Annotated in this window: 54 protein-coding genes; 43 read left to right on the top strand and 11 right to left on the bottom strand. The window is 73.0% G+C overall.

Annotated elements, in window-relative coordinates; genetic code table 11:
* The first annotated feature begins 150 nt into the window (after positions 1-150).
* Both clpB and ACZ56V_RS13710 read left to right on the top strand, forming a co-directional pair.
* Entirely contained in the window at positions 151-2,748 is a 2,598-nt protein-coding gene (clpB, locus tag ACZ56V_RS13715; protein ID WP_398911634.1) for an ATP-dependent chaperone ClpB, read from the top strand.
* A 171-nt stretch (positions 2,749-2,919) separates the two neighbouring features.
* Complete coding sequence (locus ACZ56V_RS13710; protein WP_104636093.1) at positions 2,920-3,456, top strand: YbjN domain-containing protein; 537 nt, start codon at positions 2,920-2,922, stop codon at positions 3,454-3,456.
* 79 nt (positions 3,457-3,535) lie between these two features.
* On the opposite strand, the gene ACZ56V_RS13705 is transcribed toward ACZ56V_RS13710, so the two are convergent.
* On the bottom strand, positions 3,536-4,744 hold the full coding sequence (locus ACZ56V_RS13705; RefSeq protein ID WP_468942116.1) for a pyridoxal phosphate-dependent aminotransferase: 1,209 nt from the start codon (positions 4,742-4,744) through the stop codon (positions 3,536-3,538).
* 195 nt (positions 4,745-4,939) lie between these two features.
* On the opposite strand from ACZ56V_RS13705, the gene ACZ56V_RS13700 reads away from it, so the two are divergent.
* From ACZ56V_RS13700 to ACZ56V_RS13600, 21 genes are all read left to right on the top strand, one after another.
* Positions 4,940-5,242: a hypothetical protein gene (locus ACZ56V_RS13700; protein WP_398911636.1), complete on the top strand. Its 303-nt coding sequence runs from the start codon at positions 4,940-4,942 to the stop codon at positions 5,240-5,242.
* Positions 5,243-5,640: 398 nt separating this feature from the next.
* On the top strand, positions 5,641-6,177 hold the full coding sequence (locus tag ACZ56V_RS13695; protein WP_356368750.1) for a DUF2617 family protein: 537 nt from the start codon (positions 5,641-5,643) through the stop codon (positions 6,175-6,177).
* A gap of 97 nt (positions 6,178-6,274) precedes the next feature.
* Entirely contained in the window at positions 6,275-7,930 is a 1,656-nt protein-coding gene (locus ACZ56V_RS13690) for a polyamine aminopropyltransferase (RefSeq protein ID WP_398911638.1), read from the top strand.
* Positions 7,931-8,191: 261 nt separating this feature from the next.
* Complete coding sequence (locus tag ACZ56V_RS13685; protein WP_468942111.1) at positions 8,192-9,355, top strand: sensor histidine kinase; 1,164 nt, start codon at positions 8,192-8,194, stop codon at positions 9,353-9,355.
* Complete coding sequence (locus tag ACZ56V_RS13680; protein WP_398911640.1) at positions 9,352-10,089, top strand: response regulator; 738 nt, start codon at positions 9,352-9,354, stop codon at positions 10,087-10,089. Before ACZ56V_RS13685 ends, ACZ56V_RS13680 begins: the two co-directional genes overlap by 4 nt.
* Positions 10,090-10,141: 52 nt before the next feature.
* Entirely contained in the window at positions 10,142-10,981 is an 840-nt protein-coding gene (locus tag ACZ56V_RS13675) for an SRPBCC domain-containing protein (RefSeq protein WP_468942107.1), read from the top strand.
* Positions 10,982-11,062: 81 nt separating this feature from the next.
* On the top strand, positions 11,063-11,851 hold the full coding sequence (locus ACZ56V_RS13670) for an aldose epimerase family protein (RefSeq protein ID WP_398911642.1): 789 nt from the start codon (positions 11,063-11,065) through the stop codon (positions 11,849-11,851).
* A 31-nt stretch (positions 11,852-11,882) separates the two neighbouring features.
* The gene (gene pyrE / locus ACZ56V_RS13665; protein WP_468942666.1) at positions 11,883-12,434 is read left to right on the top strand and encodes an orotate phosphoribosyltransferase; all 552 of its coding nucleotides are present in this window, start codon (positions 11,883-11,885) and stop codon (positions 12,432-12,434) included.
* Between the two features lie 145 nt (positions 12,435-12,579).
* The gene (gene fbaA, locus ACZ56V_RS13660) at positions 12,580-13,611 is read left to right on the top strand and encodes a class II fructose-bisphosphate aldolase (protein WP_398911644.1); all 1,032 of its coding nucleotides are present in this window, start codon (positions 12,580-12,582) and stop codon (positions 13,609-13,611) included.
* A 70-nt stretch (positions 13,612-13,681) separates the two neighbouring features.
* A complete protein-coding gene (locus ACZ56V_RS13655; protein ID WP_468942105.1) occupies positions 13,682-15,136 on the top strand; it encodes an MFS transporter in 1,455 nt (484 codons plus the stop codon).
* Between the two features lie 177 nt (positions 15,137-15,313).
* Complete coding sequence (locus tag ACZ56V_RS13650) at positions 15,314-15,727, top strand: DUF3151 domain-containing protein (RefSeq protein WP_165685307.1); 414 nt, start codon at positions 15,314-15,316, stop codon at positions 15,725-15,727.
* A 148-nt stretch (positions 15,728-15,875) separates the two neighbouring features.
* Positions 15,876-16,691 (top strand): tryptophan 2,3-dioxygenase, encoded by an 816-nt coding sequence (locus tag ACZ56V_RS13645; protein WP_398911647.1) that lies wholly within the window; start codon positions 15,876-15,878, stop codon positions 16,689-16,691.
* Positions 16,684-17,922, top strand: coding sequence for a kynureninase (kynU, locus tag ACZ56V_RS13640; protein ID WP_468942101.1), 1,239 nt, complete (start codon positions 16,684-16,686; stop codon positions 17,920-17,922). The genes ACZ56V_RS13645 and kynU overlap by 8 nt, the downstream gene beginning before the upstream one ends.
* A 164-nt stretch (positions 17,923-18,086) precedes the next feature.
* Positions 18,087-18,989 (top strand): alpha/beta hydrolase, encoded by a 903-nt coding sequence (locus tag ACZ56V_RS13635; protein WP_467378969.1) that lies wholly within the window; start codon positions 18,087-18,089, stop codon positions 18,987-18,989.
* Between the two features lie 144 nt (positions 18,990-19,133).
* Entirely contained in the window at positions 19,134-20,123 is a 990-nt protein-coding gene (locus ACZ56V_RS13630) for an alpha/beta hydrolase (RefSeq protein WP_468942098.1), read from the top strand.
* Positions 20,116-21,324 carry an acyltransferase family protein gene (locus tag ACZ56V_RS13625; protein ID WP_467378971.1) on the top strand — a complete coding sequence of 403 codons (1,209 nt, stop codon included), beginning with the start codon at positions 20,116-20,118 and terminating at the stop codon, positions 21,322-21,324. Before ACZ56V_RS13630 ends, ACZ56V_RS13625 begins: the two co-directional genes overlap by 8 nt.
* On the top strand, positions 21,317-22,756 hold the full coding sequence (locus tag ACZ56V_RS13620; protein ID WP_468942095.1) for a sensor histidine kinase: 1,440 nt from the start codon (positions 21,317-21,319) through the stop codon (positions 22,754-22,756). The genes ACZ56V_RS13625 and ACZ56V_RS13620 overlap by 8 nt, the downstream gene beginning before the upstream one ends.
* The gene (locus tag ACZ56V_RS13615; protein WP_356368717.1) at positions 22,753-23,439 is read left to right on the top strand and encodes a response regulator transcription factor; all 687 of its coding nucleotides are present in this window, start codon (positions 22,753-22,755) and stop codon (positions 23,437-23,439) included. Before ACZ56V_RS13620 ends, ACZ56V_RS13615 begins: the two co-directional genes overlap by 4 nt.
* Positions 23,440-23,452: 13 nt before the next feature.
* Positions 23,453-24,877 carry a sensor histidine kinase gene (locus tag ACZ56V_RS13610; RefSeq protein WP_398911653.1) on the top strand — a complete coding sequence of 475 codons (1,425 nt, stop codon included), beginning with the start codon at positions 23,453-23,455 and terminating at the stop codon, positions 24,875-24,877.
* A complete protein-coding gene (locus tag ACZ56V_RS13605; RefSeq protein ID WP_398911654.1) occupies positions 24,874-25,539 on the top strand; it encodes a response regulator in 666 nt (221 codons plus the stop codon). The genes ACZ56V_RS13610 and ACZ56V_RS13605 overlap by 4 nt, the downstream gene beginning before the upstream one ends.
* Before the next feature lie 96 nt (positions 25,540-25,635).
* On the top strand, positions 25,636-26,874 hold the full coding sequence (locus ACZ56V_RS13600) for a cytochrome P450 (RefSeq protein ID WP_468942090.1): 1,239 nt from the start codon (positions 25,636-25,638) through the stop codon (positions 26,872-26,874).
* Here ACZ56V_RS13600 and ACZ56V_RS13595 read toward each other — a convergent pair.
* The 3 genes from ACZ56V_RS13595 to ACZ56V_RS13585 are packed head-to-tail and all read right to left on the bottom strand — an operon-like array spanning position 26,857 to position 29,726.
* On the bottom strand, positions 26,857-27,123 hold the full coding sequence (locus ACZ56V_RS13595) for a hypothetical protein (protein WP_398911656.1): 267 nt from the start codon (positions 27,121-27,123) through the stop codon (positions 26,857-26,859). The genes ACZ56V_RS13600 and ACZ56V_RS13595 overlap by 18 nt on opposite strands.
* Positions 27,124-27,162: 39 nt before the next feature.
* A complete protein-coding gene (locus ACZ56V_RS13590; RefSeq protein WP_468942087.1) occupies positions 27,163-28,785 on the bottom strand; it encodes an ABC transporter permease in 1,623 nt (540 codons plus the stop codon).
* The gene (locus ACZ56V_RS13585) at positions 28,782-29,726 is read right to left on the bottom strand and encodes an ABC transporter ATP-binding protein (protein ID WP_468942085.1); all 945 of its coding nucleotides are present in this window, start codon (positions 29,724-29,726) and stop codon (positions 28,782-28,784) included. The genes ACZ56V_RS13590 and ACZ56V_RS13585 overlap by 4 nt, the downstream gene beginning before the upstream one ends.
* Positions 29,727-29,814: 88 nt before the next feature.
* Between ACZ56V_RS13585 and ACZ56V_RS13580 the strand changes: the two genes are divergently transcribed.
* The gene (locus ACZ56V_RS13580) at positions 29,815-30,345 is read left to right on the top strand and encodes a GbsR/MarR family transcriptional regulator (protein WP_398911659.1); all 531 of its coding nucleotides are present in this window, start codon (positions 29,815-29,817) and stop codon (positions 30,343-30,345) included.
* Between the two features lie 16 nt (positions 30,346-30,361).
* Here ACZ56V_RS13580 and ACZ56V_RS13575 read toward each other — a convergent pair whose 3' ends face one another.
* Positions 30,362-31,297 carry a diacylglycerol kinase family protein gene (locus ACZ56V_RS13575; protein WP_398911660.1) on the bottom strand — a complete coding sequence of 312 codons (936 nt, stop codon included), beginning with the start codon at positions 31,295-31,297 and terminating at the stop codon, positions 30,362-30,364.
* A gap of 185 nt (positions 31,298-31,482) precedes the next feature.
* Here ACZ56V_RS13575 and ACZ56V_RS13570 point away from each other — a divergent pair, with 185 nt between their 5' ends.
* The 5 genes from ACZ56V_RS13570 (at position 31,483) to ACZ56V_RS13550 (ending at position 34,944) form a co-directional block, all read left to right on the top strand.
* Positions 31,483-32,766: an adenylosuccinate synthase gene (locus ACZ56V_RS13570; protein WP_003975310.1), complete on the top strand. Its 1,284-nt coding sequence runs from the start codon at positions 31,483-31,485 to the stop codon at positions 32,764-32,766.
* 133 nt (positions 32,767-32,899) lie between these two features.
* Positions 32,900-33,391: a DUF3515 family protein gene (locus ACZ56V_RS13565; protein WP_468942081.1), complete on the top strand. Its 492-nt coding sequence runs from the start codon at positions 32,900-32,902 to the stop codon at positions 33,389-33,391.
* Positions 33,392-33,449: 58 nt separating this feature from the next.
* Positions 33,450-33,650, top strand: a complete 201-nt coding sequence (locus ACZ56V_RS13560) for a hypothetical protein (protein ID WP_468942078.1) — start codon at positions 33,450-33,452, stop codon at positions 33,648-33,650.
* Between the two features lie 83 nt (positions 33,651-33,733).
* Entirely contained in the window at positions 33,734-34,618 is an 885-nt protein-coding gene (locus tag ACZ56V_RS13555) for a sigma-70 family RNA polymerase sigma factor (RefSeq protein WP_468942075.1), read from the top strand.
* Between the two features lie 38 nt (positions 34,619-34,656).
* The gene (locus ACZ56V_RS13550; RefSeq protein ID WP_030183794.1) at positions 34,657-34,944 is read left to right on the top strand and encodes a hypothetical protein; all 288 of its coding nucleotides are present in this window, start codon (positions 34,657-34,659) and stop codon (positions 34,942-34,944) included.
* Here the strand turns inward: ACZ56V_RS13550 and ACZ56V_RS13545 are convergent, their stop codons facing one another.
* The 3 genes from ACZ56V_RS13545 to ACZ56V_RS13535 all read right to left on the bottom strand — a co-directional run bounded on the left by ACZ56V_RS13545 (position 34,945) and on the right by ACZ56V_RS13535 (position 37,871).
* The gene (locus tag ACZ56V_RS13545) at positions 34,945-35,595 is read right to left on the bottom strand and encodes a hypothetical protein (protein WP_356368687.1); all 651 of its coding nucleotides are present in this window, start codon (positions 35,593-35,595) and stop codon (positions 34,945-34,947) included.
* A 117-nt stretch (positions 35,596-35,712) separates the two neighbouring features.
* The gene (locus tag ACZ56V_RS13540) at positions 35,713-36,414 is read right to left on the bottom strand and encodes a GntR family transcriptional regulator (protein WP_468942071.1); all 702 of its coding nucleotides are present in this window, start codon (positions 36,412-36,414) and stop codon (positions 35,713-35,715) included.
* A gap of 101 nt (positions 36,415-36,515) precedes the next feature.
* On the bottom strand, positions 36,516-37,871 hold the full coding sequence (locus ACZ56V_RS13535) for an aminotransferase class III-fold pyridoxal phosphate-dependent enzyme (RefSeq protein WP_468942068.1): 1,356 nt from the start codon (positions 37,869-37,871) through the stop codon (positions 36,516-36,518).
* A gap of 233 nt (positions 37,872-38,104) precedes the next feature.
* On the opposite strand from ACZ56V_RS13535, the gene ACZ56V_RS13530 reads away from it, so the two are divergent.
* Complete coding sequence (locus ACZ56V_RS13530) at positions 38,105-40,315, top strand: serine/threonine-protein kinase (protein ID WP_468942065.1); 2,211 nt, start codon at positions 38,105-38,107, stop codon at positions 40,313-40,315.
* 25 nt (positions 40,316-40,340) lie between these two features.
* Here ACZ56V_RS13530 and ACZ56V_RS13525 read toward each other — a convergent pair whose 3' ends face one another.
* Positions 40,341-41,102: an SLATT domain-containing protein gene (locus tag ACZ56V_RS13525; RefSeq protein ID WP_468942062.1), complete on the bottom strand. Its 762-nt coding sequence runs from the start codon at positions 41,100-41,102 to the stop codon at positions 40,341-40,343.
* 269 nt (positions 41,103-41,371) lie between these two features.
* Between ACZ56V_RS13525 and ACZ56V_RS13520 the strand changes: the two genes are divergently transcribed.
* The 11 genes from ACZ56V_RS13520 to ACZ56V_RS13470 all read left to right on the top strand — a co-directional run bounded on the left by ACZ56V_RS13520 (position 41,372) and on the right by ACZ56V_RS13470 (position 50,952).
* Positions 41,372-41,719 carry a YbaB/EbfC family nucleoid-associated protein gene (locus ACZ56V_RS13520; protein ID WP_398911668.1) on the top strand — a complete coding sequence of 116 codons (348 nt, stop codon included), beginning with the start codon at positions 41,372-41,374 and terminating at the stop codon, positions 41,717-41,719.
* An 85-nt stretch (positions 41,720-41,804) separates the two neighbouring features.
* Positions 41,805-42,404: a recombination mediator RecR gene (gene recR, locus ACZ56V_RS13515; protein ID WP_007451877.1), complete on the top strand. Its 600-nt coding sequence runs from the start codon at positions 41,805-41,807 to the stop codon at positions 42,402-42,404.
* Positions 42,397-43,056, top strand: coding sequence for a DUF5063 domain-containing protein (locus tag ACZ56V_RS13510; protein WP_356368672.1), 660 nt, complete (start codon positions 42,397-42,399; stop codon positions 43,054-43,056). Before recR ends, ACZ56V_RS13510 begins: the two co-directional genes overlap by 8 nt.
* A gap of 62 nt (positions 43,057-43,118) precedes the next feature.
* Complete coding sequence (locus ACZ56V_RS13505) at positions 43,119-43,931, top strand: DUF5753 domain-containing protein (protein ID WP_468942058.1); 813 nt, start codon at positions 43,119-43,121, stop codon at positions 43,929-43,931.
* On the top strand, positions 43,928-44,113 hold the full coding sequence (locus tag ACZ56V_RS13500) for a DUF397 domain-containing protein (protein ID WP_468942056.1): 186 nt from the start codon (positions 43,928-43,930) through the stop codon (positions 44,111-44,113). Before ACZ56V_RS13505 ends, ACZ56V_RS13500 begins: the two co-directional genes overlap by 4 nt.
* A 291-nt stretch (positions 44,114-44,404) precedes the next feature.
* Positions 44,405-45,388 (top strand): hypothetical protein, encoded by a 984-nt coding sequence (locus tag ACZ56V_RS13495; RefSeq protein ID WP_468942053.1) that lies wholly within the window; start codon positions 44,405-44,407, stop codon positions 45,386-45,388.
* Positions 45,389-45,438: 50 nt separating this feature from the next.
* The gene (locus tag ACZ56V_RS13490) at positions 45,439-46,017 is read left to right on the top strand and encodes a Uma2 family endonuclease (RefSeq protein ID WP_468942051.1); all 579 of its coding nucleotides are present in this window, start codon (positions 45,439-45,441) and stop codon (positions 46,015-46,017) included.
* A 211-nt stretch (positions 46,018-46,228) separates the two neighbouring features.
* A complete protein-coding gene (locus tag ACZ56V_RS13485) occupies positions 46,229-47,506 on the top strand; it encodes an aspartate kinase (protein ID WP_031042983.1) in 1,278 nt (425 codons plus the stop codon).
* Entirely contained in the window at positions 47,506-48,594 is a 1,089-nt protein-coding gene (locus ACZ56V_RS13480) for an aspartate-semialdehyde dehydrogenase (RefSeq protein WP_356368654.1), read from the top strand. The genes ACZ56V_RS13485 and ACZ56V_RS13480 overlap by 1 nt, the downstream gene beginning before the upstream one ends.
* Positions 48,595-49,078: 484 nt before the next feature.
* Positions 49,079-49,657 carry a SigE family RNA polymerase sigma factor gene (locus tag ACZ56V_RS13475; protein ID WP_059301735.1) on the top strand — a complete coding sequence of 193 codons (579 nt, stop codon included), beginning with the start codon at positions 49,079-49,081 and terminating at the stop codon, positions 49,655-49,657.
* Positions 49,654-50,952 carry a hypothetical protein gene (locus ACZ56V_RS13470; RefSeq protein WP_468942048.1) on the top strand — a complete coding sequence of 433 codons (1,299 nt, stop codon included), beginning with the start codon at positions 49,654-49,656 and terminating at the stop codon, positions 50,950-50,952. Before ACZ56V_RS13475 ends, ACZ56V_RS13470 begins: the two co-directional genes overlap by 4 nt.
* 22 nt (positions 50,953-50,974) lie before the next feature.
* On the opposite strand, the gene ACZ56V_RS13465 is transcribed toward ACZ56V_RS13470, so the two are convergent.
* Complete coding sequence (locus ACZ56V_RS13465; protein ID WP_468942046.1) at positions 50,975-51,847, bottom strand: SURF1 family protein; 873 nt, start codon at positions 51,845-51,847, stop codon at positions 50,975-50,977.
* A gap of 143 nt (positions 51,848-51,990) precedes the next feature.
* Between ACZ56V_RS13465 and ACZ56V_RS13460 the strand changes: the two genes are divergently transcribed.
* On the top strand, positions 51,991-53,802 hold the full coding sequence (locus ACZ56V_RS13460; protein WP_398911676.1) for a S9 family peptidase: 1,812 nt from the start codon (positions 51,991-51,993) through the stop codon (positions 53,800-53,802).
* Positions 53,803-53,939: 137 nt separating this feature from the next.
* Here the strand turns inward: ACZ56V_RS13460 and ACZ56V_RS13455 are convergent, their stop codons facing one another.
* A complete protein-coding gene (locus tag ACZ56V_RS13455; RefSeq protein ID WP_398911760.1) occupies positions 53,940-55,811 on the bottom strand; it encodes an NAD-binding protein in 1,872 nt (623 codons plus the stop codon).
* A 233-nt stretch (positions 55,812-56,044) separates the two neighbouring features.
* Here ACZ56V_RS13455 and ACZ56V_RS13450 point away from each other — a divergent pair, with 233 nt between their 5' ends.
* Positions 56,045-56,554 (top strand): hypothetical protein, encoded by a 510-nt coding sequence (locus tag ACZ56V_RS13450; protein ID WP_468942043.1) that lies wholly within the window; start codon positions 56,045-56,047, stop codon positions 56,552-56,554.
* Positions 56,555-56,609 lie beyond the last annotated feature (55 nt).

Genomic DNA, 56,609 nt, shown 5'->3' with positions numbered 1-56,609 from the left:
ACCCCGTACGACCACCCTGGTGTCCCCGACGGGAACACGTGTCCCGACCCCCTTGAGTGGAATAGACTCAACTTTGTGTACGTTGGATGAGTCAGCACTGGGAGACAAGGCCGGACCGCCGACGGCCGACGCGAGGAGGAGAGCCAGAACGTGGACGCCGAGCTGACCAACCGGAGCCGGGACGCGATCAACGCGGCCAGCAACCGGGCCGTGACCGAGGGAAACGCCGACCTCACCCCCGCCCACCTGCTGCTGGCCCTGCTCCAGGGGCAGGACAACGAGAACATCACCGACCTGCTCGCCGCCGTGGAGGCCGACCTCGCCGCCGTGCGCTCCGGCGCCGAGCGCATCGTGGCCGGGCTGCCCAGCGTGACCGGGTCCACCGTCGCACCCCCGCAGCCCAGCCGTGAGATGCTCGCCGTGGTCGCCGACGCCCAGGCCCGCGCCAAGGAACTCGGGGACGAGTACCTCTCCACCGAGCACCTGCTCCTCGGCATCGCCGCGAAGGGCGGCGCGGCCGGTGAGGTACTGGAGGGGCAGGGAGCCAGTGCGAAGAAGCTGCAGGAGGCGTTCCGCAAGGCGAGGGGAGGGCGCCGGGTGACCACGCCCGACCCCGAGGGTCAGTACAAGGCCCTGGAGAAGTTCGGCACCGACCTCACCGCCGCGGCCCGGGACGGGAAGCTCGACCCCGTCATCGGGCGCGACCAGGAGATCCGGCGGGTGGTCCAGGTGCTCAGCCGGCGGACCAAGAACAACCCCGTCCTCATCGGCGAGCCCGGCGTCGGCAAGACCGCCGTCGTCGAGGGGCTCGCCCAGCGGATCGTCAAGGGGGACGTGCCCGAGTCGCTGAAGGACAAGCGGCTGGTGGCGCTGGACCTCGGCGCCATGGTCGCCGGGGCCAAGTACCGCGGTGAGTTCGAGGAGCGGCTGAAGACCGTCCTCGCCGAGATCAAGGACTCCGACGGGCAGGTCGTCACCTTCATCGACGAGCTGCACACCGTCGTCGGCGCCGGCGCCGGCGGGGACTCCGCCATGGACGCCGGGAACATGCTCAAGCCCATGCTGGCGCGCGGCGAGCTGCGCATGGTGGGTGCCACCACCCTCGACGAGTACCGGGAGCGGATCGAGAAGGACCCCGCCCTGGAACGGCGCTTCCAGCAGGTGCTGGTCGCCGAACCGACCGTCGAGGACTCCATCGCCATCCTGCGCGGCCTCAAGGGCCGCTACGAGGCCCACCACAAGGTGCAGATCGCCGACAGCGCGCTGGTGGCCGCCGCCGGCCTCTCCGACCGGTACATCACCTCCCGCTTCCTGCCCGACAAGGCCATCGACCTCGTCGACGAGGCCGCCTCCCGGCTGCGCATGGAGATCGACTCCTCGCCCGTCGAGATCGACGAACTCCAGCGCGCCGTCGACCGGCTGAAGATGGAGGAGCTGGCGATCGGCAAGGAGACCGACGCCGCCTCGCTGGAACGCCTGGAGCGGCTGCGGCGCGACCTCGCCGACAAGGAGGAGGAGCTGCGCGGCCTCAACGCCCGCTGGGACAAGGAGAAGCAGTCCCTCAACCGGGTCGGCGAGCTGAAGGAGAAGCTCGACGAACTGCGCGGGCAGGCGGAGAGGGCGCAGCGCGACGGTGACTTCGACACCGCCAGCAAGCTGCTGTACGGGGAGATCCCGACCCTGGAGCGCGACCTGGAGGCCGCCTCCGAGGCCGAGGAAGAGGTCGCCAGGGACACCATGGTCAAGGAGGAGGTCGGCGCCGACGACATCGCGGACGTCGTCGCCTCCTGGACCGGCATCCCCGCGGGCCGCCTCCTGGAGGGCGAGACCCAGAAGCTGCTGCGCATGGAGGAGGAGCTGGGCAAGCGGCTCATCGGCCAGACCGAGGCCGTACGCGCCGTCTCCGACGCCGTACGGCGCAGCCGGGCCGGTATCGCCGACCCGGACCGCCCGACCGGTTCGTTCCTCTTCCTCGGCCCCACCGGCGTCGGCAAGACCGAGCTGGCCAAGGCGCTCGCCGACTTCCTCTTCGACGACGAGCGGGCGATGGTCCGCATCGACATGAGCGAGTACAGCGAGAAGCACAGCGTCGCCAGGCTCGTGGGTGCCCCGCCCGGATACGTGGGGTACGAGGAGGGCGGCCAGCTCACCGAGGCCGTGCGGCGGCGGCCGTACACCGTCGTGCTGCTCGACGAGGTGGAGAAGGCGCACCCCGAGGTCTTCGACATCCTGCTCCAGGTGCTGGACGACGGGCGCCTCACCGACGGGCAGGGCCGCACCGTCGACTTCCGCAACACCATCCTGGTGCTCACCTCCAACCTGGGCAGCCAGTACCTGGTCGACCCGCTGATCGGGGAGGCCGAGAAGAAGGAGCGGGTCCTGGAGGTGGTCCGGGCGTCGTTCAAGCCGGAGTTCGTGAACCGGCTCGACGACCTCGTGGTCTTCTCCGCCCTGAGCAAGGACGAGCTGAGCCGGATCGCGCGGCTCCAGATCGAGGCGCTCGCCCGGCGGCTCGCCGAGCGCCGCCTCACCCTGGAGGTCACCGACGACGCCTTGGACTGGCTGGCCGTCGAGGGCATGGATCCGGCCTACGGCGCCCGCCCGCTGCGCCGCCTCGTGCAGACCGCGATCGGCGACCGGCTCGCCCGGGAGATCCTCTCCGGCGAGATCAAGGACGGCGACACGGTCCGCGTGGACCGCTTCGACGACGACCTGATCGTGGGACCGGCGAGCGGCAAGACGCTGTAGCGGACCGCACGGCCCCGCCCCGGCGACCCGTCCCTCGGGTTGCCGGGGCCCCGAGCGGGTACCCGACTGGCCGGATCGAGTCAGCCGAGGGCTGACAGGCCCCCGTCGGGCTTGCCACGCCCCTCCCCGCATGGGGGAGGATGGCCGGATCCGTACGAAGGGAAATTCACGGTGAGCATCGACCCGTCCTCGATTCCGAACTTCGGGGGCAAGCAGCCCGAGCCGCAGCCCCAAGGACCGGCGGGCCCCGTCGTCCCGGATCAGGATCTTGTGAAGCAGCTCCTCGAGCAGATGGAGCTGAAGTACGTCGTCGACGACGAGGGCGACCTCGCGGCGCCGTGGGAGCAGTTCCGTACGTACTTCATGTTCCGCGGCGAGGGTGACCAGCAGGTCTTCTCGGTGCGGACGTTCTACGACCGGCCCCACCAGATCGACGAGAAGCCGCAGCTGCTCGAGTCGGTCGACGACTGGAACCGTCGCACCCTGTGGCCCAAGGTGTACTCCCACACCCACGACGACGGCACGGTCCGCCTGATCGGCGAGGCGCAGATGCTGATCGGCATGGGCGTCAGCCTGGAGCACTTCGTCTCCTCGACGGTCAGCTGGGTGCGGGCCGCCATCGAGTTCGACCGGTGGCTCGTGGAGCAGCTCGGCCTGGAGCAGGACGTCAACGAGGCGGAGAAGCCGACCGACGAGGACGGCGAGTAGTCCGCCCCCGCGACACACCGAAGGAGAGAGCCCGGCGCCCGCAGCAGCGGGAGCCGGGCTCTCTCCTTCGGTGTGTGGCTCACCTTGCCGCCTTCAGCCGCCGCACCGCCTCCTCCAGCACCGAGGCCCGCTTGCAGAACGCGAACCGCACGAAGGGGGCGCCCGCCTCCCGGTGGTCGTAGAAGACCGCGTTGGGGACGGCGACGACGCCCGCGCGCTCGGGCAGGGAGCGGCAGAAGGCGAAGCCGTCGCTCTCGCCGAGCGGGCGGATGTCGGTGGTGACGAAGTACGTCCCGGCGGGCCGGTACACGCCGAAGCCCGCCTCGGCCAGCCCAGCCGCCAGCAGGTCACGCTTGGCCCGCATGTCCTCCCGGTAGGCGGCGAAGTACGACTCCGGCAGCGCGAGCGCCTCGGCGACCGCGTACTGGAAGGGCCCCGAGGCCACGTACGTCAGGTACTGCTTGGCCGAGCGGACCGCCGTGAGCAGGGCGGGCGCGGCGGTGACCCAGCCGACCTTCCAGCCGGTGAACGAGAACGTCTTTCCGGCCGACCCGATGGTCACCGTGCGCTCCCGCATCCCCGGGAAGGACGCCAGGGGGAGGTGCTCGGCCGTGTCGAAGACCAGGTGCTCGTAGACCTCGTCGGTCACCACCAGCAGGTCCCGCTCCACCGCCAGCTCGGCGATCGCCGTCAGCTCCCGGCGGCTCAGGACCGTGCCGGTCGGGTTGTGCGGGGAGTTCAGCAGCAGGAGCCGGGTGCGGTCGGTGACGGCGTCGCGCAGCTCGTCCAGGTCCAGGCGGAAGGACCGCTGCCCGTCTTCCCCGTCGTCCCCGTGCGGGCGCAGCGTCACGGGCACGCGCGTGCCGCCCGCCATCGCGATGCAGGCCGCGTACGAGTCGTAGTACGGCTCCAGCGCGACGACCTCGTCGCCGGGCTCCAGCAGCGCCAGCAGGGCCGCCGCGATGGCCTCCGTGGCGCCGGCGGTGACCAGGACCTCGGTGTCGGGGTCGTAGGACAGGCCGTAGCGGCGCTGCTGGTGGCCGGCGACGGCGGCGCGCAGCTCGGGGACGCCGGGGCCCGGCGGGTACTGGTTGCCGCGCCCGTCGCGCAGCGCCCGTACGGCGGCCTCGCGGATCTCCTCGGGGCCGTCGGTGTCGGGGAAGCCCTGACCGAGGTTGATCGCCCCGGTCCGCACCGCCAGGGCGGACATCTCGGCGAAGATCGTCGTCCCGAACTCCGCGAGCCGGCGGTTCAGGAGGGGGCGGGCGCTGGAGCTCATCGAGGTCATGCCGGTCATCCTGCGCCGAAGCTCTGGACTTCCTCAACTCTGCTTTGGGGCGCGGCGGCGAGGGGCATCTCCCGTTCACGCCGGTGAGCTCCACGGCGTGATCCACAGTCCATCGACACGCAGCGAGGCGTCCGACGGGGGATTGCTTCGGGGGACTTCCGGGCCCCGGCCCGGAACGGAAGGGAGGGTGGAGCCATGGTCACAGGCATCATCCTGTTCGTGATCGCAGCCCTGCTGATCAGGGTTTTCGTGAAGGGCCGACGCACCTCCGGTGCCGTACGGACCGGGAGCGGCAGGGGGGCGCGGCGGAACGGCGGCGGGGGCGACAGCGGCGGCGGCAACAGCTGGTGGGCCGGTGACGGAGGCGGCTCGTCCTCGGACGGACACCACTCGGGCAACTCCTGCGGTGGTGGCAACTCCTGCGGCGGCGGCTCGTCCTGCGGAGGCGGGTCGTCCTGCGGGGGAGGGGGCGGCGGCGGATGCGGCGGAGGCAGCTGACACGGGGCAGCTGAGCTCCGGCCAGGGGGAACCGCATCCCCGCCACGGGGCCCGTTCCTGGGACCGGGCCCCACGCCCCACCCAGAGCGCCCGCCGGGGCCCACTCCCGGTGGGCGCTCCCACGCGCGGGCGCACTCCGTGCGGGCGGGGTGTGCGCCCTGGTTGAACAGTTGAGCTGGGGAGCCCCCTGAGGGATGGAAACGCCACGAAGTTGGGTAAAAACGCTGTGGCGACGCCATCGTTCATGATTCGCTCTCCCTCATCAACGCAGCTCCTCGGACGACCTGTTGACCCCTCTCCTGACCGGCCGACTGGGCTGAGCGGGCCGCATCCCCGGCAGTGCCACGGATGCGCAGGCCCCACACCTTCCTCTCCTTGTGTGCTTGCGGAGCCGATCCATGCTCACGACCCTGAACACCGCCTACACCGACACCCGCGCCGCCGACCTGGCCTGGGCCCTGGGGCGCGAGCCCCTGCCCGCGCTCGCCTGTCTCGACATCGAACTGACCGACGCCCGGCTGCAGTTGCGGCTGCTCGGCGCCTCCCACCAAGTCCTGCTCGAGGAGGAGCGGGGCAGCTGCTCGGAGACGGTGGCGTGCATCCCCGGCAGCAGCACCCCTCTTCCGCTGGGCGTCGCCAAGCGGGTGGGCGACTGGGAGTACGAGTTCGCCGCCCGCGTCGAGGTGCTGACGCCGGGCTCCTTCGCCGGCCGCGCCCAGGAGCTGCTGGCCCTGGTCTCCGACCATCCGCACGGCCTGGCCGGCGTCTTCCCCGGCAGCCCGCACGCCTTCACCGCGCTGCTGGCCCAGCGCCACGAGGGGCAGGTGCACTGGCGGACCTGGCACGCCTACCCGCAGGACGGCCAGCTGGTGGCCACCCGCACCCGGGTGGGCGTGCGGGTGCCGACGGCCGGGCTCAGCCCGTCCGCGGTGTGAGCACGGGGGGCCGAATAAACCTGTGGTGCGCGACAAGCCCTGAGTTTCACACGTGTGGGTGACGAAGCGCAGTGTCGCAGTGACGTAACGTCACCTCGTGATCGAACCGCACGCGCCCGCCCCGCCCGGCTCTCCGCCGTCCTGGGGCGGCCCCCGCGGCCCGGAAGCGCCCGCGCGGCTGCCCGTACGGCCCGCCATCGGACGGTTCCTGGTGCTGGCGGGGGTCTTCGTGTGCGCGGCCTGCGGGCTCGTGTACGAACTCGAACTCGTCGCGCTCGCCTCGTACCTGATCGGCGACTCGGTCACCCAGGCGTCCGTCGTCCTGTCCGTCATGGTCTTCGCCATGGGCATCGGCTCGCTCGCCGCCAAACGGCTGCGTGGCCTCGCGGCGGCCGGCTTCGGCGCGCTCGAGGCCGCCCTCGCCCTGGTCGGCGGCTCCAGCGCGATGCTCCTGTACGCCGTCTTCGCCTGGACCGGCGGCTGGGGCGGCCTGTGGGCCGACGGCCCGCGCGTCCTGCTGGTCGCCTTCTCCCTCGCCATCGGCGTGCTGATCGGCGCCGAGGTGCCGCTGCTCATGGAGCTGATCCAGCGGGTGCGCCGGCAGGACCCGGGCGGTGCCGTCGCCGACCTGTTCGCCGCGGACTACGTCGGCGCGCTCGTCGGCGGCCTCGCCTTCCCGTTCGTCCTGCTGCCCTTCCTCGGCCAGCTCACCGGCGCCCTGCTGACCGGCACCGTCAACGCGGTCGTCGGCGCCGCCCTGGTCCTCGGCCTGTTCCGGCGCGACCTGACCCGCCGGGCCCGCTGGCTGCTGGTGACCGCCAACGCGCTGGTCCTCGTCCTCCTCGCCACCGCGACCGTCCTCGCCGACGACTTCGAACGCGCCGCCCGGCACGCCGTGTACGGCCAGGACGTCCGGGTGGCCGTACGGACCGGCGTGCAGGAGGTCGTCCTCACCGGCGACGCCGACGGCCGGCCGCTCGACCTCTTCCTCGACGGGCGGCTGCGGGTGCGCGCCGGCGACGAACGGCGCTACCACGAGGCGCTGGTGCACCCCGCCATGAACGGCCCCCACGCGCGCGTGCTGGTCCTCGGCGGCGGCGACGGCCTCGCCGCCCGGGAGGTGCTGCGCCACCCCGGCGTACGCCGCGTCGACGTCGTAGAACTTGACCCCGGGCTCGCCCGGCTGGCCCGGCACGACCCCGGACTGTCCACCCTCAACGAACACGCCTACGGCGACGCCCGCGTCCGCGTCGTCACCGGGGACGCCTTCCACCGGCTGCGCTCGACGCCCTCCGCGACGTACGACGTGGTGATCTCGGACCTGCCCGACCCGGGCATCACGGCCAGCACGAAGCTGTACTCCCAGGAGTTCTACGGCCTGCTGCGGCGGGTGCTCGCGCCGGACGGGCGGCTGGCGGTCCACGCGGGCCCGGTCGCCGCGCGCCCCCGGGCCTTCTGGACGGTCGACGCCACCCTGCGCGCGGCCGGCCTGCCGGCCGTCGCCTACCGCGTCGGCGTCCGCGACCCCGGCGCCGCGCCCGGCCCCGACCGCGCGGCGGCCGCCGGCCGTCGCGCCGCCCGCGGCTGGGGCTTCCTCCTGGCCGCGCGCACCGCCCCCGCGCTGCGCCTGGACCCGGCGGCACCCCGTCCGCGCACCCTCACGCCGGGATCGCTGGCCCGGGACGCCCGCGACGCGGCCCGCACCCGGGTCCCCGGGCTGCCCCCGTCCACGCTCGTGCATCCGCGGTACTGAGCCCACGAGGGTGCCGCGACCGCGATCCGGCAGATCCCCGTGCGGCGGCCCGACCCTCCCCCCCCCGGGTGCGGGACGGACCGCCACATCCCCCTGTGGATCGCTCGCACCGAGAACCTACGGCCACACCGCTGGGCCCGGAATCCGGCGATGGGTGGAGACCCGAGCCAACCCGCCGTGGTAGCCGCCCGGTTCCTGCAACTTCCGCGGTACCGCGGAAGGATGACGCCGACGCCGGGCGGGCGGACCTACGCTGCGGGAATGCGCCTGCACCCCTTGGTGGCCGACGGCCTGATCGCCGCGGCGCTGACGACCGTGGCCGTCCTGCTCGGCACCGAGGCCGTCGCCCAGGGGTGGCCCGCGCTCGACCCGCTCGCCTGGACGCTCGTCGCCCTGCTGACCCTCCCCCTCGTCCTGCGCACCCGCGCCCCCGTCACCGTCTGTCTCGCCGTGCACGCCTGCTGGGCGGTCTACGTCACCCTCGACTACTGGCCCGTCCTTGGTTCCTTCGGCCCCATGCTCGCCGTCTACACCGTGGCCTCCCTGCGCCCCGACCGCACCGCCGCCGCCTGCGCCGCGCTGCTCGCCGGGGTCTGGATCTACGCCGGGCTGCGCAGCGACGCGGGAGCGATGGCCTCGGTGGCGGGGCAGGCCGTGGGCTTCCCGCTGGTGCTGTGGCGGTTCGGGTACGTGGCCCGCCGGACGGGGGAGCTGACGCTGCGGCTGCGGGCCGAACAGGCCGACCGGGCCCGGCGCGAGGTCGCCGAGGAGCGCGTGCGGATCGCCCGTGAACTGCACGACGTGGTCGCCCACCACATCGCCGTCATCAACGTCCAGGCCGGACTGGCCCGTTTCGTGTTCCACTCCGACGCCCGCACCGCGCGGGACGCCCTGGACACCATCGAGGGCGCCAGCGGCGAGGCCCTGGCCGAACTGCGCCGCATGCTCGGCCTGTTGCGCGCCGACGGCGTGCAGGGCGCGGACGGCGGCGCCCCCGCTCCCGGTCTCGGCCAGCTCGACGAGATGGTCACCCGGGTGCGCACCGGCGGCGTGGGCGTCCGGCTGCGCGTCACGGGCACCCCGCGCCCACTGCCGCCCGGCGTCCAGCTGTGCGTCTACCGGGTGGTGCAGGAGGCCCTCACGAACGTGCTCAAGCACGCGCCCGGCGCGGACGCCGCCGTCGAACTCGCCTACCGCGCGGGCGAGGTGACGGTGTCGGTGACCGACGACGGACCCGCCGGGGGGCTGGTTCCGGACACACCTGCCGAACGGGGCGGACACGGCTTGATCGGGATGCGGGAGAGGGCCAAGCTCTACGGCGGGACGATCGCCGTCGGCCCGCGCAGCGAGGGGGGTTTCGGCGTGCGCCTGACCCTGCCGACGCCGGTACAAGCCGCACGCCGGGGAGGCACCGTCCGGGAATGACCGACGCAGACCGTCCGACGGACGGGCCGATACGCCTGCTCGTCGTCGATGACCAGTATCTCGTCCGCAGCGGTCTCGCCACGCTGCTGCGCGCCGCCCCCGGCATGGAGGTCGTCGGCGAGGCGGCCGACGGCGCCGAGGCGGTGGAGCTGGCCGCGCGGACCCGGCCGGACGTGGTCCTGATGGACATCCGCATGCCCGGCCTCACCGGGATCGAGGCCACCGAGCGGATCCTCGCCGAGGCGGTGGACCCCGCGCCCCGGGTCCTGGTCCTCACCACCTTCGACCTCGACGAGTACGTGTACGGCGCCCTGCGGGCCGGCGCGTCCGGCTTCCTGCTCAAGGACGCGGGACCCGAACGGCTGCTGGCCGCCGTCACCGCGGTGCACGGCGGCGACGCGCTGTTCGCCCCTGCGGTCACCCGGCGCCTGGTGGAGGCGTTCACGCGGATGACGGACACGGGACGTACGGACCCGGGGCGCGGGGACGGCCCGGACGCGGATCCGCCGCCCGCGCTGACGACGCTGACCGGCCGCGAGGCCGAGGTCCTCGAACTGGTGGCCCGCGGGCTGAGCAACGCCGAGGCCGCCGACCGGCTGTTCATCAGCGAGGCCACCGTGAAGACCCACCTCAACCGCACCATGACCAAGCTGGGCCTGACCAGCAGGGCCCAGGCGGTGGTCGTGGCGTACGAGACGGGACTGGTGACGCCGGGGAGCGCGGGCGGCGGGTGACTTCGTGCCGACGGGGGGTGTACCGGGCGTCCGCTGGGTAAGCTGCGCTGACATGGAGCATGAGGTGTTCGTTCCGGTTCCGGCCGAGCGGCTCAGGGACGTGCTGGCCGACCCCGTCCGGGTCGCCCGGGCGGTTCCGGGGCTCCAGCAGGACGCCGGTGCCGAGCCCGTCGCGGGCCGGCTGAAGGTCCGCATCGGCAGTCACTCCATCACCTACCGCGGCTCCCTGCGCCTGTCCGCGCGTGAGGACGGCACCTACGCCGTCGAGGGCGACGCCACCGAGTCGCGCGGCACCGGCGCGGTCACCCTCGCGCTGACCCTCCGCACGGACGACGCCGACGGCGGCGCGACCCTCACCTTCACCGGGACGGCCACCGCCGACGGGCGGGTCACGGAGCTGCCGCCGGAGTCGGTGACGTCGGCCACGACACGCCTGCTGACCCGGTTCGCGGAGAACCTGGGCGCGGCGGCGCAGGCCGCACCGGAGACCGCACCGGAACCGGAGCCGGGTCCGGCCCCCGAGCCGCGCCCCGCCTCCGTCTTCGACACCGAGGTCCCCCCGCCCTCCCTCATGAACACGGACGAGGACGAAGACGAGGACGAGCACGATCACGAGGCCGGAGCAGACGGAGACGGGGACCGGGCCGGGGACGCCGGCCGGCACGACGAACCGGCCGTCCCGCCCCCCGCCGAGGCCGCGCACGCGCGCCGCACGATGATCGGCCGCAGCGCCGAGGAGGTGGACCACGCCCCGCCACGCGGCCGGTACGCCCCCGTGCCCGCCCCCCAGGCGAGCGCGGTCGGCGCCCCCCTGCGCTGGGCCGCCCCCGCGGCGGCGCTGGTCGTGGCGTCGGCGATCGTGGTGGGCCGCGCGCTGCGCCGACGCCGCTGAGCACCGCGGGACCTGCCGCGGGACCCACCGCCGGACCGCCTCCCGGTGGGGCGCCCTTGATCGCACCAGTAGGGTCGTGGCGTGAGTAACGAACCCATCACGCTGACCGCGGGCGACGCGGAGGCGACCGTGCTGCCGGGCAACGGCGGCCGGATCGGCGGACTGCGCGTCGGCGGCACGGAGCTGCTCCGCCAGGGCGAGCGCTACGGCTGCTTCCCGATGGTCCCCTGGTGCGGACGCATCCGCGACGGCCGCTTCGGCGACGGCGCCGTGGTCCACCAGATGCCCCTCAACTCCCCGCCGCACGCCATCCACGGCACCGCCCGCGACGCCGCCTGGCGCACCGCCCGCGTCACCGCGGACGAGGCCGTCATCACGTACGACCTCGTCGACCCCTGGCCGTACTCCGGACGCGTCACCCAGGTGATCGCGCTGGCCGAGGACGGACTCACGCTGTCGATGTCCGTGGAGACGTACGAGTCGTCCTTCCCGGCGCAGATCGGCTGGCACCCCTGGTTCAACCGGACCCTCGACGGCGCCGGTGCGGAGATCGCCTTCGACCCCGCCTGGCAGGAGGAGCGCGGCGACGACCACCTCCCCACCGGCAACCGCGTCGAGGCGAAGCCGGGCCCCTGGGACGACTGCTTCGGCATGCCCGACGGCGTCGACGTCACACTGACCTGGCCGGGGCGGCTGGAGCTGAAGGTGACCAGCCGGGAGCAGTGGGTCGTGGTGTACGACGAGCAGGAGGCCGCCGTCTGCGTGGAGCCGCAGACCGGCCCGCCCAACGGCCTGAACACCCTCCCGCGCCTGGTCACGCCCCTGGAGCCGCTGGAGGCCACGACGACCTGGGCATGGCGCCGCCTTTAAGCTGGCGTACATGACGGACGTCAACGAAGTAATGCCGCCAGGCACACGCGGCGAGCTGCTGCAGCAGATCAAGGACAAGGCCGTGGTGCACGGCAAGGTGACCCTCTCCTCGGGCCTGGAGGCCGACTACTACGTCGACCTGCGCCGCATCACCCTGGACGGCGAGGCCGCGCCGCTGGTCGGGCAGGTGCTCCTCGACCTGACCGCCGACCTGGAGTTCGACGCGGTGGGCGGGCTGACCATGGGCGCCGACCCGGTCGCCGCGAGCATGCTGCACGCCGCCGCCGCGCGCGGCCGCAGGCTGGACGCGTTCGTCGTCCGCAAGGCCGCCAAGGCGCACGGGCTGCAGCGCCGCGTCGAGGGCCCGGACATCAGGGGCCGCCGCGTCCTGGTCGTCGAGGACACCTCCACGACCGGCGGTTCCCCGCTCACCGCCGTCGAGGCCGTGCGCGAGGCCGGCGCCGAGGTGGTCGCCGTCGCCACGATCGTGGACCGCGCGACCGGCGCCGCCGAGAAGATCCAGGACGGCGCGGGAGTGCCGTACCTGTACGCGTACGACAAGGACGAGCTGGACCTGGACTGAGACCAGGGGCCGAGACGGGGCCGGGGTCCACTCGGGTATTCCCGTCCGGTCTGGAAGGATGGGGCCGACGATGACGTCGCCCCCCAGTCCTAGGTCAGGGCCATAAGCACCAACACGCCCACCCGCACATACAAGGAGCGGACAGATGCCCATCGCAACTCCCGAGGTCTACAACGAGATGTTGGACCGGGCGAAGGCAGGAAAGTTCGCCTACCCCGCCATCAACGTGACCTCTTCCCAGACGCTGCACGCCGCCCTGCGCGGTTTCGCGGAGGCGGAGAGCGACGGCATCGTCCAGATCTCCACCGGCGGCGCCGAGTTCCTGGGCGGCCAGCACAACAAGGACATGGTGACCGGCGCCGTCGCCCTCGCCGAGTTCGCGCACATCGTCGCCGAGAAGTACGACGTCACCGTCGCCCTGCACACGGACCACTGCCCGAAGGACAAGCTCGACGGGTACGTCCGCCCGCTCCTCGCGGTCTCCGAGGAGCGCGTGAAGGCCGGCCGCAACCCGCTCTTCCAGTCGCACATGTGGGACGGCTCGGCCGAGACCCTGGCCGACAACCTCGCCATCGCCACCGAGCTGCTGGAGCGCGCCCGCGCCGCCAGGATCATCCTCGAGGTCGAGATCACCCCGACCGGTGGCGAGGAGGACGGCGTCTCCCACGAGATCAACGACTCCCTCTACACCACGGTCGACGACGCGATCCGCACCGTCGAGGCCCTGGGCCTGGGCGAGAAGGGCCGCTACCTGCTCGCCGCGTCCTTCGGCAACGTGCACGGCGTCTACAAGCCGGGCAACGTCGTGCTCCGCCCGGAGCTGCTCAAGGAGCTGAACGAGGGCATCGCGTCGAAGTACGGCCAGCCGGCCGGCAGCAAGCCGTTCAACTTCGTCTTCCACGGCGGCTCCGGCTCCACCGCCGAGGAGATCGCGACCGCCCTGGAGAACGGCGTGGTCAAGATGAACATCGACACGGACACCCAGTACGCCTTCACGCGCCCGGTCGTCGACCACGTCTTCCGCAACTACGACGGCGTCCTGAAGGTCGACGGCGAGGTCGGCAGCAAGAAGACCTACGACCCGCGCACCTGGGGCAAGCTGGCCGAGGCCGGCATGGCCGCCCGTGTCGTGGAGGCCTGCGGCCACCTGCGTTCGGCGGGCCAGAAGATCAAGTAACACCCGGTCGACGCGACCGTACGCACGAGCCCGGCGCCCCGCGTGCCGGGCTCGCTGTATACCTGGGGGCATGCCCGACGTCCGGATCGCCTCACCGCAGGGCAAGTGGATCCTGCTGACCACCGTCCTCGGCTCCAGCATGGCCCTGCTGGACTCGACCGTCGTCAACGTGGCGCTGCCCCACATCGGCCGCGACCTCGGCGCGGACCTCGCCGCCCTGCAGTGGACCGTCAACGCCTACATGGTGACGCTGGCCGGTCTGATCCTCCTCGGGGGCGCCCTCGGCGACCGGTTCGGCCGGCGCCGGATCTTCGTCCTCGGCGTGCTGTGGTTCGCCGCTGCGTCCCTGCTGTGCGGCCTCGCGCCGAACGCCGGCGTGCTGATCGCCGCCCGTGCCCTGCAAGGCGTCGGCGGGGCGCTGCTCACGCCGGGCTCCCTCGCCCTCATCCAGGCCTCCTTCCACGCCGACGACCGGGGCCGGGCGGTGGGCCTGTGGTCGGGTTTCGGGGGCGTCGGCGCGGCGGTGGGGCCGTTCCTCGGGGGCTGGCTGGTGGACGGCGCGGGCTGGCGCTGGGTGTTCCTGCTCAACGTCCCGCTGGCCCTGCTGTGCGCGCCGGTCGCGCTGCGGCACGTACCCGAGTCCTCCGACCAGCGTGCCCACACGCGCTTCGACGTGCTCGGCGCGGCCCTGTGCGCGGCGGCCCTGGCGCTGCTCACCTACGCGCTGATCGAGGCCCGTACGGCGTCCTGGGCGGTGGCGCTCAGCGCGGTGGCCGGGGCGGTGGCGGCCGTGGCCTTCGTCGTCGTCGAGCGGCGCGGCAAGGACCCGATGATGCCGCCGGACGTTTTCTCCTCCCGCCAGTTCACGGCGATCAACCTGGTCACCCTGTGCGTGTACGCGGCCTTCGGCGGCTTCTTCTTCCTCGCCGCGCTCCAGCTCCAGGTCGTCGTCGGCTGGTCCGCGCTGGCCGCCGGTACGGCCCTGCTGCCGACCACCGTCCTGATGCTGCTGCTGTCCGCCCGCTCCGGCGAACTCGCCGAGCGGCTCGGCCCGCGGCTCCAGCTCACCGCCGGCCCGCTGCTCTGTGCCGCCGGGATGCTGCTGATGCTGCGGGTCGGTCCCGGCGCCTCGTACCTCGCCGACGTGCTGCCCGCCCTGCTGGTCCTCGGCCTCGGCATGGTCACGCTGGTCGCGCCGCTGACGGCGAGCGTGCTGGCCGCCGTGGACACCGCGCGCGCCGGTCTGGCCAGCGGCATCAACAACGCGGCGGCCCGCGCGGCGGGGCTCGTCGCGGTCGCCGCGCTGCCGCTGCTCACCGGCATGGGGGAGGAGGCGTACCGGTCGGCTCCGGCGTTCGACGACGCGTTCCGGCCGGCGATGCTGATCTGCGCGGGCGTCCTGGTCGCGGGCTCCGTGATCGCCTGCACCACGGTGCGCCGTCCGACCCCGGACTGCCCCCGCCCCGAGTGCCGCACGCACGGTTCGGTCCTGACACCCCCGCTGGAGGGGGACCGCACCCCCTGACAGCCTCAAGGGGCGCGGGGAACCGCGCACGGCACAGGACGCAGGGTGCCCCCTGGGCCGACGCCCCGGTGACGCCCTCAAGGGGCGCGGGGAACCGCGCGCCCAGCCCCAGCGCACCCGCAGCAGACAACGCACCGCACGTCCGGCCGACCCCACCGCATGCCGCAGACTTGTCCCATGGCCATTCACGAGAACCTCCTCGGGGGACCGCCCCCGACCCACCTCCCCGACGACCCCGGCCCGCGCGAACTGCTGGCGGGCGGCACCTCCCCCGCCGACGTCGCCGCGAAGTACCCGACCTCCTCGCTCGCCTGGGCCCGGCTGGCCGACGAGGCGTTCGAGCGGGGCAGCGTCGTGGAGTCGTACGCGTACGCCCGTACGGGCTACCACCGCGGCCTCGACTCCCTGCGCCGCAGCGGCTGGAAGGGACACGGCCCGGTGCCCTGGGAGCACGAGCCGAACCGCGGCTTCCTGCGCGCCCTGCACGCCCTCGCCCGCGCCGCCCAGGCGATCGGCGAGAAGGAGGAGTACGAGCGCTGCAGCCAGTTCCTCAAGGACTCCTCGCCCAGCGCGGCCGAGGTGCTGGGCTGACCGGCCCTCCACACCACCGGGCCCGTCCGCCGTGCGCGGGCGGGCCTTGCGGTTTCCTGCGACGATTGCGGAGGATGCCGTTGGGGACCGGGGCCCCGTGCCGGTAACGGCAGGGCGGACCGCTACCCGTGCACATCAGGAGACAGCGATGTCCCACGAAGCCCCGAATCTCGACTTCGAGGGCAGCACGCCGTACGAGGACTACGTCAAGGCGGACGTGCTCACCCACCTCCAGCACACCCTCTCCGACGATCCCGGAGAGATGGTCTTCCTGGTCACGACCCAGGTCATGGAGCTGTGGTTCACCGTCATCGTCCACGAGTGGGAGACCGCCGCCCGCGCCCTGCGCGAGGACCGGACCCAGGTGGCGACCGACGCGCTCAAGCGTTCGGTGCGGGAACTGGAGGCGCTGAACGCCTCCTGGACGCCCCTCGCGGGACTCACGCCCGCACAGTTCAACTCCTACCGCAGCGCCCTCGGCGAGGGCTCCGGCTTCCAGTCGGCGATGTACCGCCGCCTGGAGTTCCTGCTCGGCGACAAGTCCGCGTCCATGCTCGTCCCGCACCGCGGCGCCCCGCGCGTCCACGCGGAACTGGAGAAGGCGCTGCACGAGCCGAGCCTGTACGACGAGGTGGTCCGGCTGCTCGCCCGGCGCGGGTACGACATCCCCGACGCTGTGCTCCAGCGCGACCTCACCCGGAAGTACGAGGCCGCGCCCGAGGTGGAGGCCGCCTGGACGGCCGTCTACTCCGGCGACCAGAACGGCGAGCTGGCCCGCCTCGGCGAGGCCCTCACCGACGTCGCGGAGCTGGTCTGGCGCTGGCGCAACGACCACCTGGTGGCCACCCGGCGCGCGATGGGCTCCAAGACCGGCACGGGCGGCTCCGCCGGGGTGGCCTGGCTGGAGAAGCGGGCCCGCAACAACGTGTTCCCCGAGCTGTGGACGGCGCGATCGTATGTCTGAACTGTCTGGCCGGCCCGACCTCAGGAGCGCGGCCGGGGAACTGGACGCCGCCGACGGGCTGGCGGCCCTGCGCGCGCGCTTCGTCCTCGACGACGTCACCTACCTCGACGGCAACTCCCTCGGCGCCCTTCCCGCGCACGTCCCCGCGCGCGTGGAGGACGTCGTACGGCGCCAGTGGGGCGAGCTGCGCATCCGGTCCTGGGAGGAGAGCGGCTGGTGGACGGCGCCCGAGCGGATCGGCGACCGGATCGCCCCGCTGGTCGGCGCGGCCTCCGGGCAGGTCGTGGTCGGCGACTCGACGAGCGTCAACGTCTTCAAGGCGCTGGTCGCCGCGGTGCGCATGGCGCATGAGGACGGTCGCGCCGCCGGGGACGGTCCGGTCCGGGACGAGATTTTGGTCGACGCCACCACCTTTCCCACGGACGGGTACATCGCCGAGTCGGCGGCCCGGATGACGGGGTGCGCCCTGCGGCCGGTCACCCCGGCCGAGGTCACCGGCGCCCTGGGCGGCCGCACCGCCGCCGTGCTGCTCAACCACGTCGACTACCGCACCGGCCGGCTGCACGACCTGCCCGCGCTCACGGCCGCGGTGCACGCGGCGGGGGCGTACGCGGTCTGGGACCTGTGCCACAGCGCGGGCGCCCTGCCGGTCGGACTCGACGAGCACGGTGTCGACCTGGCGGTCGGCTGCACCTACAAGTACCTCAACGGCGGCCCCGGCTCGCCCGCGTACCTCTATGTGCGCCGCGACCTCCAGCCCCGGTTCGACTCCCCGCTGCCGGGCTGGAACTCGCACGCCGAGCCGTTCGGCATGCGGTCCGCCTACGCCCCGGCCTCCGGTGCGGTGCGCGGGCGGGTCGGTACGCCGGACATCCTCTCCCTGCTCGCCCTGGAGGCGGCGCTGGACGTGTGGGACGAGGAGGGGGTCTCGGTGGCGGCGGTGCGGGCCAAGTCGCTGGCGCTGACGGACTTCTTCCTGCGCTGCGTCGGGGCGTACGTCCCGGACGGACGGGTGGAGTCCGTGACCCCGGCGGCGCACGCCGAGCGGGGCAGCCAGGTGGCGCTGCGCTGTGACGACGCGGGCGAGGTGATGAAGCGCCTGATCGAGCGCGGGGTGGTCGGCGACTACCGTGCCCCCGACGTACTGCGCTTCGGCTTCACCCCGCTGTACGTCGGCTTCGCGGACGTCGAGCGGGCGGCGCGGGTGCTGGCCCGGACGCTGGCCGGCTGAGTCGCGGCCGGGTCGCCGGGTGGGGACCGTACGCACCTCGTCCGGTCCTCACCCAGCGTCACATCCCCGTGTCCGCGCACGTCACCGGCCTGATAACGTCCCGCCAACGGCCGATTTTCCTTCCTCCGGTCCGCCAACACCGTTCCGTCGCTGAGAGGTTGACCATGCCGGACTCCGCCGCAGAACCGGGCACCGCTGCCGCGAGGGACGCCGCGGAGGAGAAATCGGCCTTCTCCCACCCGGCGGTCGCACCCGACTCCACCGCCGGGTACGGCGACCACCCCGACCAGGTGATCGACTTCTACGTGCCGCGCGGCGGGGTGGGCCCGGGCGAGGCCGCCCCCGTCGTGGTGGTGCTGCACGGAGGCTCGTGGCGCGCCCCGTACGACCGGCGCCACATCAGCCCGTTCGCCGGCTTCCTGGCCCGCCGGGGCTTCGCGGTGGCCAGTGTGGAGTACCGGCGCGGGGCGGAGGGTTCTGCCGGTGAGGGTTCCGGTGACCCCGTCGCGGGGCGCTGGCCCGACACGTTCGACGACGTGGCCGCCGCGCTGGACGCGCTGCCTGAGCTGGTCCGGCGGCACCTGCCGCGGGCGGACGCGCGGCGCGTGGTGCTCACCGGCCACTCCGCCGGCGGCCACCTCGCCCTGTGGGCGGCTGCCCGCCACCTGCTGCCCGCGGACGCCCCGTGGCGGACCGACCGTCCGGCCCCTCTGCGCGGCGTGGTCGCGCTCGCGCCGATCGCCGACTTCACGGTCGCCGACAAGCTCGACGTGTGCGGTGGCGCGGCCCGCCAACTCCTGGGCGGCGGCACGCTGTTCACTGAGCGCCGCCCGTATGCCGACCCCGCCCTGCTGCTGCCCACCGGGATCGCGACGACCCTCGTGCAGGGCCGCGCCGACGTGGACGTGCCGCAGGCGGTCGCCGAGGCGTACGCCGACGCGGCGGCACAGGCCGGGGAGGTGGTGGGGGTGACGCTGCTGGAGGACGTCGGCCACTACCCGTTGATCGACCCGGCGGCGGACGCGTGCGCGGTGGTGGCGGAGGAGATCGCGCAGCTGGCCTGGTGAGCCGTCGGGCCGGCCTGTCGTACCCGTAATACCTGAGAGCTACCCCGCAGGTGAGCCCCCTGGCGGGACGCGGGTTACCCGGCTCGATTCATAACTTCCTTTGCAGACGCGCCCGGTGGGCGGGCGCGCTGGAGGGGAGCGGCCATGAGGCCCAGGGCGACGGTACGTTGGCGGCGGAGCGTGGGCAGATGGCGCCGCGCCGGTTGCGCCGCCCTGATCGCCGGCGCCGTGGTGCTCCCCCTCTCCGGAGCCGCGCAGCCCCGGATCCCCGCCCCGGCCCCCGCCGCCCTCGCGGCCCCGACGGCGGCCACGCTGGCCGACGCGTACGCCGCCAACCGGGCCACCGCGGCGGAGGCGTCCCGGATGGCCGCCGTACACGGCGACGACCACCGCGCGGCGGCGGACCGTGCGATGGCCGACCGGTCCCGCCACCTCCTCGCCTTCGACGGCCGGGGCGCCGGACTGGCCACCGAGGTCTTCGGCGACCTGGTGCGCGCCGACCGCGTCGCCGTCCTGGTCCCCGGTTCCGACACCGGCCTCGACACCTACGGCCGGTTCCGCGCCGCCGCCCTGGCCCTGCACCGGCAGCTCGTCGCCGAGGCGCCCGCGGGGACCCGCACCGCCGTCGTGGCCTGGCTGGGCTACGAGACGCCGGGCACCGTCAGCACCACCGTCGCCACGACCGACCGCGCCGACCGGGCCGCCCCCGAGCTGCGTGGCCTGGTCGACGACCTGCACCGGATCAGCGGCTCCGGCGCCCGCCTCGCCCTCCTCTGCCACTCCTACGGCTCGGTGGTCTGCGCCCGCGCCGCCGACGGCCTGGACGTGTCCGACATCGCCCTGGTCGGCAGCCCCGGCACCGGAGCCGACACCGCCGCCGGTCTGCACTCCGACGCCCGGATATGGGCCGGGCGGGGCGCCGACGACTGGGTGGAGCACGTTCCGCACGTCAGCGCCGACCTCTTCGGCACCACCGTCGGCTTCGGCACGGACCCCGTCTCCCCGGGCTTCGGCGCCCGGGTCTTCGACGCCGGCGACGGCGGCCACAGCGACTACTTCGACAACGGCTCCCGCTCCCTGGCGAACCTGGCCCGGATCGTCCTGGGCGAGACCACGGAGGTGACCCATGACTGACCTGACCCCGGCACACCCGCGCGGCGCCCTGCGCGCGGCCGCCGCCCGCGTCGACGCGGCCACGCCCGAGAACCGGGACAGGGCCGTGGACGCCCTGCGCGCCTTCGCCATCCTCGGGGTGGTCCTCGGGCACTGGCTGGTGACGGCGCTGGTCGCCGACGGCAGCAGCCTGCACGCGGCCAGTCCGCTCCAGGACATGCCCTGGTTCGCCCCGGTCTCCTGGGCCTTCCAGACCCTCGCCGTGTTCTTCCTGGTCGGCGGTCATGTCGCCACGCGTGGCTACGCGTCGGCCCGGGCCCGCGGCGAGTCCTACGGCCGCTGGCTGACCGACCGGCTGTCCCGGCTCTTCCGGCCGGTCCTGGCCGTCCTCGGTCTGTGGACGGTGACGGCGGCGCTGCTGCTCCTGACGGGCGCGGACTTCGTGACCGTCCACACGCTGGTGAAGCTGGCGCTGTCCCCGATGTGGTTCCTGCTGGTCTTCGCCGCGCTGACCGCGGCGACGCCGTTGCTGACCCGGCTGCATCCGCTGTGGCCGCTGGTCGTCGTCCTCCACATAGACCTGCTGCGCTTCGGGTTCGGCGCCCCGTCCTGGCTCGGCTGGGTCAACCTCGCCGCCGGCTGGCTGGTCCCCTACACCCTGGGCGCCGCCTGGACCCGCGGTGAACTGGACCGGCGCCGCTCCGGCTGGCTCCTGCTGACCGGCGGCACGGCGGCGACCGCGGCGCTCGTCGCCTGGGCGGGTTACCCGGCGGCGATGGTCGGTGTCCCCGGCGCGTCGGTGTCGAACCTCAACCCGCCCACCCTGGCCGCCGTCACCTTCGGCCTGGCCCAGTGCGGGCTCGCCCTGCTGCTGCGCGAGCGGTTGCGCGGCGCGATGCGGCGGCCGATCGCCTGGGCAGGGGTCGCGCTGGTCAACCTCTCCGCGATGACGATCTTCCTCTGGCACCAGACGGCGCTGATGGCGACCACGGCCACGGGTCTCCTCGCGGGCCGTCTGCCCGGCCTGCACACGACCCCCGACGGCCTGGACTGGGTCGCGGCCCGGCTCGCCTGGCTTCCGGTGTTCGCGCTGGTCCTGGCCGGCTGCTGGGCCACGTTCCGCTCCTGCGAGCAGCGAGGCCGAGGACGGCGACGCTCCCGGGTCGTGCGGGCGCACCGTCCGCGGCGCCGGGCGATCACGGCGGGTGCACGCCATGTCTAGGGTGGAGCCCGTGAGGCGATGGGGGAAGCGGCTGCGGACCTGGTTCCGGGCCCGGGCCGAGCACGTGCTGCGCGTGCTCCACGAGGACCTGTGGACCTGGCGGGCCGATCCGCTGCCGCCGTCGGTGTGGCTGCGCTGGTTCCCGCACGGGATGGTGTGTCTGGCCGCGTTCGGCGTGCTGGTCGGAGACGCCGCCCAACTCGGGGACAACGGCGGGGTCGAGCCGGGCTTCGCCTTCCTCATCGGTGTCGCCCAGGCCGGGGCGATGGTGCTCGCGCTGTGGCGGCCGGTCGCGGCGTGGTGGCTGTCGATGGCGGGCATGCTGGTGGGGGCCTTCGCCGTGCGGGCCCAGATGGTCCCGGGCGGTTACGAGTTCACGTGGCCCTGGACAGCCGCCGGGCTCATCGGGCACCTGTTCGTGATGCTGCTGCTCGCCCTGCGGGTCCGGACCCGGGTGTCCCTGGAAGCGCTGATCCTCACCGCGCTTCCCACCTACGTCGTGCAAGGCGTCGTCGGAGCCCCGGACTACCTCCCGACCGGCCAGCTCGCGGTCATCCTGTTCGCGGTCGTCGTCGTCCTCGGCATCGCCCTGCGGGGCCGCCGCGAGGCCCGCACGGAACTCGCCCAGCAGACCTCGCTCACCGCCGAGGAGCGGGCCCGGCGCACGCTGCTGGAGGAGCGCGGCCGCATCGCGCGCGAGCTGCACGACGTCGTCGCCCACCACATGTCGGTGATCTCCATCCAGGCCCAGGTCGCGCCCCTCCTCGTCAAGGATCCGCCGGACGAGCTGAAGGAGAACCTCGCCGGCATCCGGCAGAACGCGCTGGAGGCACTCACCGAGCTGCGCCGGGTGCTGGGCGTGCTGCGCTCCGAGCACCCGGACACGCCGGAGGCGCCCGAGGGAGGCGACGGCGCCGCCCCGCACGCCCCGCAGCCCACCCTCGACCGGCTCGGCGCGCTGGTGGAGAACACCCGGGCCGCCGGGCTGACCGTCACCACCGACACGAGCGGGACGCGCAGACCCCTGCCGCCCGGGGTGGAGCTGTCGGCCTACCGGATCGTGCAGGAGGCGCTCAGCAACGTGCTGCGGCACGCGCCGGGCGCGAGTGCCCGGGTCCACCTCACCCACCTGCCGATCGGGCTGCGTGTGGTGGTCTCCAACACCCGGCCGACGCGCGCGCCGGCGCCGTCGCAGGGGGCCGGGCACGGGCTGCTCGGCATGCGGGAGCGGGTGGCGATGCTCGACGGCACGCTGACGGCGCACGCGATGCCGGACGGCGGCTACCAGGTGGCGGCGTTCCTGCCGGCCGACGGCCCCGACCAGCCCTTCGACCCCTCTCCCGATCCTTCCCCCGACCTCTCTCCCGATCCCTTCTCCGGCCCCTTCCCCGACCCATCCACCGACCCATCCACCGAGGACGACACCCCATGACGACCAGCAGCAACGGCCGCGTGATCCGCGTGCTGATCGCCGACGACCAGCAGATGGTCCGGCAGGGTTTCACCGTGCTGCTCAACACCCAGCCCGACATCGAGGTGATCGGGCAGGCGGTGGACGGCCTGGACGCGGTGGCCAAGGTCGCCGAGCTGAACCCGGAGGTCGTCCTGATGGACATCCGGATGCCCGAGCTGGGCGGTATCGAGGCCACCCGGCGCATCACCGGGGCGACCCCGGAGATCAGGGTGCTGGTGCTGACCACCTTCGACCTCGACGAGTACGTGTACGAGGCGCTGCGGGCCGGTGCCTCCGGGTTCCTGCTGAAGGACGCGTCCGCCGACCAGCTCGCCGAGGCGGTCCGGGTGGTGGCCGCCGGTGACGCCCTGCTCGCGCCGGGGATCACGCGGCGGCTGATCGCGGAGTTCTCCCGGCTGGACGACCGCCCGCGCGCCCCGCTCAAGGCCCGTGTCGGCGAGCTGACCGAGCGGGAGACGGAGGTCCTCGCCCTCATCGCGCAGGGCCTGTCGAACGCGGAGATCGCCCAGCGTCTGGTGGTCGCCGAGCAGACGGTGAAGACCCATGTGGGCAGGATCCTGGTCAAGCTGGGCCTCAGGGACCGCACACAGGCGGCGGTGTTCGCGTACGAGTCGGGGCTGGTACGCCCCGCGGGGTACTGAGGAGCGACGCGCAGTGGCCCCCGTAGTACTTGAGACGGATGCCCGAGAACCCCTCTCCACGGGGACGACCGGCCACTCCCGGTCGGCCTACCGTGTGAGCGTGACCGAGACGACTCACCAGCAGCACGAGGGCGGGACCCGCAGCCAGGAGTACCGGCTGGTCCGGACGTCCTTGCGGGGGCTGCGCCGGGACCTGTTCCACGACCCCTTCGCCTACCGCGTCCTGCCGCCCCGGCACACGGACGGCCCGGTCGTCCGCCGGCTGCCCGGCAGGCTGCGCTCGGACGCGCGGTACCTCCCGCACGCGGTGGTCGGGGCGACCGCGTTCATCGCCTTCGTCGTCGGCACGTTCTCGGGCGACCTGCCCGGCGGTGACGCGCCGGCCCTGCTGACCGGCATCCTGTGCGCCCTCCCGGTGCTCGCCACGCTGGTGCGGCCGATCGGCGCTTTCTGGCTGTCCCTCGCCGTGACCCCGCTGGTCGCGCTGATCAACGGCTCCGGATGGGACTGGCCGTGGATACCCGGCGCGTTCGTCTGCCACCTCACGGTGCTGATCGTCGTGGCGCTGCGCACCCGGCCCCGCACCGCCGTCTGGATGTGGGTCCTGACGTGCGGGTACGCCTTCCTCTCGGACGTCTTCTTCGGCGGGTCGTACTACTACACCAACAGCGGGCCCATGATGGTGACGTCCGCGTTCGCCCTGCTCGTGGTCTGTCTCTGGCACATACGGCAGACGGCCCGCAAAGAGGTGACCGCCCAGCAGACGGTCACCGCGCAGGAGCGGTCCCGGCGGACCCTGCTGGAGGAGCGCACCACCATCGCCCGCGAGCTGCACGACGTGGTCGCGCACCACATGTCGGTGGTGGCCATCCAGGCGGAGGCCGCGCCCTACCGGGTGGAGAATCCGCCGGAGGAGCTGGAGCGGGCGTTCGCCACCATCCGGGAGAACGCGGTGGCGGCCCTCACCGAGCTGCGCCGCGTCCTGGGAGTCGTCCGCGCCGAGGACTACGAGGCCCCGGACGCCCCGCAGCCGACGCTCGCCGACCTGGACGCCCTGCTCGCCAATGTGCGCGAGGCGGGCCTGGCCGTGGACAAGGCGGTGACCGGCGCGGTGCGCGAGCTGCCGCCCGGTGTGGAGCTGTCGGCGTACCGGATCGTGCAGGAGGCGTTGAGCAACAGCCTGCGCCACGCGCCCGGCGCGACGGCCCGCGTCGAGGTCTCCTACGTCCTGGGCGGCCTGGGCCTGCGCGTGGTCAACACCGCCATCCCGCAGAACACCCTGGTGAAACCGTCGCCCGGCGCCGGACACGGCATCACCGGCATGCGCGAACGCGTCTCGATGCTGAACGGCGAGATGACGGCGGGACCGACGGACGACGGCGGGTACGAGGTGGCGGTCTTCCTGCCGGTCACCGTGCAGACCGAAGGTGAAGCATGACGATCCGCGTACTGATCGCCGACGACCAGATGATGGTCCGCGAGGGCTTCTCGGTCCTGCTGAACGCCATGCCGGACATCGAGGTGGCCGGCGAGGCGGTCAACGGCCGGGAGGCGGTGGCGAAGGTCCGCGAGCTGGCCCCGGACGTCGTCCTGATGGACATCCGCATGCCCGAGCTGAACGGCATCGAGGCGACGCGGGAGATCGTGGCGGCGGACGGCACCTCGAAGGTGCTGGTCCTCACCACCTTCGACCTGGACGAGTACGTGTACCAGGCGCTGCGCGCGGGCGCGTCCGGCTTCCTCCTCAAGGACGCCTCGGCCCGCCAGCTCGCGGACGGCGTCCGGGTGGTGGCGGCCGGCGAGGCCCTCCTCGCCCCCTCGATCACCAAGCGCCTGATCACCGAGTTCTCCAAGCTCTCCGACACCCCGCGCCTGATGCCCTCGGCACAGGCGGCCTACGGCGACCTGACCGAACGCGAGACGGAGGTCCTGGTCCTGATCGCGCAGGGCCTGTCCAACTCGGAGATCGCCGGACGCCTGGTGGTCGCCGAGTCGACGATCAAGACCCACGTCAGCCGCATCCTGGTGAAGCTGGGCCTGCGCGACCGCACCCAGGCGGCGGTCTTCGCCTACGAGGCGCGGTTGGTGACCCCGGGCTAGAAACCGGACCCGAGGGGGCGAAGCCCGACGTCCGGCGCGCCTCCGGCTGGGCCCGGCCCCTTCCGCAGACGGCTCGTCGTTTCCTATCGTCCGTCCATGACGGCTGCATCCGATGAAGCTCGTGCGTCCGGCCCCGCGTTCGACCCGTGGGACCCGGCGTTCGTAGACGACCCGTACCCCGCCTTCGCCGAGCTGCGGGCCCGGGGACGCGTGCTCTACTACGAGCCGAGCGACCAGTGGCTGGTCCCGCACCACGCGGATGTCTCGGCGCTGTTGCGCGACCGCCGGCTCGGCCGGACCTACCAGCACCGTTTCACGCACGAGGACTTCGGCCGCACTCCGCCGCCGCCGGAGCAGGAGCCCTTCCACACGCTCAACGACCACGGCATGCTCGACCTGGAGCCGCCGGACCACACCCGTATCCGGCGCCTGGTGTCGAAGGCGTTCACGCCGCGCACCGTGGAGCGGCTGAAGCCGTACGTGCACGGGCTGGCGGACGACCTGGTGTCCCGGCTGGTCGCGGCGGGCGGCGGCGATCTGCTCACCGACGTGGCCGAGCCGCTGCCGGTCGCCGTGATCGCCGAGATGCTGGGCATCCCGGAGTCCGACCGGGCCCCGCTGCGCCCCTGGTCGGCGGACATCTGCGGGATGTACGAGCTGAACCCGTCCGGGGAGACGGCGGCGAAGGCGGTCCGGGCGTCCCTCGACTTCTCCGAGTACCTGCGCACACTCATCGCGGCCCGTCGCAAGGAGCCCGGCGACGACCTGATCTCGGGGCTCATCGCGGCGCACGACGAGGACGACGACCGCCTCACCGAGCAGGAGATGATCTCGACCTGCGTCCTGCTCCTGAACGCCGGTCACGAGGCCACGGTGAACGCCACGGCCAACGGCTGGCTGGCCCTCTTCCGCCACCCGGACCAGCTGGCGGCCCTGCGCGCCGACCACTTTCTGGTCCCGTCCGCCGTGGAGGAGCTGATGCGCTTCGACACCCCGCTCCAGCTCTTCGAACGCTGGGTCCTCGACGAGATCGAGATCGACGGGACGACTCTGCCGCGCGGCGCCGAGGTGGCGATGCTGTTCGGCTCGGCCAACCACGACCCGGCGGTCTTCACCGACCCGGAACGCCTCGACCTCACCCGCCGGGACAACCCCCACATCTCCTTCAGCGCCGGCATCCATTACTGCATCGGCGCCCCGCTGGCCCGCATCGAACTGGCAGCGTCCATGACGTCCTTGCTGGAGCGCGCCCCGGGCCTGCGTCTGGCGGCGGAACCGGAACGCAGGCCGAACTTCGTGATGCGCGGGCTGACGGGACTACGCGTGGAACTGTGACGAGCTGGGGCGCCGTCGCCGTCCCAGCAGCCACGCGCCGAGTCCCCAGAGCACGGCGGGCACGACGGCCCCGGCGAGGAAGACCAACGGCAGCTCGGTGAGGACGGCACCGAAGTCCTGCCCGTTGTTCTCGAACTCGTTGCCCAGGTGCCGCTGGGTCCGTGCGGTCTGCCACCACACGACCACCGCGCCCACGGCCCCGGCCAACGAGACCGCACAGCCACCACCCGTCACCGCATCCCGACTCATACCCGTCCCGACGCTCCCACCCGCCCGGCCGGTTTCACCTCACGTCGTCAGGTCCCGCCGCCGCAGCCCCGCCAGCCCCGCCCCGACCAGCGCCACCGCGATCAGGAGCAGCACCAGCACCGGCGACCAGTCCATCTCCCCGCCGGGCAGCTTCGGCAGGTGCCCGTACGGGGACACGTCCAGGACGGTCTGCGGCACGTCCAGCGCCGGTCCGACCCACCCCAGCAGCAGCACCGCGCCCGCGACGGCCCACGCGGCCACCGCGGCCCGGGGCAGCAGCCCGTGCAGCAGCACCGCCGCCCCGCCGATCACCCACACGGCCGGCAGCTGCACCAGACACGCGCCCAGGATCGCCCCGAAGTCCCGCCCGTAACCGGCCGCGAAACCGAGTCCGGCGAGCAGCATGATGAGCGCCGCGCCGCCGAAGGCGACCACCAGGTGGCCCGCGGCCCACCGCAGTCGGCCCACCGCGCCCGCGAGCACCGGTTCGGCCCGCCCGGACGTCTCCTCGCCGCTGAGCCGCAGCACCGACGCCACGACGTACAGCGCGGCGATCAGCCCGAGCATCCCGACCATCGCCGACACGAAGGCGTCGGTGAGTCCGGCCTGTCCGCCCATCCGCTCGATGATCTGGCGGGCCTGCTCGTTGTCCCCGACCAGATCGGCCGCGCCCTCCGTCATCCCGCCGTAGACGAGACCGGCGAGGAAGAAGCCGATGCTCCAGCCGAGGACGCTGCCGCGTTGCAGGCGCCAGGCCAGCGCACCGGCCGTCCGCAGGCGCCCGGCGGCCGGTCCCGGCCGGGTCGGCAGGAAGCTCATGCCGAGGTCCCGGCGCCCGGCCAGCGCGTAGGCCAGCGCCCCCTGCGCCACCGTCGCGCCCGCGATCAGCAGCAGCGCCCACCAGCGCTCACCGGCGAAGGCCCGCAGGTTCTCCAGCCAGCCGAGCGGTGACACCCAGGTCAGGACCGACGAACCGTCGTCCGTCGCCGAGTCTCCCGCCGCCCGCAGCACGAAGGCCGCGCCCAGCACCGCCGCCGTCAGGCCCCGGGCCAGCCGGGCGCTCTCGGTGAGCTGGGCGACGATCGCCGCCGTGGTCGCGAAGAGCATGCCGACGCCCGCGACTCCGAGTGCGAGGGCCAGCGCGCCGGCCGCCCCCTGTCCGGCCAGTCCGACGGCGATCAGCAGGGCCAGTACGGCGTTGGCGACCGCTGCCGCCAGCAGTGCCGCCGTCAGCGGGGCCCGGCGGCCGACCATTCCGGAGGCGACGACCTCCTGCCGTCCGCTCTCCTCCTCGTCCCGGGTGTGCCGTACGACGATCAGCAGGCTCATCACGGCGGCGAGCGCACCGGCGTACAGGCCGACGCGCCAGGCGGTGAGCGCGCCGAGACCGTCGTCGAAGACGGGGCCGACCAGGGCACGCAGCGAGGAGTTGGTCTCCATCTGCCGCATCAGGTAGGCGCGTTCGGCCGCGGTGCCGTACAGGCCCTTGATGGTGCCCGGCATGGACAGCACCATGAGCGCGTTCACCGCGACCCAGACGGGGATCAGTACGCGGTCGCGGCGCAGGGCGAAGCGCAGCAGGGTGCCGGTGCCGGCCAGTTGGCGCGAGCCCCCGGGCCGGGCCGCGAAGGCGGTGGCGGCGGTTTCGGCGGTGGCGGTCATCGCGCCGTCACCTCCGCTCCGGACTCCGTGTCCTCGGCGTCCCCGGCGTCCCCGGCGTCCCCGGCCTGGTAATGCCGCAGGAACAGCTCCTCCAGCGTCGGCGGTGTCGACGTCAGCGACCGCACGCCCGTCTCGCTCAGCGACCTGAGTACGGCGTCCAGCTTGTCGGTGTCGACCTGGAGCCGGACCCGGTGGCCCTGGACGTCGAGGTCGTGGACGCCCGGCAGGTGGGCGAGGCCGTTCGGGGTGCCCGCGAGTTCGGCGGTGACGCTGGTGCGGGTCAGGTGGCGCAGGTCGGCGAGCGAGCCGCTCTCGACGGTCCGCCCCTTGCGGATGATGCTGACCCGGTCGCACAGCTCCTCGACCTCGCTGAGGATGTGGGAGGAGAGCAGCACCGTCCGGCCGCGCTCGCGCTCCTCCTCGACGCACTTCTGGAAGACCTCCTCCATCAGCGGGTCGAGACCGGAGGTGGGTTCGTCGAGGATCAGCAGGTCGACGTCCGAGGCGAAGGCGGCCACCAGGGCCACCTTCTGCCGGTTGCCCTTGGAGTAGGTGCGGCCCTTCTTGGTCGGGTCGAGTTCGAACCGCTCGACCAGCTCCGCGCGCCGCCGGGTGTCCAGTCCGCCGCGCAGCCGGCCGTAGAGGTCGATGACCTCGCCGCCGGAGAGGTTGCGCCACAGCGTCACGTCACCGGGGACGTACGCGATCCGCCGATGGGCCTCCACCGCGTCCGCCCACGGGTCGCGGCCCAGTACCTGGGCGGCGCCGGAGTCGGCGCGCAGCAGGCCGAGCAGGACGCGGATGGTGGTGGACTTGCCGGCTCCGTTGGGGCCGAGGAAGCCGTGGACCTCGCCGGTCTCGACCTCCAGGTCGAGCCCGTCCAGAGCGTGCGTGCGTCCGAACGACTTGTGGAGTCCGGAGACGCTGATTGCCTTCGTCATGATGTGGAAAGTACGCTTCTTTCAGAAACTTGTGAAGTTAAGAAACCGTCAGGATGGTGAGCGACGCAGCGTGAGAGATGATCGACGGATGACGAAGGAACCAGCGGAAGCGGCCGGGACGGCGACGGAGGCGGCGGGGCCGGGGCGCGACCCCGAGGCGGTGTCCAAGTTCGTGGAGGGCTTCGCGGCCCAGTTGGTAGAGGCCGGGATGCAGCGCATGCCGGCCAGGGTCTTCGCCGCGCTGCTGGCCTCCGACTCGGGTTCGCTGACCTCCGCGGAACTCGGCGCGTGCCTCCGGGTCAGCCCGGCCGGCGTCTCCGGCGCCGTGCGCTACCTCTCGCAGCAGCACATGGTCTCGCGCGAGCGCGAACCCGGCTCGCGCCGGGAGCGTTACCGGGTGCACAGCAACCAGTGGTACGAGGCGCTCACCAACCGCGAGACCATCATCAAGCGCTGGGAGAGCGCGCTGCGCGAGGGCGTCACCAGCCTCGGCGCCGACACCCCCGCGGGCCGGCGCATGGCCGAGACGCTCGCCTTCTTCGAGTTCGTGGACGAGGAGATCGCGGCGATGATGGAACGCTGGCGCGTGCACCGGGAGGAGCGGTTCGGGCGGGGGTGAACGCCTGACGACACCCCTACCCCGCCGGCAGCGTCAGCCCCCACGCCCCCTTCCGCGCCACCCACGTCCGGGTGCCCACCGGTCCGCACACCACCGCGTCGGCCCGGTAGCGGAAGTGCGCCCCCGACACGGTCACCGTCCGTCCGCTCGCCGTCAGCGGCGACGCCTGCGCGTCCACGGACAGGAGCCGCACCTCCACCACGGCCATCCCTCCGGCGCCCGGCATCACCGTCACCGCCGCCACGGGCTGGTCCAGGTCCACCAGCGTCACCCCGTCGACCTCCACCCGCAGCCGGACCGGACCGGCCGCTCCCGGCGCGACGGCGGTCCGGGCCGGACGCGAGGCCGCCAGCGTCCGTACGAGCGACTGGCAGGTCCGCAGCCAGGGACGCACCGGCCCCGGCTCGCCCGGTCCCGCTCCGGGGCCGGTCCCCGCGTGCGTCTGCGCCCGCTGCCGCACCGGCGCCGGCGCGGGAGCGGGAGCGGGCGGAATCCCCACCGCCCCCAGCACCACCCCGTCGCTGTCGTCGACGAGCAGGTCCAGACGCCGTTCCGCGCCGTCGAGCACCGCCCGCGCCGCCGCCACCGCCCCCGTCGGCAGCCCCAGGGACCGGGCGAGGCCGAGCGCCGAGCCCACCGGCACCACGGACAGCACGCAGCCCGCCAGCTCCCGCTGCCGGTGCAGCAGGGCCACCGCCCGCAGCAGCGCGCTGTCGTCACCGACCACCACCGGGCGCCGCGAGCCGCGCCGCCCGAGCGCCCGCGCGAACTCCTCCGGGCCGTCCGGCAGACACACCTTCGTATGCGGCGCGCCCGCGCTGAGCACGTCTTTCGCGATTCTGACCGACTCCCCGTCCAGCCGTCGGGCGACCGGATCGACGACCACCAGAAGCTGATCGGACCTCGCGGAAGAGTTCGCGGAAGAGCTCGTGGAAGTCGCCACCTCGGCCATGCCTCGCTTCCTCGGGTAGCATCTTTGTGCAAGAGCCCCTTGCGCTGTTGCGCCAGGGGCTTCGTCTATTCCGGGGCACCCGGTCCGACGGTTGGCGGCCAACGACGGTCGCGGTGTACGTGGCGGAAACCCGTCGCATACGCCCTCGACCATGGACATGCCCCGCCCGGAAGGGGTGTACGCGCGTGCCCGCACTTGTGCTGCTCGGTGCTCAGTGGGGTGACGAAGGCAAGGGAAAGGCGACGGACCTGCTCGGTGGTTCCGTCGACTATGTGGTGCGCTACCAGGGCGGCAACAACGCCGGCCACACGGTAGTCGTGGGCGACCAGAAGTACGCCCTGCACCTGCTCCCTTCCGGGATTCTCTCCCCCGGCTGCACGCCGGTCATCGGCAACGGCGTCGTCGTCGACCCGTCGGTCCTGTTCTCCGAGCTGAGCGGGCTGAACGAGCGCGGCGTCGACACGTCCAAGCTCCTGATCAGCGGCAACGCTCACATCATCACGCCGTACAACGTCACCGTCGACAAGGTGACGGAACGCTTCCTCGGCAAGCGCAAGATCGGCACCACCGGGCGCGGCATCGGCCCGACCTATGCCGACAAGATCAACCGCGTGGGCATCCGGGTCCAGGACCTCTACGACGAGTCGATCCTCACCCAGAAGGTCGAGGCGGCGCTCGACGTCAAGAACCAGATGCTCACCAAGCTCTACAACCGCCGCGCGATCGCCACCGGTCAGGTCGTCGAGGAGCTGCTGGGCTACGCCGACAAGCTCGCGCCGTATGTCGCCGACACCGTCCTGGTCCTCAACCAGGCACTCGACGACGACAAGGTGGTCCTCTTCGAGGGCGGCCAGGGCACGCTCCTGGACATCGACCACGGCACGTACCCCTTCGTCACCTCCTCGAACCCGACCGCGGGCGGCGCCTGCACCGGCGCCGGCGTGGGCCCGACGAAGATCAGCCGGGTCATCGGCATCCTCAAGGCGTACACGACCCGCGTCGGTGCCGGACCCTTCCCGACCGAGCTGTTCGACGAAGACGGCGAGGCCCTGCGCCGCATCGGCGGCGAGCGTGGCGTCACCACCGGCCGCGACCGGCGCTGCGGCTGGTTCGACGCGGTGATCGCCCGCTACGCCACCCGCGTCAACGGCCTCACCGACTTCTTCCTCACCAAGCTCGACGTCCTCACCGGCTGGGAGCAGATCCCGGTCTGCGTGGCCTACGAGATCGACGGCAAGCGCGTCGAGGAGCTGCCGTACTCGCAGTCCGACTTCCACCACGCCAAGCCGGTCTACGAGACGCTGCCCGGCTGGAGCGAGGACATCACCAAGGCGAAGTCCTTCTCCGACCTGCCGAAGAACGCCCAGGCGTACGTCAAGGCCCTGGAGGAGATGTCCGGCGCCCCGATCTCCGCGATCGGCGTCGGCCCGGGCCGGGACGAGACGATCGAGATCAACTCGTTCCTGTAGGCACCCCGCGCGCGCCGACGGCCGGGACCCCGCACGGGGCCCCGGCCGTCGCCGTCGACACGGCGGATACGCTGGCCGGAGCCTCACAGCCTTGCGGCGGACGGACAGCACGGACAGCACGGAGCGAGCGGACATGCGGAAGCCCACCACCCGGACGTGGATCTGGCTGGCCGTTGCGGTCGTCGCCGTGACCGGCGGTGCCTTCTACGTCGACGGCCACCGCGTCTCCGCGGCCCCGCACGCCGACGACCCCAAGTGCGACCGGGTGATCTCCCGCCTCCCCTACGACATACCCGGCGCCTCGCGCGACTGGGCCCTGGGGAACGCGGTCGCCTCCTGGGGCGGCCAGAAGGCGGTGTTCCGCTGCGGCGCCGAGGAGCTTCAGCCCAACGTCAACCTCTGCGTCACCGCCGACGGCGTCGACTGGGTCCTGGACGAGGCCCGGCTCAAGCGCGACGGCGTGAGCGTCCTGCGGACCTACGGCCGCTCACCGGCCGTGGAGTTCACGTACTCCGGTCCGCGCGAGGAGGTGGGCGGCATCCTCGCCACGCTGGACCCGGCCGTGAAGTGGCTCCCCCAGCAGCGCAAGTGCATCGGCCTCGACGACGCCGCCACCGCCCTGTAGCCCTTCGTTCGGCCCCCTTTGCCGGGCGTCGGCGTGCTCCGTGGTGTCGGATCGGGGCATGACCGACCCCTCCAGCGCCGCTTCCTGCCAGGGCCCGTACGGCGGCGGGACCGGGCCCGGCGACTGCGGGGACCCGGCGCGCTTCGAGGTCGCCCGGCACCTGCGGGCGCCGTTGCTGGTGTGCCCCGTCCACCTGGGGCCGTCCCTGCTGCTGGCCGACGGGGTGCTGTGGCCGCCGGGGATCACACTGGTGCGCTGACAGGCCCTTGCGGGGGCCGTGTACGCCGGATGGTTGACTGGGGCCCGCCCTTGAAGGCCGGTGGACGCGGAAGGAACCGTACGGTGCCCGGACGACCCGACGACATGGCCCGGCAGTTCGAGCTGGACCGGCCCCGGCTGCGGGCGGTCGCGTACCGGATCCTCGGTTCGCTCGGCGAGGCGGACGACGCCCTCCAGGAGGCCTGGCTGCGGGCCGACCGGGCGGACACCTCCGAGGTGGGCAACCCCTCGGGCTGGCTCACCACGGTCGTGGCGCGGGTCTGCCTCAACCTGCTCCGTGCCCGGGACACCCGCCGCGAGGAGCCGCTGGACGACGGAGCGCGCAGGCAACCTGCCGTCACCGGCGGCGGCGCGGACCCGGCCGAGGAGGTGCAGCTCGCCGACGAGGTCGGGATCGCGCTGCTGATCGTGATGGACACCCTCGGGCCCGCCGAGCGGCTCGCGTTCGTCCTGCACGACATGTTCGACGTGCCCTTCGACGACATCGCCGCCATGCTCGACAAGACCCCCGCCGCCACCCGCCAGCTGGCCAGCCGCGCCCGCCGCCGGGTCCGGGGCGTGCCCGCGCCCGACGCCGACCCACCGCGCCGGCGCCGCGCGGTCGACGCCTACCTGGCGGCCACCCGCGGCGGCGACTTCGACGCGCTGGTGGCCCTGCTCCACCCGGACGTCGTGCTGCACGCCGACGCGGCGGTCGTGCCGACGCCCGAGCCCGTCACCGTCAGCGGTGTGGAGCGGGTGGCCAGGGGTGCGATGGCCTCCATGGGCCGGGCCAGGGCCGCCGCCGTCGTTCTCGTCGACGGCCGGGCGGGCCTGGCGATGGCCGAGCACGGCAGGCTGCGCGTCGTGCTCCGCTTCGACTTCGCCGCCGACGGCCGCATCACCGGCATCGACGTGATCGCGGACCCGGCTCGCCTGAACGAACTGAACATAACGGGCATAAGCTGAATGGGTACACGTCGCGTCGACAGAAGAAGGTGAGTGCGATGCGCGTGCTGCTCAAGGCGACGCTGGACACGGACCGGGCGAACGAGGCGATCCGCAGCGGGAAACTCCCCGAGCTGATCAGCCGGACCCTCGACCACATCAAGCCGGAGGCCGCCTACTTCGGTCCCCTCGGCGGCCGGCGGACGGCCCTGATGGTCTTCGACATGCAGGACAGCTCCGAACTGCCGCCCACCGGTGAGCCGTTCTTCACCGAGCTGAACGCGGAGGTCGAGGTCTCCCCGATCATGAACGCGGACGATCTGCGCAAGGGCCTGTCCCAGCTGTGATCAGCTGAAGACGATCATCGATCCCTGAGCCAGGCTCCGCGTCGCCGCCGCGTGCAGTCCCAGCCACACGTGCCGCTCCCGGGCGAACGGACTGGAGTCGTACGGCGCGGGCACCGCGGGTTCCTCCAGCTCCGTCGGGCCGAGCGGCGGCTGCGGCGGGGCCGGTGGGTTGGCCGGGTCGATGCCGAGGGCCGGGGCGACGGCCTCCAGTTCCCGCAGCAGGGTGTGCGAGGAGCCCAAGGGGCCGCCGCCCGCCAGGAGTTCGTCACTGGAGAGGGGGTGCGGGAAGTCGACCGGGACGTAGGCGCCCGCGTGGTCGTAGTGCCAGACCAGGTGGGACTGCTGCGCCGTCGACTCGAACATCTCCAGCAACTGCTCGTAGTCGCCGCCGAGTTCGTCCACCGGCGTCACCGGGAGGCCGCACACCTGGAGGAGGTGCGCCCGGCGCAGGAAGTGCAGCGCGTCGTAGTCGAAGCCGGCCACCGGCGCGACCTCGCCGGAGAGCCCGGGCATGTACTGGTACACCGGCACCGGCGGCAGTCCGGCCTCGGCCAGCACCTTGTCGTACTGCGCGAGTTCCTCGGCGAACGGGTTGTCCGGCGTGTGGCACAGGATGTCGACGAGCGGTACCAGCCACAGGTCACAGGCCAAAAGAGGGCTCCTCACACAGCACGGTGGTCAAGGCAGCGTAGTCGGTGTGCGCCGGTGCGCGCCCACGTGCAGGTCCCTTACCCACCTGGGGCCGGACCACGACACGTCCGGCGTTGGTCATCCGGCGGCGAGCCCTTCGATGAGGGCCAGCGAGTGGGTGTTGTACGCGTCGACGAGCGAACGCGCGCCCGGGACGTCGCGCCGCGCCAGGGCGTCGACCAGTTCGGTGTGCCCGGACCACAGCGCGCCGCGCAGGTCGCTGAGCCGGCGCAGGTGCTGCACCGTGCACACCCAGCTCTGCACGCGCAGCCGGTGCAGGAAGTCGCAGAGATAGGGGTTGCCGAAGAGGGTGGCCAGCTCGCGCCAGTAGCGCAGGTCGTAGCCGATCAGGACGGTCAGGTCCCCGGCCGCGGCGGCGCGCTGGGCCTCCTCGCCGCGCCGGCGGACCCCGGCGAGGGCGGCGGCGATGCGCGGATCGGCCGGGTCGGGGCCGCCCGGCAGGTCCGTGGCGAGCGCGAGGAACATCCCGTCGGTCACGAGACTGCGGGCCTCGATCATGCCGCGGAAGTCGTCGACCGAGTACTCGTGGACGCGGAAGCCGCGGTGGTGGTCGGCGTCGAGGAGCCCCTGCGCGGACAGGTCGACCAGGGCCTCGCGCACCGGCGTCGCGGAGACGCCGTACTGCTCGGCGATCTCCTTGACCGTGAACTCCTGCCCCGGCTGGAGCCGCCCGGCCAGCACCTCGTCGCGGAGCGCGTCGGCGATCTGCTGCCGCAGGGTGCTGCGCGTGACGGCACCGGTGCCGCTGGGGCCGGGCATGGGCGGGCGTCTCCTCGTCGCGTGCGGGGGCGTGCTCGTACACATGTCTACCGCGTACGAGCACGCAACCCTACGCGCTCGGACCCACCGCCCCGTCCCGCCTACTCCGTGTACTCGTCCGCCACGGACAGTGCCGTGTCCAGGACCGCCAGGCCCTCCTTCAGCTCCGCCTCGGAGACGTTGCACGGCGGGACCACGTGGGTGCGGTTCATGTTCACGAACGGCCACAGGCCGTGCGCCTTGGCGGAGGCGGCGAACGCGGACATGGGCGTGGCCGCCTGCCCGGTCGCGTTGTAGGGCACCAGCGGCTCCCGGGTCTCCCGGTTCTTCACCAGCTCCAGCGCCCAGAACATGCCGGTGCCGCGCACCTCGCCCACGCTCGGGTGGCGCTCGGCCAGCTCCCGCAGCGCCGGTTCCACGACCTCGGCGCCGAGCCGCGCGGCGTGCTCGACGACGCCCTCCTCGGCCATCACGTTGAGGGTGGCGACGGCGGCGGCGCAGGCCAGCGGGTGCCCGGAGTAGGTCAGTCCGCCGGGGTAGGGCCGCTCGGCGAAGGTCGCGGCGATCTCGGCGGAGATCGCGACGCCGCCCAGCGGCACATAGCCCGAGTTCACGCCCTTGGCGAAGGTCATCAGGTCGGGTACGACGTCGTACAGGTCGGCCGCGAACCAGGTGCCGGTGCGTCCGAAACCGGCCATGACCTCGTCGAGCACGAAGACGATGCCGTACTTGTCGCAGATCTCGCGCACCCCGGCCAGGTAACCGGCCGGCGGCATCATGATCCCCGCGGTGCCCGGGATCGTCTCCAGGACGATCGCGGCGATCGTCCCCGGGCCCTCGAAGGCGATCGTCGTCTCCAGGTGCTCCAGCGCCCGCGCGCACTCCTGCTCCTCGGTCTCGGCGTAGAAGCGCGAGCGGTAGAGGAACGGCGCCCAGAAGTGCACGACACCGGCCGTGCCGCTGTCGGAGGCCCAGCGGCGCGGGTCGCCGGTGACGTTGACCGCCTGCTGGGTGCCGCCGTGGTACGAGCGGTAGGCGGAGAGCACCTTGGGGCGGCCGGTGTGCAGCCGGGCCATGCGCAGGGCGTGCTCGACGGCGTCGGCGCCGCCGTTGGTGAAGAAGATCTTGTCCAGGTCGCCGGGCGTGCGCTCGGCGATCAGCCGCGCGGCCTCCGAGCGGGCCTCGACGGCGAACGCGGGCGCGAACGTCGTCATCCTCGCCGCCTGCTCCTGGATCGCGGCGACGACCCTGGGGTGCTGGTAGCCGATGTTGGTGTAGACGAGTCCGCTGGAGAAGTCGAGGTAGCGCCTGCCTTCGTAGTCCCAGAAGTACGACCCCTCGGCGCCGACGACGGCGAGCGGGTCGATCAGCTCTTGCGCTGACCAGGAGTGGAAGACGTGCGCGCGGTCCGCGGCCTTCACGGCGGCGCCTGCCTGGGGGGAGGGCTGAGGGGTCATGCCGCCGAGGGTAGATGTCCGCGATGCGGAAACGGAATCGGCGTCCTGTCTGCGGTCGGGGGCTTTCCACGACAGGTTGTCGACGCGTTGTCCCGGCGCGTTGTCGACCGCGTGGGGAGCGGCTCCGTTACGGAACCGTGGACAAGCGGCGACTCACCGCGGGGCCGCCCCGCACTATCCTCGCCCTGTTGCTCACGTTCTGTTGCTCACGTTCGGGGGGAAGGCGGCGCAGCATGCGGAGTCTGGGGGACGGGGACCCACAGCACATCGGGGTCTATCGGCTCTTGGGCCGGCTGGGTGCGGGCGGCATGGGCCACGTCTATCTGGCCCGCTCGGACCGCGGGCGCACCGTCGCCGTGAAGCTGGTGCGCGAGGAGCTGGCCGCGCTGGAGGAGTTCCGCGAGCGGTTCCGGCAGGAGGTCGAGTCCGCGCGCCGGGTCGGCGGCTACTGGACGGCGCCCGTACTGGACGCGGACACCGAGGCCGCCGTGCCGTGGGTGGCCACCGGGTACGTCGCGGGGCCCAGCCTCCAGCAGGTCGTCGGGCACGACCACGGCGCGCTGCCGGAACGCTCGGTACGCACGCTGGGCGCCGGTCTGGCGCACGCGCTCCAGGACATCCACGCCGCCGGGATCATCCACCGCGACCTCAAGCCGTCCAACGTCCTGGTCACCATCGACGGCCCCCGCGTCATCGACTTCGGCATCGCCCGCGCCCTGCAGACGGTGTCCGACGGCGGCCTGACCCGCACCGGCGCGCTCGTCGGCTCGCCCGGCTTCATGGCGCCCGAGCAGGTGCGCGGCGACCGTGTCACGCCCGCGTGCGACGTCTTCTGCCTCGGCTCGGTCCTTTCCTACGCCGCCACGGGCCGGCTGCCCTTCGGCGCCGCGAACAGCGGTGTGCACGCCCTGATGTTCCGCATCGCGCAGGAGGAGCCCGACCTGGAGGGCGTGCCCGAGGGCATCGCCGACCTCGTACGCGACTGCCTGCGGAAGGACCCCGCCGCGCGGCCGGGTCTCGCCGAGGTCCTGGAGCGCACGGGCGCGCAGGACACGGTCACCGGCGGCCGCTCCCGCGACCCGTGGCTGCCCAGCGCACTGGTGGCCCAACTCGGCCGCCACGCGGTCCGCCTGCTGGACACGGAGAACCCGGAAGCCCCGGACCCCGCGGACACCCCGCAACCGCCGGGCGCGGCCGGGGCCGCGGCGGGCGCCGGGGGCGCGGGTTCGGGTGCGGCGGAATCCGGCGGTGCGGGCTCCGGTGCGGCGGGAGCCGACGGTGGGCGGCCCGGCGGCGCGGGCCCCGGTGGTGCGGCGCATGACGGTGCGGGGCCCGATGGTGCGGCGCCTGGTAGTGCCGGGCCTGACGGTATGAGCCCGAGTGGCGAGGGCCCGAGCGGCCCGGCCCTTGGCGGGGCGTGGCCCGGTAGTGCGGGCCCCGGCGCCGTGGGCGCTGCTCCGGGCGGCGCCCCGGCGTCCGGCGGCCCGGGCTCCGATGGTTCCGCGTCCGGTGGCCCCGGCGGCCCCGGCTCCGGTGGCTCCGCGTCCCGCGGTCCCGCGCCCGAGGATCCCGGGTCCGGCGGCTCCGCGCCCGACGGTCCGCCGCCCCCGCGTGAGCCGGGCAGTGGCGACGGGGCCCCGCTGAACCACCTCCCCACCCTGGTCGCGGGCCGGCATCCGCCGACGCCCCCGCCCGCCGCCCACGGCCACTCCGGGCCGCCCGCCCCCGGGTACGCGCCGGCCCCGGCATGGCACGCCTCGCAGCCCGGGTACCAGCACCCGTACGGCGGCGGTCTCGGCACCACCCCGCCCCAAGGGCCCCCGCCCCCGTACGGACCGCCGTACGGCCCCCCGCACGAGCCGGCCCGGACCGCCCGCTCCACCGCGCTGCTGATCGTCGTCGCCCTGGTCGTCGCGCTGGGCGCGGGAGGCACGGTGTACGCCCTGATGCGCGGGGACGGCGACGACCGCGCGGACACGCCCACGCAGTCCACCGGCGCGCCGCAGGACCCGGGGTCGGGCTCGCCGGGACCCTCCGATCCGACGGCGGGCCGGTCGCCCTCGACCGGTTCGACCGCCCCGGCCGCCGACGGGGGCACCGTCCCGGCCGGGTACGTCGGCGACTGGACGACCACCATCGACAACGCCTCCGGCACTCACCCCCGGAAGCTGACCATCACGCAGGGCGAGGTCGGCGACACGGTGCTGACCCTCGTGGCGGACGGCCCGACGGACACCGGTAGCTACCACTGCGTGTTCGACGCCGCCCTCACCGCCCGGCCGAGCGCCGACGGGCCGCTGCGGCTCGGCCCGTCCCAGGTCAGGACCGGCCCCTCCGGCAGCTGCGCCCCGGGCGGGTCCACCACGCTCACCCTGCTGCCGGACGGCAGCCTGGAACGCACCAACGACGACACCGGCGAGTCCCTGGTCTACACCCGCCAGTGAGGGGACGCGATCCCGCCGCCGGGGGTCAGCGGGGCTCCGGCGGGCGCTGGCGGGGCATGTTCGGACGGGTGCCGTTCTGCGGGGGGACCGGGAACCGGCCGCCGGCGCCCGCGCCCCCACTGTCCGGCCGGGGCCCCTCGGCCGCCCCCGCGGCGTGCGGTCCCAGCGGCGCGGGACCCGGGCGGAAGCACACCATCCAGTCCGCCGTCTCCCCTCGCACCAGCTCCGTCACGTCCTCCGAGAAGCGCCGCAGCACCAGCAGGCACCGCTCCGCCGCCTCGCTCGCCGTCCCGTCCGCCGGTCCCAGCACCTCCCGCACGCTCTCCGACGCCCAGTCGAACTGGAACGCCTGGAGCCGCCGCTGCACCGCCTGAGCCGTGGCCACGTCCCGCATCCACCCGGCCGTGACCCCGAGATACCGGTCACCCGCCACACACGCCACCGCCCACAGCAGCGCCAGATACCCCCAGGGCGCGACCCCGCCCACCGCCCCGGACAGGTCGAGCAGCGGCAGCGCCGCCCCGGCGGCCGCGCCCACCGCAGCCCCGCCCCGCAGCAGCACGGCGGCGCGCCGCTTCCCCACCCGGTCCGCGAGATACCAGGCCACCGTGTCCAGCGCACCCCGTTCCACCCACCGGTACAACTCGTCCAGCCGCTCGGCGGGCAGCGCCCAGTCCCCGTGGGGAAACGCCCGCCCGGTCAGGTCGCCCGGCCGCGTCCCGGCCACCCCCTCGCCGTCCCGACCGTCCCGCGGCGGCCCCTCGGGCTGCATCTCCGGCTGACCCACCCGGCACTCCCTACTGCTCGCCACTGCTCGCCGTACCGCTCGCCGTCCGCGAGGACTCATACGCCGGAACCCTGCGCCGGAACCCTTCCTACCGCCCAATGGGTGGCGAAGAGCCGGGTTCCGCCGGTTTTCCGCCCGGAAGAGGGCGTTGATCAGGTATAGGGCTCCCGCCGCATCACTCGAAAGAGTGCTGGGGCGAGGGCCGCCCGGACCACGTAGGCTCGTGCCGAACGGCAAAACCGTCGTGACCGGACTGATGGGAGCTGAACGTGATCCCCGGTGGTGGCCAGCCCAACATGCAGCAGCTGCTCCAGCAGGCCCAGAAGATGCAGCAGGACCTGGCGAAGGCCCAGGAGGAACTGGCACAGACCGAGGTCGACGGCCAGTCGGGCGGCGGCCTCGTGAAGGCCACGGTCACCGGCTCCGGCGAGCTGCGCGGCCTGAAGATCGACCCGAAGGCGGTGGACCCGGAGGACACCGAGACCCTCGCCGACCTCATCGTCGCGGCCGTCCAGGCGGCCAACGAGAACGCGCAGACCCTCCAGCAGCAGAAGCTCGGCCCGCTCGCCGAGGGACTGGGCGGCGGCGGCAGCGGCATCCCCGGCCTGCCGTTCTGAACCGTCTCCCCGGTTCGCCTTTCTCAGACCGGCCGAAGCCATCTACCGTACGTAGTGCACGAACCTCAGGAAGGACGGCAGTCCGTTGTACGAAGGCGTGGTCCAGGACCTCATCGACGAACTCGGGCGGCTGCCCGGCGTCGGTCCCAAGAGCGCGCAGCGGATCGCCTTCCACATCCTCCAGGCGGAGCCGACCGACGTACGGCGGCTGGCCCAGGCCCTCATGGAAGTGAAGGCCAAGGTCCGCTTCTGCGCGACCTGCGGGAACGTCGCGCAGGAGGAGCAGTGCAACATCTGCCGCGACACCCGGCGTGATCCTTCCGTCATCTGCGTGGTGGAGGAGCCCAAGGACGTCGTCGCCATCGAGCGCACCCGCGAGTTCCGCGGGCGCTACCACGTGCTCGGCGGCGCGATCAGCCCGATCGACGGGGTCGGCCCCGACGACCTCCGCATCCGTGAGCTGCTGGCCCGCCTGGCGGACGGCACGGTCACGGAACTGATCCTGGCCACGGACCCGAATCTGGAGGGCGAGGCCACGGCCACGTACCTCGCCCGCATGATCAAGCCCATGGGCCTCAAGGTCACCCGCCTGGCCAGCGGCCTCCCGGTGGGCGGCGACCTGGAATACGCGGACGAGGTGACCCTCGGCCGCGCCTTCGAGGGGAGACGACTCCTAGATGTCTGACGCCACGCTGCACGCGACCGACCAGAACCCGGACGACTTCGCGGTCCAGATCGCCGACCAGATCGAGAGCTTCCTGGTGGCCGTCACCGAGGTGGCGAAGGGCGACGAGCCCGACTCGGCCGTCCCCTTCCTCCTCCTGGAGGTCTCCCAGCTGATGCTGGCCGGCGGCCGCCTGGGCGCCCACGAGGACATCGTCCCCGACGAGCGCTACGAGCCCGACCCGGGCCCGGAGCTGGACGTGGACCTGCTCCGCGAGAACCTGGCCCGCCTCCTCGACCCGATCGACGTCTACTCCGAGGTCTTCGACCCCTACGAGCCGCGCAAGGCCCCGGTCCCGGCCCGTATCTCCGACGATCTCACCGACGTCATCACCGACCTCCGCCACGGCATGGTCCACTACAAGGCCGGCCGCACCACGGAGGCCCTGTGGTGGTGGCAGTTCTCCTACTTCTCCAACTGGGGCTCCACCGCCTCCGCGACCCTGCGCGCCCTCCAGTCGGTCGTCGCCCACGTCCGCCTGAACCAGCCCCTGGAGGAGCTGGACGGCCTGGACACCGACCAGGACCTCGGCGACGACGCCCTGGAGTCGGAGGCCGGCCGCGTCATGGTCCAGGAGATCGCGGGCCCGCTGGGCCTGCGCCCGGTGAAGTAGGTCACACAGAGCACCTCCATCGCCTACGCTCGGTAGTCAGCGAGCAGTCGGAGGTGGGCGCCGTGCCGAACCCGAACAGCAACTCCCAGCCACCCGCGGCCTGGTGCTACAGCGGAAACCAGATCAAACGCTGGCGCTCCCTCGCCAACGTCAGCCGCGAGGCCCTGGCCGCCGCGGCCAACTACGCCCCCGACACCATCGCGTCCATGGAACGCGGCGTACGGATGCCGTCACCCAGACTCCTCGACATCGCGGACGAACTGTGCGGCGCGCAGGGGATGCTGAGCGCGGCGAAGGAGTACGTGCGCAGGGAGCGGTACTCCGCGCGGGCCGTCGACTTCATCGAGCGGGAGCGGGAGGCGACGAGTTTGTGGTGGTACGAAGTCGCCTTGGTGCCGGGTCTGTTGCAGACTCAGGCGTACGCGCAGGGGCTCATCGACAACCGTATTCCGCCGCTGGACGAAGAGTCGGTGGAGGAGCGGGTTGCCGCCCGGATGGAGCGACAGGAGATCCTCACCGAACGGAAGCCTCCCGTGGGGCTGAGCTTCGTTCTGTATGAGGCCGTGCTGCGAAGCCCGTTGGTGGACGAGGAGCAGCTGGAGCGTTTGCTGGAAGTCTCCCGACTGCGCCATGTCGCGTTGCAGGTACTTCCCTTCGGGCAGGCGTTCAGTGATGCGCTGATGGGCCCCATGGTGTTGGTGGAAGGGCAGGACCACGAGCGGGTTGCCTTCATGGAGGGCGCGTTCGCCAGCGAACTTTCGGCTGATGCGGGTGTTGTCAGCCGGGTGACCGAGCGACTAAGCATGATCCGCACGCGGGCTCTCGACCCCGATGAGTCTGCCCGTTTCATCAAGCGGATGGTGAATCAGCCGTGAGCAGCCAGTTGAAGTGGGTCAAGTCGAGCTACAGCGACAACGAAGGCGGAGCCTGCGTAGAGGTCGCGCGCTGCCGCGCGATACACGTCCGCGACTCCAAGTCCGCCCCGACGGGCCCCCAGCTGCAGGTCTCGGCCCCCGCCTGGGCGGCGTTCATCGCCGCAGTTCAGCCCGGAGCTTGAGCCCCGGGACCCGAGCTCTTCCCTTGGTTTTCTGGTCTGGTTGAAATACCCAACCAACCAAGTCTGAACGTGAGTTGAGGCGTCGTACCTCGTAAGAGTGACGTTCTGTGATCAGCTTGCGCCGCTGTGTCAAGCCGCTCTAGGTTCGCGGCATATGACCGGCAAATGAGTCGGCCCCGGCGGTGCTGCGAACACCAATCCGGGACCTAACCGACGCATCGAAGAACAGTCGAGGTTTCGATGGTGGCTTGCGCCAAGCCTAGTACCGCCCTGCCCTCCCCGTCTCACCCCATGGCCAATCCGGGCTACGGAAAACGCCCTGCGGGCGACGAAGACCCGCACGCGGACCCGGACTTCGCACACCTGAGCCCACGTGAGGCGGAGATCGCCGTCTTCGTCGACCACCTCGACGACGGCCAGGCGATGGGCCACAAGGTGCTCGCCGCGGAGCACCCGCGCTATGGCCAGCAGGCGATCCGCACGTCCCTCGGCCGCATCAGCCAGGCCGGCCACCTGCGCTGGATCAGGGAGCACCTCACCGTCGAGGACAACACGATGCGGTGGGTCACCCGGACGTACTGGTCGCGTACCCGCAGGTCGGCGGCGTGGTGGGAGGAGTTCGCGCGGCAGCGCAACGGCCGGATCGTACCCGGTGACCTCCGCCCCGGCCTGGCCCGCACCGACGAGCCCGAGCTGCCCGAACCGGAACCCGAGCCGCGCACCGGGCCCGAGGCGGACCCGGAGTCCAGGACCTCGTACCTCACCCTCGCCGCGATCCGCGAAGCGGAACCCCGCATGCACCTGTCCGAGGCCGACTGCCGGTCCCTCGCGTCCCTGGCCGAGGAGTGGCTGACGCGCGGGTCGACGCCCCAGGACATCACCCGCGCGGTGACCGACGGCCTTCCCGCGACCGTGAACAACCCGGGCGGTCTCGCCCGCAACCGACTGGAGAACAGGATGCCCCCGAAGAAGGCGAAGATCCGCCAGAAGCCCGCCCCGCGCCGGGCCCGTGTGACCCGCGCGGTCATGGCCTGCATGGACTGCGACGCGGACGAGCGGACGGTGGAGATCAAGGACGGCATGTGCCCCGACTGCCACGCCGAGTTCGAGGCGGCCGTGGCCGCCGAGGAGGCCGGTCTGCTGGACGCCGGGTACGTGCCGGACACGTTCCTGGCCGCCCCCGACGCGGTGTACGAGGTCGTGGACGTCCCCCGCCGCGCGGCGGAGGTACGCGCGGCGGCCGGCCTGCCGCCGAGGCCGGAGCGGGCGCTGTGAGCGTGCGGGAGGTGCAGGTCGGGGCACCATGGTGTCGAGGAGGCGACGCCATGACCCCCAGGACCGAGCACCGGCCCCAGATGTCCGTCGAGGAGTTCGAGGAGTTCGAACGCCATGCCCCGGAGTCCGTGTGGCTGGAATTCATCCATGGAAAGGTCGTGGTCAAGCCCATGGCGGACGGCAACCACCGCGAGATGATCGCGTGGCTGCAACGGGTGTGCATGCAGCATCGGCCCGGCCTGTGGCTGCACGCGGAGAGTGGTCTGCAGACGGAAAAATGCCGAAAGGGACGAGCCCGCGCGGACGGTGTGCTGGTGCCAGTGGGTGGCCTGAAAGGGCACGGTGAGTGGTCCGAGGCCGAGGGGGCGCTCATGGCCGTGGAGATCACGTCGTACGACTCCGACACCAACCAGCGTGACCGGGTCGAGAAGCCCGACGCGTACGCCGCCGCGGGCATCCCCGTCTACCTCCTGGTCGACCGGGACGACTGCACGGTCACGGTGTTCACCGAGCCGAAGGACGATCGCTACCGCAAGCAGGAGAACAGCGCCTTCGGCGCCCCCGTGCACCTCCCCGCCCCCGTCGACATCACCCTCGACACCGAGCCCCTCAAGGAACTGGCGGACTGACTTTCCACGCGGCCGGAAGCCACTTGTGAACGTGTGACACACCGCACTTTCCCGAGTGACCCGTTCCGGGATGGGCATGAGCCAGCCTGAGCGAGTACCCGGGTCTCACCATGCGATACCGCAGGGGGGAAACCCGGACGCTCGGTAAAATGAGCCGACCGCAGTACATATACGTACGTGCGGAAAGAGACGGATTGAGCGAGGAGCGCACGTGGGCCTTGTCGTGCAGAAGTACGGAGGCTCCTCCGTAGCCGATGCCGAGGGCATCAAGCGCGTCGCCAAGCGGATCGTGGAAGCGAAGAAGAACGGCAACCAGGTGGTCGCCGTCGTTTCCGCGATGGGCGACACGACGGACGAGCTGATCGATCTCGCCGAGCAGGTATCCCCGATCCCTGCCGGGCGCGAACTCGACATGCTGCTGACCGCCGGAGAGCGTATCTCCATGGCGCTGCTGGCCATGGCGATCAAAAACCTGGGTCACGAGGCCCAGTCGTTCACCGGCAGCCAGGCCGGAGTCATCACCGACTCGGTCCACAACAAGGCCCGGATCATCGACGTCACGCCGGGGCGCATCCGCACCTCGGTGGACGAGGGCAACGTCGCCATCGTGGCCGGCTTCCAGGGCGTCAGCCAGGACAGCAAGGACATCACCACGCTGGGCCGCGGCGGGTCCGACACCACGGCCGTCGCCCTCGCCGCCGCGCTCGACGCGGACGTCTGCGAGATCTACACGGACGTCGACGGCGTGTTCACCGCCGACCCGCGCGTGGTGCCGAAGGCGAAGAAGATCGACTGGATCTCCTTCGAGGACATGCTGGAGCTCGCTGCCTCCGGCTCCAAGGTGCTGCTCCACCGTTGCGTGGAGTACGCCCGCCGGTACAACATCCCGATCCACGTGCGGTCCAGCTTCAGCGGACTGCAGGGCACGTGGGTGAGCAGCGAGCCGATCAAGCAAGGGGAAAAGCACGTGGAGCAGGCCCTCATCTCCGGAGTCGCGCACGACACCTCCGAGGCCAAGGTCACGGTTGTCGGGGTGCCCGACAAGCCGGGCGAGGCGGCCGCGATCTTCCGCGCCATCGCCGACGCCCAGGTCAACATCGACATGGTCGTGCAGAACGTGTCCGCCGCCTCCACCGGCCTCACGGACATCTCGTTCACGCTCCCCAAGAGCGAGGGCCGCAAGGCCATCGACGCGCTGGAGAAGAACCGCCCGGGCATCGGCTTCGACTCGCTGCGCTACGACGACCAGATCGGCAAGATCTCCCTGGTCGGCGCCGGGATGAAGAGCAACCCCGGCGTCACCGCCGACTTCTTCACCGCGCTCTCCGACGCCGGGGTGAACATCGAGCTGATCTCGACCTCCGAGATCCGCATCTCGGTCGTCACCCGCAAGGACGACGTGAACGAGGCCGTGCGCGCCGTGCACACCGCCTTCGGGCTGGACTCCGACCGCGACGAGGCCGTCGTCTACGGGGGCACCGGACGCTGATGTCCGCCGCGCAAGGCACCGGCCCGGACGGCGGCCGTACCGGCAGGCCCACGCTCGCCGTCGTGGGCGCGACCGGCGCCGTCGGCTCGGTCATGCTCCAGATCCTGTCCCAGCACGCGGACGTATGGGGCGACATCCGCCTCGTCGCCTCCCCACGCTCGGCCGGCCGCAAGCTGGCCGTGCGCGGGGAGGCGGTCGAGGTCGTCGCGCTGAGCGAAGAGGCTTTCGACGGGGTCGACGTCGCCATGTTCGACGTGCCCGACGAGGTCTCCGCGCAGTGGGCGCCGATCGCCGCCGCCAAGGGCGTGGTGGTGGTCGACAACTCCGGCGCGTTCCGCATGGACCCGGACGTACCGCTCGTCGTGCCCGAGGTCAATCCGCACGCGGTGCGGATGCGGCCGCGCGGCATCGTCGCCAACCCGAACTGCACGACGCTGTCCATGATCGTGGCGCTGGGCGCGCTGCACGCCGAGTTCGGGCTGCGCGAGCTGGTCGTCTCCTCGTACCAGGCGGTCAGCGGGGCCGGACGGGACGGCGTGGACACACTGCGCCGGCAGCTGTCGCTGGTGGCCGGTACGGAGCTGGGGACGCACCCCGGTGACGTACGGCGCGCCGTTGGCGACGACACCGGGCCGTTCCCGGAGCCGGTCGCGCTGAACGTCGTACCGTGGGCCGGGTCGCTGCGGGAGGACGGCTGGTCGTCGGAGGAGATGAAGGTGCGGGACGAGTCCCGCAAGATCCTCGGACTGCCGCGGCTGCCGGTCGCCGTGACCTGCGTACGGGTCCCCGTCGTGACCACGCACTCCCTGACCGTGCACGCCCGCTTCGAGAGCGACGTCACCGTCGAGGGGGCCCGGGAGATCCTGGCCACCGCGCCGGGCGTGGTCCTCTTCGACAACCCGGCCGCGGGGGAGTTCCCGACGCCCGCCGACGCGGTCGGCACCGACCCGACCTGGGTCGGCCGGGTGCGCCGGGCCCTGGACGATCCGACCGCGCTCGAACTCTTCGTATGCGGGGACAACCTGCGCAAGGGTGCCGCTCTGAACACCGCGCAGATCGCCGAACTGGTCGCGGCCGAGTTCGGCTGAACCGGGATCGGCTGGGCAAAAGCCCCTGGGCGCTGTGGGTTTCGTTTGTAGAATCCATGGACGAGATGTGATCCGGAAGTTGGTCCGGACTACTTGTACCGGGCACCCGTGCCGTCAGAGGATTTCCTCCCCGCCCTCCGCAACCGCGCGAGCGGCGGGGAGCGTCTTTGCGGTCACCCATTCAGGGCGCGGGGCGTGGTTCGGCGCGGGGGCGCCGAGGACGGGCGTGGGGACGCCCGTTCACACGGGACACAGGGGAAGAGCGGACGATGAGGGCCTATGACGCACCGTCAGCCGGGTGGCCGCCCAGACGGCTGTCCGACGGACACGGGAACGTGACGCCCGGCACGTACAACCCTCACGGGGTCGAGCGTGTCCAACTGGCGTGGCAGAGGTTCTCGAATTCACCGCAGGCACGCGGGGCGCGGCTCTGCGTCCCCCCGTCCGGTCCGTCCGTCCCCGTGTGGCCGGCCCGGCCGGTGGCATGCCGGTGATCGCGCCGATGCCCGCAGCGCGGCCGGCCCGCATATCGAACCAGCGCGACGGCGCGGAAGAGGACGTGGCGGCGGCGGGTACCACCGTCGACCACCTCACCGAGACCTACCGGGCGCACTACCGCTCGCTGCTCGGCCTCGCCGCCCTCCTCCTCGACGACACGGCCTCCTGCGAGGACGTGGTCCAGGAGGCCTTCATCCGGGTGCACTCGGCCCGCAAACGCGTCCGCGACCCGGAGAAGACCCTGGCGTACCTGCGCCAGACGGTCGTCAACCTCTCGCGCTCGGCGCTGCGCCGCCGCATCCTCGGCCTCAAGCTCCTCTCCAAGCCCATGCCGGACATGGCGAGCGCGGAGGAGGGCGCCTACGACCAGCTGGAGCGCGACTCCCTCATCAAGGCGATGAAGGGGCTCCAGCGCCGGCAGCGCGAGGTGCTGGTCCTGCGCTACTTCGCCGACATGACGGAGGCCCAGGTCGCCGAGACGCTCGGCATATCCCTGGGCTCGGTCAAGGCGTACGGGTCGCGCGGGATCGCGGCGCTCAGGGTGGCCATGGAGGCCCCGGCATGAGCGACGGCCACGACGCGCGACCGGACGCCCGGGAGGAGCACGATCCGCGACCGGACGCCCGGGAGAGCCAGGACGTGCGACCGGATGCCCGGGAAGGGCAGGACGTGCGACCGGACGCCCGCGAGCGGCACGACCCGCGACCGGACGCCCGTGAAGGGCAGGACGCGCCCGCCGGACCGGCCGGGCGAGAGCAGCAGACACACACGCACGCTGGGAACGGAACTGTGAACCACGGCCCCGCCGCACAGGGCCCCGACGATCCGGGGGCCGACGGGCCCGCCACCGACGAGGCCGTGCTGCGCGCGATGCTGCACCGGGCGGTCGGCGAGATGGAGCCGAGCGACGGCACCCTGGAGCATCTGCGGCGCGCGGTGCCCGCCCGGCGGGCCCGCAAGCGCCAGGCGGTCGTCGGCGTCGCGGCCGCCGCCCTCTTCCTCGGCACGGCGGTCCCGGCTCTCGTGCACGTCTCCAACTCCCCCGGCGCGGGTGCCGACCCGTCCGTCGCGGGCAACGCCTCCCAGGCCCAGGGCGGCGCCTCCCAGGGCAAGGACCCGGCCGGCGGCCAGAGCGGCATCGCAGGTTCCGGGAACACCGCCGAGGGCAAGGACAAGGCCGGCCCCAAGGAGACGCCCGGCGGCAAGGAGTCCGGTGCCGCGACGGGCTCGGCTCCTTCGGGCGCCCCCAGCGCCAGCAGCCCCGCCGACATCCCCGCGTGCGCGCCCGGATCGCTCGGCCCGGCCGTCGCGAGCAGCGCGGCCCCCGACTCCACGGGCGTGGTCTACGGCTCCTTCCGGGTCACCAACGTCTCCTCGGACGGCTGTACCGTCACGGGCCCCGGCAGCGTGGCCACCGCCTCGCTGGGCGCCGCGGACGCCGCCCGGGTCGGCACCGCGCGGCACGCCGCCGGGGACGCCGCGGCCGGACTGCCCGACCCGTCGCTGGAGGCCGCCTCGCTGACCCTGGCGCCGGGCGCCGCGTACGAGGTGCAGTTCGCCTGGGTGCCCTCCGAGACCTGTCCCACCACCGGCGGCACCACGGGGGGCGGCACCGGCGGGCCCACGGCCGAACCCTCGCCCACCGGGGACACGACCGCCGCGGGCGGCACCTCCGAGGGCGGCGGCGAGGCCGGGCCCACGGCCCAGCTGATCACCGAGGACGGTCCGGCCGAGGGGAGCGTGGCGGTGACCTACACGCCGGAGGGCGGTTCCGGCTCGGCGACGGCCACGGTGTCCAACGCGTGCGTGGGGACCGTGTACTGGACGGGGCTGCTGGCGGACTCGGGCTCGGGGGCGTAGCCCCGGGCGGGTGGCCCCGCGGTCAGGAGACGAGCCCCGCCCTGTCCCCGTCGGCCTTCTCCCCGTCGGCCCCGTCCCCGGACTCTCCGGGCGTCCCGCTCTCTCCGCCGGCCCCGGCCGCCTCGTCCGCGTCGTCCTGCTCGACCAGGCCCAGCTCGGCGTCGCGGGCGAGTTCGACCTCGCGGCGCAGCAGACGGAACCACATGAAGATCACGAAGCCGACGAAGGCGAACCACTCGGCGGTGTAGCCGAGGTTCTGGAAGGCCTTCAGGTCGAGCCCGGTGTTCTGCGGCGCGCTCACGGGCACGGCCCGCATCCCGGAGTCGCCCTTGTTCAGCGTGACCCAGGCGTCGTACACGTCGTACGGCACCAGGTTCAGCAGTGTCGCCGCGCTGATCGCGCCGGTCTGCCCGGCGGGCCAGCCGGAGCGGCCGCTGACGCCGTCGCTGCCGGGGGACTCGGCGGCCTGGAGCGCCCCCGTGACGGTGACCTCGCCGGTGGGCGGAGCCGGGGCCTTCGCCGGGTCGGGCTCACCGGGCAGCCAGCCGCGCACCACCGGCAGCGCCTCGCCGCCGTCGGTGCGCAGGAGGGTGAGGACGTAGAAGCCCTCCCGGTCGTCCAGCTTCCGCTCCGGGACCAGCAGCTGATCGTCGTACCGGCCGGTCACGGTGGTCTGCTTGCCGACCGTCGCCTTGTCCACGGGCAGCAGCTCGGTCAGCGGGCGCGCCTCTTCCCGGCGGGCCGACTCGTGCTGCGTGGTGGCGGTCTCGTGGTCCTGCACCCGGTCCTCGAACCGGCCGAGCTGCCAGGAACCCATGAAGATGCAGAAGGGGATGGCCAGGACGACGAAGACGTTGATCCCCCACCATCGGGGCGTCAGCAGAAACCGGTACACGCCCTCCACGGTACGGTGCGCGCCCGACGGCCCCGCAGCGGGGCTGTGGAAAACATGGTCGCGCGGGAGCGGCCCGGGGGAGGTTGTCCACAGGCTGGGGATCTCCTCTGCGCGTTGTCGCCGGGTCGGGGCAATATGGGGCCATGACTGAGAGCAACGGGTCCGTTCCGCCGGACATGGATGACTGGGAGAAGCGGTTCCGGGCGCCGAGGGTGTCGCTGCCCGACTGGGCCGAGGACGCCCCGGACCGCTCCCTGTTCGTGTCGAACGCGACGGGGACGTACGAGCTGTACGCATGGGACCGGTCGAGCGGCGAGCAGCGCCAGGTCACGGACCGGCCCAACGGCACCACGGACGGTGTGCTCGCGCCGGACGGCGAGTGGATCTGGTGGTTCGACGACAAGGACGGCGACGAGTTCGGCGTCTGGCGCCGCCAGCCCTTCGCCGGCGGCGAGGACGAGGAGGCCGTGCCGGGCCTCGACCCCTCCTACCCGGCGGGCCTCGCCCTCGGCCGGGACGGCCGCACGGCGGTGATCGGCCGCTCGACGGACGAGGACGGCACGACCATCCACCTCGCGCGCGGGGACGGCGGCGCCCCGGTGGAGATCTACCGGCACCGCGAGTCCGCGGGCGTCGGCGACCTCTCCCACGACGGCTCCCTGATCGCGATCGAGCACACCGAGCACGGCGACGCCATGCACTCGGCGCTGCGCGTCCTGCGCCCCGACGGCACTACGGTCGCCGAGCTGGACGACACCGAGGGCGGCGAGCGGGAGCTGGGCCTGGAGGTCCTGGGCTTCGCGCCGGTCGACGGCGACACCCGCCTGCTCATCGGCCACCAGCGCCGGGGCCGCTGGGAGCCCCTGGTGTGGGACGTGGCGACGGGGGAGCAGACCGACCTCGCGCTGGAGCTGCCGGGCGACGTGAGCGCGGAGTGGTATCCGGACGGTTCCGCCCTGCTGATCGTGCACGGCTTCGAGGCCCGCAGCGAGCTGTTCCGCTACGACTTCGCCGAGCGTGGTCTGACGGAGATCGACACCCCCGCGGGCACCGTCTCCGGGGCCACGGCCCGCCCGGACGGCAGCGTGGAGTACCTGTGGTCCTCGGCCGCCGAGCCGTCGGCCGTCCGCTCCACCACCGGCCGCGTCGTCCTGGACCCGCCCGGCATGAAGTCGCCCCGCTCGGTGCCGGTGGAGGACGTGTGGGTGGAGGGGCCGGGAGGCCGCATCCACGCCCTGGTCCAGAAGCCGGCCGGGGCGGCCGGTCCGCTCCCGACGGTCTTCGACATCCACGGCGGCCCGACCTGGCACGACAGCGACTCCTTCGCCGCGGGCCCGGCCGCCTGGGTCGACCACGGGTACGCGGTGGTCCGCGTCAACTACCGGGGCTCCACCGGGTACGGCCGCGCGTGGACCGACGCCCTCAAGCACCGGGTGGGCCTCATCGAGCTGGAGGACATCGCGGCGGTGCGGGAATGGGCGGTCACCTCGGGCCTCGCGGACCCCGAGCGCCTGATCCTCACCGGCGGCTCCTGGGGCGGCTACCTCACCCTCCTCGGTGTCGGCACCCAGCCCGAGGCGTGGACGCTGGGCATCGCGGCCGTGCCGGTGGCCGACTACGTCACCGCGTACCACGACGAGATGGAGGGCCTGAAGGCCCTGGACCGCACCCTGCTGGGCGGCACCCCCGAGGAGGTCCCCGAGCGCTTCGAGGCGTCCTCCCCGCTGACCTACGTCGACCAGGTCAAGGCCCCGGTCTACATCTCGGCGGGCGTCAACGACCCGCGCTGCCCGATCCGCCAGGTCGAGAACTACGTCAAGCGCCTGGAGGCCAGGGGCGCCGTCCACGAGGTCTACCGCTACGACGCGGGCCACGGCTCCCTGGTCGTCGACGAACGCATCAAGCAGGTCGCCCTGGAACTGGACTTCGCGAGGAGGCATCTGCCGAAGGCGTAGTGGCCGCTCGGCCTCCTCGGCCGACCGAGTCGGGACGGGGGTCCCCCGCGTGAGCGCAGCCGAGCGTGGGGGAGGGTGGGCACAGGCCGGGGGTCCCCGGGGGGGAGCCCCCTGGCGGGGTCGTAGGGGCAGCGCCCCTACACGTCCGTCCGCTGCCGCGCCCGCCGCCCGAGCAACTCCGCCAGCCCCCGCCGAGTCGCCGCCAGCACCACCCGGTCCGACCCCCGTAGGACATACGTCTCGGGCAGCTCCCACACCAACCGCGACTGCCGCGCGCCCTCCGGGGCAACGTCCTCCACCCGCTCACCGTCGGAGACCTCGAGCGCCAACACCCGCCACGCCCCCGCCCGGAACGTCTCCCCGACCGTCTTCCCCTCCAGCTGCGGATGCCCCGCCACCTCCACCGCCGCGAACAGCAGCACCCGCCGCTCCACGGGGATCGCCCCCAGGATCTGGCGGCCCATCATCGCCCCGGCGAAGGACGGCGCCGCCAGGTGCGTCACGCTCCGGCTCCGGGTGAGCGCGCGGGGGTGTGCGGCACGCAGCGTGCGGTACACGGCGGTCGCGAAGTCGTCGTCGTACAGGCGCAGCACCACCCGCAGCCGCGACCGTACGGAGCGGGCGTACAGCACCGCCTCCAGGTTGGTCGTGTCGACGCTGGTCAGCGCGAGCAGCGAGTGCGCACGGTGGATCTTGGCGGCCTCCAGGACGCCCTCCTGGGTGACGTCCCCGAGCACCACCGGCACCCGCAGCCGCCGCGCGGTCGCCATGCCGCGCGCCTCGGGATCGGCCTCGACACACACCACGGGGATGTCCATCTCCCGCAGCCTGGTCAGGACCCGCGTGCCGATCTTGCCGAGACCCAGCAGGACGACGTGCCCGCCCAGCCCGCGCGGTGGCTTCCGCAGTGCCGAGGCGCTGCGGAAGGTCCCGAGCGCCTCCAGCACGGCGGCCAGCAGGACGGGCAGCAGCAGCAGTCCGACGAAGCCGGACAGCAGTTGCAGGATCTGCCGTCCGACGTCGTCGTTGTGCGCGGGTTCGTTGATGGAGAACAGGTCGAGCAGGGTCACGTAGGTGGCGTGCAGGGGATGGTCGCCGGTGACCAGCATCAGCGCCACGGCGAGGCCGACCACGCAGGCCGCCAGACCGGCCAGCGACCACCGCAGCCGCCGCGAGAACAGCTCCCCGAAGGCGGGCACCCCGGCCCGCCCGGCGGGCAGCGCCGGCCCGGAGTACGACACCTGCTCCAGGACCACGGTCCCGCGTCCGGTGGCCGCCCGCACCGCCGCCTCGTCGGGCAGCAACCGCGGCCCCTGTTCGCCGCTGCCCTCCGAACCGTCCGCCCCGGCCGGGTCGTTGCTCGTCGCCGACAGCAGCGCGAGGGTGCACAGCCCCGGGTCCGCCACCTCGCCGGGCCGGGGCGGGTCGCGTTCGACGGCACGCAGCAGCAGGCCGTCCGTCTCGACGACCTTGCCGGTGCCGACGAGAGCGGTGGCCGCCAGCGCGGGCGCGGCGGTGTCGGCGTCGGACAGCACGGTCGTGGACCCGGTCCCGGAACCGGGGCCGTCGCCGGTGGCCAGCGCGGCGCTCTGGTCGAGGAGTTCCTCGATGTGCTGGCCCAGCCGCCGGTTGTACAGGCGCAGGACCAGTCGCAGCCGGGGGTTGAGCCGGCGCGCGGTCAGGGCGGCGCGGATGTTCGTCTCGTCGTCGTCGTACACGAGCGCCAGCGCGGTGGCCCGCTCGACACCGGCCTCCGCGAGCACGTCCTCGGTCGGCTCGGTGGCCTCCAGTTCGCGGCCGGCGCCGCCCGGGTCGCCGTTGCCCGTCCGGTTCACCGCCGCGTTGACCATGTCCAGCAGGGCCGCCGAGGCCGCGCGGGCCCGCCCGACGACCGGTTGACGCACCCGGCGCACGGAGGGCGGGACGACGAGAGTGACCTGTTCGCGGTAGACGCCGCGCAGTTCGGCGGCCAGCCGGTGGGCCAGCCCGTCGTCTCCGCACACCACCATGTGCGCGTACCCGTCGCTCTGCGGAACCTGGTTCGGAACGCTCCCCGTATGAGTCCCCATTTGGAGAAGGACAGTACAGGCACCGCCTGCGGTTGCGGCAGCGCCGGAATCGACCGAGGGCGGCATCAAAGACGCGTAAAGATTGCCGGAACACGGCAATGACCCGCTGTCGCGCCGCGTGTGACGATTCCTCTCACCGAAGCTCAGCGACGGGCGAGAGGGGGACGGCACGCATGGCCTGGTTTCTCGGGCTGGGTATCACGGGGGTCGTGCTGCTCGCCCTGTCGCTGGTCTTCGACGGAGTGCTGGAAGGCGCGTTCGGGGGAGCGCTGGACGGCGTCCTGGAGGGGTGGATGTCGCTGCCGGTCGTCGCCGGGTTCACGGCGATGACCGGCTTCGCCGGCGCCATCGCCCTCGGCACCGGCTGGACCGGTCCCGCGGGCGCCGCCGGGGCCGGCGCGGTCGCCGGAGTGGGGGCCGGCTGGCTGACGTACCGCTTCAGCCGCGCCCTGATGCGCGACCAGACGGCCGTCGCGCCCCGTACCGACGACCTCGTCGGCACGTCGGGCAAGGTCGTCACCGCCATCCCGGCGGACGGCTACGGCGAGGTCCTGCTCCGGCTCGCCGGCCAGCCGCTGAAGTGCGCGGCGCGCAGCGCGGTGCCGGTGGCGCGGGGCGCCGAGGTGTGGGTCGAGGCGGCGCCGACCGGGACGTCGGTCGTGGTCCGCCCGGTGGACCGCTGAACGGCCCCGCGGGCCCCTTCTTCCTGTTCTTGTCCGTCCGTACCTCTCTGTGAAT

Source organism: Streptomyces sp. NPDC034099, assembly GCF_055575415.1.
This window is presented reverse-complemented; position numbering and strand designations above follow the sequence as displayed.

Coding starts and splice junctions, on each gene's coding strand:
- ACZ56V_RS13705 (WP_468942116.1), bottom strand. CDS start 4,744: ATGACCTCGATGAGCTCCAGCGCCCGCCCCCTCCTGAACCGCCGGCTC.
- ACZ56V_RS13700 (WP_398911636.1), top strand. CDS start 4,940: ATGGTCACAGGCATCATCCTGTTCGTGATCGCAGCCCTGCTGATCAGG.
- ACZ56V_RS13695 (WP_356368750.1), top strand. CDS start 5,641: ATGCTCACGACCCTGAACACCGCCTACACCGACACCCGCGCCGCCGAC.
- ACZ56V_RS13685 (WP_468942111.1), top strand. CDS start 8,192: ATGCGCCTGCACCCCTTGGTGGCCGACGGCCTGATCGCCGCGGCGCTG.
- ACZ56V_RS13680 (WP_398911640.1), top strand. CDS start 9,352: ATGACCGACGCAGACCGTCCGACGGACGGGCCGATACGCCTGCTCGTC.
- ACZ56V_RS13675 (WP_468942107.1), top strand. CDS start 10,142: ATGGAGCATGAGGTGTTCGTTCCGGTTCCGGCCGAGCGGCTCAGGGAC.
- pyrE (WP_468942666.1), top strand. CDS start 11,883: ATGCCGCCAGGCACACGCGGCGAGCTGCTGCAGCAGATCAAGGACAAG.
- fbaA (WP_398911644.1), top strand. CDS start 12,580: ATGCCCATCGCAACTCCCGAGGTCTACAACGAGATGTTGGACCGGGCG.
- ACZ56V_RS13655 (WP_468942105.1), top strand. CDS start 13,682: ATGCCCGACGTCCGGATCGCCTCACCGCAGGGCAAGTGGATCCTGCTG.
- ACZ56V_RS13650 (WP_165685307.1), top strand. CDS start 15,314: ATGGCCATTCACGAGAACCTCCTCGGGGGACCGCCCCCGACCCACCTC.
- ACZ56V_RS13645 (WP_398911647.1), top strand. CDS start 15,876: ATGTCCCACGAAGCCCCGAATCTCGACTTCGAGGGCAGCACGCCGTAC.
- kynU (WP_468942101.1), top strand. CDS start 16,684: ATGTCTGAACTGTCTGGCCGGCCCGACCTCAGGAGCGCGGCCGGGGAA.
- ACZ56V_RS13635 (WP_467378969.1), top strand. CDS start 18,087: ATGCCGGACTCCGCCGCAGAACCGGGCACCGCTGCCGCGAGGGACGCC.
- ACZ56V_RS13630 (WP_468942098.1), top strand. CDS start 19,134: ATGAGGCCCAGGGCGACGGTACGTTGGCGGCGGAGCGTGGGCAGATGG.
- ACZ56V_RS13625 (WP_467378971.1), top strand. CDS start 20,116: ATGACTGACCTGACCCCGGCACACCCGCGCGGCGCCCTGCGCGCGGCC.
- ACZ56V_RS13620 (WP_468942095.1), top strand. CDS start 21,317: ATGTCTAGGGTGGAGCCCGTGAGGCGATGGGGGAAGCGGCTGCGGACC.
- ACZ56V_RS13615 (WP_356368717.1), top strand. CDS start 22,753: ATGACGACCAGCAGCAACGGCCGCGTGATCCGCGTGCTGATCGCCGAC.
- ACZ56V_RS13605 (WP_398911654.1), top strand. CDS start 24,874: ATGACGATCCGCGTACTGATCGCCGACGACCAGATGATGGTCCGCGAG.
- ACZ56V_RS13600 (WP_468942090.1), top strand. CDS start 25,636: ATGACGGCTGCATCCGATGAAGCTCGTGCGTCCGGCCCCGCGTTCGAC.
- ACZ56V_RS13595 (WP_398911656.1), bottom strand. CDS start 27,123: ATGAGTCGGGATGCGGTGACGGGTGGTGGCTGTGCGGTCTCGTTGGCC.
- ACZ56V_RS13590 (WP_468942087.1), bottom strand. CDS start 28,785: ATGACCGCCACCGCCGAAACCGCCGCCACCGCCTTCGCGGCCCGGCCC.
- ACZ56V_RS13585 (WP_468942085.1), bottom strand. CDS start 29,726: ATGACGAAGGCAATCAGCGTCTCCGGACTCCACAAGTCGTTCGGACGC.
- ACZ56V_RS13580 (WP_398911659.1), top strand. CDS start 29,815: ATGACGAAGGAACCAGCGGAAGCGGCCGGGACGGCGACGGAGGCGGCG.
- ACZ56V_RS13575 (WP_398911660.1), bottom strand. CDS start 31,297: ATGGCCGAGGTGGCGACTTCCACGAGCTCTTCCGCGAACTCTTCCGCG.
- ACZ56V_RS13565 (WP_468942081.1), top strand. CDS start 32,900: ATGCGGAAGCCCACCACCCGGACGTGGATCTGGCTGGCCGTTGCGGTC.
- ACZ56V_RS13560 (WP_468942078.1), top strand. CDS start 33,450: ATGACCGACCCCTCCAGCGCCGCTTCCTGCCAGGGCCCGTACGGCGGC.
- ACZ56V_RS13550 (WP_030183794.1), top strand. CDS start 34,657: ATGCGCGTGCTGCTCAAGGCGACGCTGGACACGGACCGGGCGAACGAG.
- ACZ56V_RS13540 (WP_468942071.1), bottom strand. CDS start 36,414: ATGCCCGGCCCCAGCGGCACCGGTGCCGTCACGCGCAGCACCCTGCGG.
- ACZ56V_RS13535 (WP_468942068.1), bottom strand. CDS start 37,871: ATGACCCCTCAGCCCTCCCCCCAGGCAGGCGCCGCCGTGAAGGCCGCG.
- ACZ56V_RS13530 (WP_468942065.1), top strand. CDS start 38,105: ATGCGGAGTCTGGGGGACGGGGACCCACAGCACATCGGGGTCTATCGG.
- ACZ56V_RS13510 (WP_356368672.1), top strand. CDS start 42,397: ATGTCTGACGCCACGCTGCACGCGACCGACCAGAACCCGGACGACTTC.
- ACZ56V_RS13495 (WP_468942053.1), top strand. CDS start 44,405: ATGGCCAATCCGGGCTACGGAAAACGCCCTGCGGGCGACGAAGACCCG.
- ACZ56V_RS13490 (WP_468942051.1), top strand. CDS start 45,439: ATGACCCCCAGGACCGAGCACCGGCCCCAGATGTCCGTCGAGGAGTTC.
- ACZ56V_RS13480 (WP_356368654.1), top strand. CDS start 47,506: ATGTCCGCCGCGCAAGGCACCGGCCCGGACGGCGGCCGTACCGGCAGG.
- ACZ56V_RS13475 (WP_059301735.1), top strand. CDS start 49,079: ATGCCGGTGATCGCGCCGATGCCCGCAGCGCGGCCGGCCCGCATATCG.
- ACZ56V_RS13470 (WP_468942048.1), top strand. CDS start 49,654: ATGAGCGACGGCCACGACGCGCGACCGGACGCCCGGGAGGAGCACGAT.
- ACZ56V_RS13460 (WP_398911676.1), top strand. CDS start 51,991: ATGACTGAGAGCAACGGGTCCGTTCCGCCGGACATGGATGACTGGGAG.
- ACZ56V_RS13455 (WP_398911760.1), bottom strand. CDS start 55,811: ATGGTGGTGTGCGGAGACGACGGGCTGGCCCACCGGCTGGCCGCCGAA.
- ACZ56V_RS13450 (WP_468942043.1), top strand. CDS start 56,045: ATGGCCTGGTTTCTCGGGCTGGGTATCACGGGGGTCGTGCTGCTCGCC.